The organism is Acidisoma cellulosilyticum (genome assembly GCF_020621385.1).
GTDB classification, from domain to species: domain Bacteria; phylum Pseudomonadota; class Alphaproteobacteria; order Acetobacterales; family Acetobacteraceae; genus Acidisoma; species Acidisoma cellulosilyticum.
The window spans coordinates 1-57191 of the sequence record NZ_JAESVA010000011.1 but is presented as its reverse complement, the minus strand read 5'-3'; the positions used below and the strand labels follow the sequence as shown (position 1 = coordinate 57191).

Annotated in this window: 52 protein-coding genes (1 of these 52 running past the window's edge); 14 read left to right on the top strand and 38 right to left on the bottom strand. The window is 60.9% G+C overall.

Annotation, left to right across the window (positions count from 1 at the left end; genetic code table 11):
• On the top strand, positions 1 to 705 hold the 3' portion of the coding sequence (locus ACELLULO517_RS22970) for an ABC transporter ATP-binding protein (RefSeq protein WP_227309777.1). It extends 78 nt beyond the left edge of the window; the window shows 705 of its 783 coding nt (coding positions 79-783); the start codon falls outside the window, past its left edge; its stop codon occupies positions 703 to 705.
• Positions 706 to 957: 252 nt separating this feature from the next.
• Here the strand turns inward: ACELLULO517_RS22970 and ACELLULO517_RS22965 are convergent, their stop codons facing one another.
• From ACELLULO517_RS22965 to ACELLULO517_RS22925, 9 genes are all read right to left on the bottom strand, one after another.
• On the bottom strand, positions 958 to 1866 hold the full coding sequence (locus ACELLULO517_RS22965; RefSeq protein WP_227309776.1) for a nitrilase-related carbon-nitrogen hydrolase: 909 nt from the start codon (positions 1864 to 1866) through the stop codon (positions 958 to 960).
• Complete coding sequence (locus ACELLULO517_RS22960; RefSeq protein WP_227309775.1) at positions 1863 to 3521, bottom strand: ABC transporter substrate-binding protein; 1659 nt, start codon at positions 3519 to 3521, stop codon at positions 1863 to 1865. The genes ACELLULO517_RS22965 and ACELLULO517_RS22960 overlap by 4 nt, the downstream gene beginning before the upstream one ends.
• A 125-nt stretch (positions 3522 to 3646) precedes the next feature.
• On the bottom strand, positions 3647 to 4807 hold the full coding sequence (locus tag ACELLULO517_RS22955) for an NAD(P)/FAD-dependent oxidoreductase (protein WP_227309774.1): 1161 nt from the start codon (positions 4805 to 4807) through the stop codon (positions 3647 to 3649).
• Positions 4804 to 6414, bottom strand: a complete 1611-nt coding sequence (locus tag ACELLULO517_RS22950; RefSeq protein ID WP_227309773.1) for an FAD/NAD(P)-dependent oxidoreductase — start codon at positions 6412 to 6414, stop codon at positions 4804 to 4806. The genes ACELLULO517_RS22955 and ACELLULO517_RS22950 overlap by 4 nt, the downstream gene beginning before the upstream one ends.
• Positions 6398 to 7408 (bottom strand): GlxA family transcriptional regulator, encoded by a 1011-nt coding sequence (locus tag ACELLULO517_RS22945; protein WP_227309772.1) that lies wholly within the window; start codon positions 7406 to 7408, stop codon positions 6398 to 6400. The genes ACELLULO517_RS22950 and ACELLULO517_RS22945 overlap by 17 nt, the downstream gene beginning before the upstream one ends.
• 23 nt (positions 7409 to 7431) lie before the next feature.
• Positions 7432 to 8697: an aromatic ring-hydroxylating oxygenase subunit alpha gene (locus tag ACELLULO517_RS22940; RefSeq protein WP_227309771.1), complete on the bottom strand. Its 1266-nt coding sequence runs from the start codon at positions 8695 to 8697 to the stop codon at positions 7432 to 7434.
• Between the two features lie 123 nt (positions 8698 to 8820).
• On the bottom strand, positions 8821 to 9747 hold the full coding sequence (locus ACELLULO517_RS22935) for a polysaccharide deacetylase family protein (protein WP_227309770.1): 927 nt from the start codon (positions 9745 to 9747) through the stop codon (positions 8821 to 8823).
• 15 nt (positions 9748 to 9762) lie between these two features.
• The gene (locus ACELLULO517_RS22930; RefSeq protein ID WP_227309769.1) at positions 9763 to 10791 is read right to left on the bottom strand and encodes an NAD-dependent epimerase/dehydratase family protein; all 1029 of its coding nucleotides are present in this window, start codon (positions 10789 to 10791) and stop codon (positions 9763 to 9765) included.
• A 22-nt stretch (positions 10792 to 10813) separates the two neighbouring features.
• Positions 10814 to 12052: a hydantoinase/carbamoylase family amidase gene (locus ACELLULO517_RS22925; protein ID WP_227309768.1), complete on the bottom strand. Its 1239-nt coding sequence runs from the start codon at positions 12050 to 12052 to the stop codon at positions 10814 to 10816.
• Positions 12053 to 12149: 97 nt separating this feature from the next.
• Between ACELLULO517_RS22925 and ACELLULO517_RS22920 the strand changes: the two genes are divergently transcribed.
• The gene (locus ACELLULO517_RS22920) at positions 12150 to 12926 is read left to right on the top strand and encodes an SDR family NAD(P)-dependent oxidoreductase (protein ID WP_227309767.1); all 777 of its coding nucleotides are present in this window, start codon (positions 12150 to 12152) and stop codon (positions 12924 to 12926) included.
• A 287-nt stretch (positions 12927 to 13213) separates the two neighbouring features.
• On the opposite strand, the gene ACELLULO517_RS22915 is transcribed toward ACELLULO517_RS22920, so the two are convergent.
• The 7 genes from ACELLULO517_RS22915 to ACELLULO517_RS22885 form a co-directional block, all read right to left on the bottom strand.
• A complete protein-coding gene (locus ACELLULO517_RS22915) occupies positions 13214 to 15136 on the bottom strand; it encodes a glycoside hydrolase family 127 protein (protein ID WP_227309766.1) in 1923 nt (640 codons plus the stop codon).
• Positions 15137 to 15166: 30 nt separating this feature from the next.
• Positions 15167 to 16066 carry a carbohydrate ABC transporter permease gene (locus ACELLULO517_RS22910; RefSeq protein WP_227309765.1) on the bottom strand — a complete coding sequence of 300 codons (900 nt, stop codon included), beginning with the start codon at positions 16064 to 16066 and terminating at the stop codon, positions 15167 to 15169.
• A complete protein-coding gene (locus ACELLULO517_RS22905) occupies positions 16063 to 16983 on the bottom strand; it encodes a carbohydrate ABC transporter permease (protein ID WP_227309764.1) in 921 nt (306 codons plus the stop codon). Before ACELLULO517_RS22905 ends, ACELLULO517_RS22910 begins: the two co-directional genes overlap by 4 nt.
• Positions 16984 to 17028: 45 nt before the next feature.
• The gene (locus ACELLULO517_RS22900) at positions 17029 to 18276 is read right to left on the bottom strand and encodes an ABC transporter substrate-binding protein (RefSeq protein WP_227309763.1); all 1248 of its coding nucleotides are present in this window, start codon (positions 18274 to 18276) and stop codon (positions 17029 to 17031) included.
• Positions 18277 to 18335: 59 nt separating this feature from the next.
• A complete protein-coding gene (locus ACELLULO517_RS22895) occupies positions 18336 to 19400 on the bottom strand; it encodes a LacI family DNA-binding transcriptional regulator (RefSeq protein ID WP_227309762.1) in 1065 nt (354 codons plus the stop codon).
• 496 nt (positions 19401 to 19896) lie between these two features.
• Complete coding sequence (locus ACELLULO517_RS22890; protein ID WP_227309761.1) at positions 19897 to 20256, bottom strand: response regulator; 360 nt, start codon at positions 20254 to 20256, stop codon at positions 19897 to 19899.
• A 238-nt stretch (positions 20257 to 20494) separates the two neighbouring features.
• Positions 20495 to 22342, bottom strand: coding sequence for a Hint domain-containing protein (locus tag ACELLULO517_RS22885; RefSeq protein ID WP_227309760.1), 1848 nt, complete (start codon positions 22340 to 22342; stop codon positions 20495 to 20497).
• 606 nt (positions 22343 to 22948) lie between these two features.
• Here ACELLULO517_RS22885 and ACELLULO517_RS22880 point away from each other — a divergent pair.
• Positions 22949 to 23938 (top strand): hypothetical protein, encoded by a 990-nt coding sequence (locus ACELLULO517_RS22880; protein WP_227309759.1) that lies wholly within the window; start codon positions 22949 to 22951, stop codon positions 23936 to 23938.
• Between the two features lie 439 nt (positions 23939 to 24377).
• Here the strand turns inward: ACELLULO517_RS22880 and ACELLULO517_RS22875 are convergent, their stop codons facing one another.
• The 12 genes from ACELLULO517_RS22875 to ACELLULO517_RS22820 all read right to left on the bottom strand — a co-directional run bounded on the left by ACELLULO517_RS22875 (position 24378) and on the right by ACELLULO517_RS22820 (position 34749).
• Positions 24378 to 25748: an MFS transporter gene (locus ACELLULO517_RS22875; RefSeq protein ID WP_227309758.1), complete on the bottom strand. Its 1371-nt coding sequence runs from the start codon at positions 25746 to 25748 to the stop codon at positions 24378 to 24380.
• A gap of 105 nt (positions 25749 to 25853) precedes the next feature.
• Positions 25854 to 26336, bottom strand: a complete 483-nt coding sequence (locus ACELLULO517_RS22870) for an EthD family reductase (RefSeq protein ID WP_227309757.1) — start codon at positions 26334 to 26336, stop codon at positions 25854 to 25856.
• Between the two features lie 64 nt (positions 26337 to 26400).
• Positions 26401 to 26892, bottom strand: coding sequence for a DUF4286 family protein (locus tag ACELLULO517_RS22865; RefSeq protein ID WP_227309756.1), 492 nt, complete (start codon positions 26890 to 26892; stop codon positions 26401 to 26403).
• 130 nt (positions 26893 to 27022) lie between these two features.
• A complete protein-coding gene (locus ACELLULO517_RS22860; protein ID WP_227309755.1) occupies positions 27023 to 27934 on the bottom strand; it encodes an SMP-30/gluconolactonase/LRE family protein in 912 nt (303 codons plus the stop codon).
• Between the two features lie 24 nt (positions 27935 to 27958).
• Positions 27959 to 28657 carry an ABC transporter ATP-binding protein gene (locus ACELLULO517_RS22855; protein WP_227309754.1) on the bottom strand — a complete coding sequence of 233 codons (699 nt, stop codon included), beginning with the start codon at positions 28655 to 28657 and terminating at the stop codon, positions 27959 to 27961.
• Between the two features lie 4 nt (positions 28658 to 28661).
• On the bottom strand, positions 28662 to 29399 hold the full coding sequence (locus ACELLULO517_RS22850) for an ABC transporter ATP-binding protein (protein ID WP_227309753.1): 738 nt from the start codon (positions 29397 to 29399) through the stop codon (positions 28662 to 28664).
• Between the two features lie 35 nt (positions 29400 to 29434).
• Positions 29435 to 30298: a branched-chain amino acid ABC transporter permease gene (locus ACELLULO517_RS22845; RefSeq protein ID WP_227309752.1), complete on the bottom strand. Its 864-nt coding sequence runs from the start codon at positions 30296 to 30298 to the stop codon at positions 29435 to 29437.
• Positions 30299 to 30307: 9 nt separating this feature from the next.
• Positions 30308 to 31168, bottom strand: coding sequence for a branched-chain amino acid ABC transporter permease (locus ACELLULO517_RS22840; protein ID WP_227309751.1), 861 nt, complete (start codon positions 31166 to 31168; stop codon positions 30308 to 30310).
• 15 nt (positions 31169 to 31183) lie between these two features.
• Positions 31184 to 32356, bottom strand: coding sequence for an ABC transporter substrate-binding protein (locus tag ACELLULO517_RS22835; protein WP_227309750.1), 1173 nt, complete (start codon positions 32354 to 32356; stop codon positions 31184 to 31186).
• Between the two features lie 20 nt (positions 32357 to 32376).
• Positions 32377 to 33207 carry an alpha/beta fold hydrolase gene (locus ACELLULO517_RS22830; RefSeq protein WP_227309749.1) on the bottom strand — a complete coding sequence of 277 codons (831 nt, stop codon included), beginning with the start codon at positions 33205 to 33207 and terminating at the stop codon, positions 32377 to 32379.
• 2 nt (positions 33208 to 33209) lie between these two features.
• A complete protein-coding gene (locus tag ACELLULO517_RS22825; protein WP_227309748.1) occupies positions 33210 to 34097 on the bottom strand; it encodes an MBL fold metallo-hydrolase in 888 nt (295 codons plus the stop codon).
• 34 nt (positions 34098 to 34131) lie between these two features.
• Positions 34132 to 34749, bottom strand: coding sequence for a glutathione S-transferase family protein (locus tag ACELLULO517_RS22820; RefSeq protein WP_227309874.1), 618 nt, complete (start codon positions 34747 to 34749; stop codon positions 34132 to 34134).
• Positions 34750 to 34958: 209 nt separating this feature from the next.
• Here ACELLULO517_RS22820 and ACELLULO517_RS22815 point away from each other — a divergent pair, with 209 nt between their 5' ends.
• The 3 genes from ACELLULO517_RS22815 (at position 34959) to ACELLULO517_RS22805 (ending at position 37714) form a co-directional block, all read left to right on the top strand.
• Positions 34959 to 35876, top strand: coding sequence for a BKACE family enzyme (locus ACELLULO517_RS22815; RefSeq protein WP_227309747.1), 918 nt, complete (start codon positions 34959 to 34961; stop codon positions 35874 to 35876).
• 66 nt (positions 35877 to 35942) lie between these two features.
• The gene (locus tag ACELLULO517_RS22810; RefSeq protein WP_227309746.1) at positions 35943 to 36695 is read left to right on the top strand and encodes a GntR family transcriptional regulator; all 753 of its coding nucleotides are present in this window, start codon (positions 35943 to 35945) and stop codon (positions 36693 to 36695) included.
• Positions 36696 to 36775: 80 nt separating this feature from the next.
• Complete coding sequence (locus ACELLULO517_RS22805) at positions 36776 to 37714, top strand: SMP-30/gluconolactonase/LRE family protein (protein ID WP_227309745.1); 939 nt, start codon at positions 36776 to 36778, stop codon at positions 37712 to 37714.
• Positions 37715 to 37733: 19 nt separating this feature from the next.
• On the opposite strand, the gene ACELLULO517_RS22800 is transcribed toward ACELLULO517_RS22805, so the two are convergent.
• The 9 genes from ACELLULO517_RS22800 to ACELLULO517_RS22760 form a co-directional block, all read right to left on the bottom strand.
• Positions 37734 to 38042, bottom strand: a complete 309-nt coding sequence (locus tag ACELLULO517_RS22800) for an NIPSNAP family protein (RefSeq protein WP_227309744.1) — start codon at positions 38040 to 38042, stop codon at positions 37734 to 37736.
• Positions 38043 to 38063: 21 nt separating this feature from the next.
• Positions 38064 to 39011 carry a 2-hydroxyacid dehydrogenase gene (locus ACELLULO517_RS22795; RefSeq protein WP_227309743.1) on the bottom strand — a complete coding sequence of 316 codons (948 nt, stop codon included), beginning with the start codon at positions 39009 to 39011 and terminating at the stop codon, positions 38064 to 38066.
• Between the two features lie 19 nt (positions 39012 to 39030).
• Positions 39031 to 39765, bottom strand: a complete 735-nt coding sequence (locus ACELLULO517_RS22790) for an RraA family protein (RefSeq protein WP_227309742.1) — start codon at positions 39763 to 39765, stop codon at positions 39031 to 39033.
• Positions 39766 to 39798: 33 nt separating this feature from the next.
• Positions 39799 to 40560, bottom strand: a complete 762-nt coding sequence (locus ACELLULO517_RS22785; RefSeq protein ID WP_227309741.1) for an SDR family NAD(P)-dependent oxidoreductase — start codon at positions 40558 to 40560, stop codon at positions 39799 to 39801.
• 140 nt (positions 40561 to 40700) lie between these two features.
• Positions 40701 to 41423, bottom strand: a complete 723-nt coding sequence (locus ACELLULO517_RS22780) for an SDR family oxidoreductase (RefSeq protein ID WP_227309740.1) — start codon at positions 41421 to 41423, stop codon at positions 40701 to 40703.
• A 490-nt stretch (positions 41424 to 41913) separates the two neighbouring features.
• Positions 41914 to 43221, bottom strand: coding sequence for a type III glutamate--ammonia ligase (gene glnT, locus ACELLULO517_RS22775; protein ID WP_227309739.1), 1308 nt, complete (start codon positions 43219 to 43221; stop codon positions 41914 to 41916).
• A gap of 41 nt (positions 43222 to 43262) precedes the next feature.
• A complete protein-coding gene (locus ACELLULO517_RS22770) occupies positions 43263 to 44588 on the bottom strand; it encodes an FMN-binding glutamate synthase family protein (protein WP_227309738.1) in 1326 nt (441 codons plus the stop codon).
• A 26-nt stretch (positions 44589 to 44614) separates the two neighbouring features.
• Positions 44615 to 45304, bottom strand: a complete 690-nt coding sequence (locus tag ACELLULO517_RS22765; RefSeq protein ID WP_227309737.1) for a protein GlxC — start codon at positions 45302 to 45304, stop codon at positions 44615 to 44617.
• A 2-nt stretch (positions 45305 to 45306) separates the two neighbouring features.
• Positions 45307 to 46239: a class II glutamine amidotransferase gene (locus tag ACELLULO517_RS22760; RefSeq protein ID WP_227309736.1), complete on the bottom strand. Its 933-nt coding sequence runs from the start codon at positions 46237 to 46239 to the stop codon at positions 45307 to 45309.
• A gap of 139 nt (positions 46240 to 46378) precedes the next feature.
• Here ACELLULO517_RS22760 and ACELLULO517_RS22755 point away from each other — a divergent pair, with 139 nt between their 5' ends.
• The 8 genes from ACELLULO517_RS22755 (at position 46379) to ACELLULO517_RS22720 (ending at position 55309) form a co-directional block, all read left to right on the top strand.
• Positions 46379 to 47104 carry a helix-turn-helix domain-containing protein gene (locus ACELLULO517_RS22755; protein WP_227309735.1) on the top strand — a complete coding sequence of 242 codons (726 nt, stop codon included), beginning with the start codon at positions 46379 to 46381 and terminating at the stop codon, positions 47102 to 47104.
• Between the two features lie 634 nt (positions 47105 to 47738).
• Positions 47739 to 48770: an alpha/beta fold hydrolase gene (locus ACELLULO517_RS22750; RefSeq protein ID WP_227309734.1), complete on the top strand. Its 1032-nt coding sequence runs from the start codon at positions 47739 to 47741 to the stop codon at positions 48768 to 48770.
• 26 nt (positions 48771 to 48796) lie between these two features.
• A complete protein-coding gene (locus ACELLULO517_RS22745) occupies positions 48797 to 49687 on the top strand; it encodes an acetoacetate decarboxylase family protein (RefSeq protein WP_227309733.1) in 891 nt (296 codons plus the stop codon).
• Between the two features lie 2 nt (positions 49688 to 49689).
• Positions 49690 to 50169, top strand: a complete 480-nt coding sequence (locus ACELLULO517_RS22740; RefSeq protein WP_227309732.1) for a hypothetical protein — start codon at positions 49690 to 49692, stop codon at positions 50167 to 50169.
• On the top strand, positions 50166 to 50540 hold the full coding sequence (locus ACELLULO517_RS22735) for a hypothetical protein (protein ID WP_227309731.1): 375 nt from the start codon (positions 50166 to 50168) through the stop codon (positions 50538 to 50540). The genes ACELLULO517_RS22740 and ACELLULO517_RS22735 overlap by 4 nt, the downstream gene beginning before the upstream one ends.
• Complete coding sequence (locus ACELLULO517_RS22730) at positions 50537 to 50953, top strand: DUF4345 family protein (protein ID WP_227309730.1); 417 nt, start codon at positions 50537 to 50539, stop codon at positions 50951 to 50953. Before ACELLULO517_RS22735 ends, ACELLULO517_RS22730 begins: the two co-directional genes overlap by 4 nt.
• A complete protein-coding gene (locus ACELLULO517_RS22725; RefSeq protein WP_227309729.1) occupies positions 50943 to 52490 on the top strand; it encodes a patatin-like phospholipase family protein in 1548 nt (515 codons plus the stop codon). The genes ACELLULO517_RS22730 and ACELLULO517_RS22725 overlap by 11 nt, the downstream gene beginning before the upstream one ends.
• Positions 52487 to 55309 (top strand): GMC oxidoreductase, encoded by a 2823-nt coding sequence (locus tag ACELLULO517_RS22720; protein ID WP_227309728.1) that lies wholly within the window; start codon positions 52487 to 52489, stop codon positions 55307 to 55309. The genes ACELLULO517_RS22725 and ACELLULO517_RS22720 overlap by 4 nt, the downstream gene beginning before the upstream one ends.
• A 226-nt stretch (positions 55310 to 55535) precedes the next feature.
• Here ACELLULO517_RS22720 and ACELLULO517_RS22715 read toward each other — a convergent pair whose 3' ends face one another.
• Positions 55536 to 56948, bottom strand: coding sequence for an amidase (locus tag ACELLULO517_RS22715; protein ID WP_227309727.1), 1413 nt, complete (start codon positions 56946 to 56948; stop codon positions 55536 to 55538).
• Positions 56949 to 57191: the final 243 nt, after the last annotated feature.

Sequence of the window (57191 nt, the reverse complement as noted above, 5' to 3'; positions counted from 1 at the left end):
CCGTTTAATCTCGTGGTCCCGCGCGGACAATTCGTGGTCTTTCTTGGCCCCTCCGGCTGCGGCAAGACCACGCTGATGCGGATGGTCGGCGGGCTGGATGAGGCGACCACCGGCACCATTCGGCTGGAGGGCTCGCCCGTCGGACCACCAGACGAGCGGCGCGGGATGGTTTTTCAATCCTACTCCTCCTTCCCCTGGCTTACCGTGCTGCAGAACATCGCCTTTGGCATGCGCTATCGGCGCGATCTGTCGCCCAAAGCCAAGGCAAGCCGCGCGCGACACTACCTGGACCTTGTGGGGCTTTCAGACTTCGGCGATGCCTATCCCAGTCGTATCTCGGGGGGCATGCGTCAACGTGTCGCCATCGCGCGCACGCTCGCAGCCGGGTCCGACGTATTGCTGATGGACGAGCCTTTCGGGGCGCTGGACGCGCAGCGGCGCGAGCAGTTGCAGATTGAGCTACGCCGTATTCAGAGCGAGGAGATGAAGACCGTTTTGTTCGTGACGCATGACGTGGAAGAAGCAATCTTCCTCGCCGACCGCATCATCGTCTTTTCGTCCCGCCCGGCCCGCATCATTGACGATATTGATGTCACAGCCGAGCTTGGCTCCGACCGCAATCTCGAACTCCGAGATAGCGAGGTTTTCTTCCGCCGCAGGGCTGATATCCTTCGCACCGTCCGATCTACCCTGACATTGGTATGACAATATTTTGGCCTTGCATCGCATGAATCTGGATCTTCCTCAAATCATGTGATTTCGGACTTGCCCGACCGGCACGCTCACAGATACCGCTCTAGATTATTGTTTTTATGAGCATCTTCACCCGGCCAGATGAGTCCATCTGACCGGGATCTGCTCTGGGTTCTGAGTGTCGCGAAAGGCGCTGGACGGCCTGGGCGCTTGGTTCTGGAAGCGCGCGATGTCCTGATTAAAGCAATATGACAGGCATGCTAACTACTCGCAGATGCGTCGATACTGATCCGGACGGCGGTAGCGTGCAAAGTCGAAATTGACCCGCCGGCAGGTCTCGATCAGCCCCAGATCGGCGTCATAAGTCACCACCTCATCCGCGAGCGAGGTGGCCAGAGCCGTAATCTCGCCAGTCGGCGCGATGATGCAGGAACCACCGATCAGCGCCTGCCCGTCTTCCAGACCTGCCTTGGCTGCTGCCGCGACCCAGACCGTGTTCTGATAGGCACCAGCCTGCATCGGCAGGTGATTGTGAAACATCCGCAGATGGGCCAGTTGCGGCGCCTCGTCCAAAAGCAGTGGCGTGTTATAGCCGATGAGCACGATCTCCGCACCGTTGAGGCAAAGCATCCGATAGGTCTCAGGCCAACGCCGATCATTGCAAAGGGCAAGGCCCACCCGCAGACCGTCGATGTCGAAGACCGGAAAACCGAGATTGCCCGGCGCGAAATAGCGGCGTTCCAGATGAACCGTCACGCCCGGCTCCGGCATCTCGGACCCTGGCACATGCATCTTGCGGTAGAGGCCGGCCACCTGCCCTTCGGCATCGACCAGCGCCATGGTGTTGAAGCGTTGCTTTGCCGCCCCGTCCTGCACCATTTCCGCAAATCCGATCGCGAAGCCAATCCGCAATCGGCGCGCCGCATCCAGCAAGGGCTGCGTCTCCGCATTCGGGAATGACGCCTCGTAGAAGACGTCAAGCTTCGTTTCGTTATCAATCTCCCAGCGCGGAAAGAAGGTCGTCAGGGCGAGTTCGGGAAAGACCGCCAATGTCGCGCCGTCTTTGGCCGCACGTTCCAGCAGATGGATAAGCCGCCCGACAACCTCCGGGCGGCTGGCCGATGACTGCACCGGCCCCATTTGGCAGGCGGCGAGTTTGACCCGTCGCGTCAAGACAGGCTTACGCCGGCCAGGAACAGACGATTGGCAATCGGCGGAAGGCCGGTCAACCCCTTCTTGGTCGGCACGAGATAGTCATAGAAATACGAGAATATGATCGGGGTTTCATCCAGCAACAGCTCCTGGATTCCTTTCGCATAGTGACGCTGCGAGCCCAGATCGGCCGCCTTGCTGTAGCTTGAAACCAGCCCGTCATAGGTCGGGTTCTTGAAATGCGCCGCGTTCCAAGTGCCGGTGCTGAGCAGCGGAGCCCGCAGGAAGACATTGGGCACGCCGCGCACGCCGTAATCTGTAATGCCGAGCGTGGAATCCAGCCAGTCCGACTGCCCGAACACCGCCTTGCCGTAATAGGCGTCCTGATTTTCGATATGAAGGTTGATGTCTATGCCAATCTTGCGGGCGAAAGCCTGCAACAGAACCGCGTAGTCCGGAATTTCGATATAATCTTCGGTCGTCAGCGTCACCTTGAAGCCCTTGGCATAGCCGGCGGCTTCCAGAAGCTGCTTGGCCTTGCGCAGATCCTGTTCCCGCTGCGGCACGCTGGGGTCGGTCATCGGAAAGACCGAGGCGAAGGGACTATCATTGCCGACCTGGGCCATGCCGGCAAAGAGCCCACGCACCAGCGCGGAACGGTTGAGCGACAGAGCCAGCGCCTGGCGCACGCGCTTATCGACGAAGGGACCGGTATCGCAGCGCATATGCACCTGTTCATGGGCGCTGCTGCGATCCCGCACGATGGTGAAACGTGGGTCATGCAGCAAGGCCCGCCCTTCCGCGACGGTCATCTGCGCGAGCAGATCGACGTCCCCGCCCTGCATGGCCAGAATCTGCGGCTGCATATCGGTATAGAAGGTGAATTCCGTGCGATCCGGCAGGGCTTTGGCGCCCCAGTAATCGTCGTTGCGCACGAAGGACGCGCTCACTTTCGGCGTGTATTTCTCCAACTTGAAAGGGCCGGTGCCGTCCCAGTTATGTTCGAAATCGCCGTGATAGGAGGCCGGCAGGATGACGCAGTTATAGTTGTCGGAAGAGACGACATAGGGAAAGGCGCCGTAAGGCGCATCGAGATGGAAGGCGATCGTGAGATCGTCAAGCTTCTTGGTATTGCCGGGGGACAGAATGCCCTTGAACGCGGACAGCGCATTGGAGGAGTTCTTCGGGTCGCACAGCCGATCGATGCTTGCGATGACATCATCGGCCTTCATCGTCCCGCCGCTATGGAACTTCACGTTCGGCCGCAGCTTGAAGGTCCAGACCGAGCCGTCGGCATTATGGGTCCAGCTTGCCGCCAGAACGGGCCTGAGCGTGAAGTCCTGCTGCAGAACGCACAGGAATTCGCCCGTCTGGATCAGGATTTCCAGACCGCCATTGTCGGCGATGGTGACAGGGTCGATCGCGGCCGCCGGCACCGTCACGCCAACACGGATCGTGCCACCGGGGGTCGCGGCCCGGGCCGGCCGCGCTTCGGCGGCCAGACCGAAAGCGCCCGCAATGCCGCCCAGCAGAGGCATCGACAGGCCGAGCAGACTGCCGTGTCGCAAGAAACCGCGGCGGTCTATCCGCCCGGCGGCCAGTTCGTCGATCAGATCGTTATCGATGGCGTCCAGACGGCGACGGAGAGCATCAAGCGAAGTCCTGTCAAAGGGCATGGCGATCTCTTTCCATAAGCGTGATGTGAACAGTCAACGGTGAGCCGCGGCCGCCTCCGCCAAAGTCATGCGAGAGCAAGCACGAATGCCATGCAAGAAACGGGGCAGTTCCGCGGAAGTCTCGTTCAAGCCTGCGCAGCCTCACGCCATCCCTGGATATGCGCCCAGTCCGGCTCCAAATCAGCGAAGCGCGCCAGGCTGAAGCTGGACAGATCGGCAAAGTCGCAGCGGCCTTCGGTCACGATCTGCGCAATGGCCCGGCCCGTCGCCGGGGACAGGCCAAAGCCGATGCTGGACAGCGTCGCCACGGTCAGGTTTCCGGGCTCGGCCGGCCGGTCGATCACCGGCCGGCCGTCGGGCGTATTCTCAATCACGCCGGCCCAGCTGCGGATAATCCTGGCATGGGCCGCCCGTGGAAACAGCTGCGCGAGCCGACCGGCCATATAGGACATCAGCGGCGTGCTCGACGGTGTCGTGGAAACGGCCTCGTCTTCAAGCCATTCATGCGGGCCGCCGCCATAGGCAAGATTGCCGCGCAAGGTTTGCCGTCCGTAGAGCCCGTTACCGTCCACGCCGCCGATGGGCATCAGCGGCAGCGGCTCCGTCACCAGCATCTCTGCCCGGGCCGGCACCATGGGCACCGAAACGCCGACCATCGCCGCCAGCCGTTGCGTCGATGGTCCGGCCGCCAGCACCACCTGATCGCAGTCGATCGCGCCGTGATCGGTGATGACGGCGGCAATGCGCCCGCCCTGCTGACGAAAGCCGGTAACCTTGGTTTCCTGCAGCACGCGGCCGCCATGGTCCTGCATGGCCCAGGCATAGGCCTGCACGGTGCGATGCGGATTGGCGTGACCGCCGAAATCGTAGAAATAGCCACCGACGACGCCATCGCCCGCCAATGGGACCAGTTCCTGCGCCTGTTTCGCATCCAGCAGCGTCGAGCTGAAACCCTGATGCGCCGCATTGCGCACGGCGGCACCGTAAAGCTCCAGCTGCCTTTCATCGAAAGCAAGCCGGACGCGCTTGGGGCAAAACTCGGTCGGATAGCCGAGCAATTCATCCATCTGCGGCCATAGCCGCTGCTCCTCGACGAAAAGCGGGCTGAAGTGATGCGAGCACCCGCCGCCATTGCGGCCCGAAGCCCCCCAGCCGACAAGGCCGCTGTCGATGACGACGACGTTCACGCCGCTCTGCGCAAGCCACCAGCCGGTGCTGAGGCCGGTCGCACCGGCACCGATGACGACGACATCGGCGCCGCTGACCGGCGCGTCCATCTCCGTCATTCGCTGGCCCCCTCGGTATCCCCGGATCGCGTCGCTGCGGTGTACCGGGCCGGCACCGACCAGAAGGGAACATATTGGGCCGGCATGCCGAACCAGGTATCCCAATGCCGTGCCATCGCGTCCGTCTCGACGTTTGTCAGGGCTGCCAGGCGCAGCGGCATGGGGCGCACCGGCGCGCGATGCGAGGCTGGCCGGATCGCGCCATAAGGCAGATCAGAGGCGAGCGCGAGCAGGGCCGCCACCTGCTCCCGGCAGCGCCGCCCCTGGCACGGCCCCATGCCGGCGCGCGTCAGGCGCTTGACCTGGTCGGGATGCGGATGGTCCCCCAGCAGACTGCGCAGGTCGCGCCGATTGGACTGCGGCAAGCCGTCCGCCAATTGATCAACACCGAGATAGCGCGGCGGCCTCAGCTCCAGAATTTCCCGCGCGGTGACTTCCTCGCATTGGCAGACATGCAGGCTGTCACCGGCGTCCAGCACGGTTGCCCGCACCCAGGCGAGCCGGTCTTCACCCACCTGGCCATCCGGCGGAGAATGCTCCCCGGCCGCGCCAGGCAAGGCGGAGGCCGCCCGCTGGCCCTCCCCACGCGCGATAGCGGTATCCAGCGTCTTGGCCGGCCATATGCCTGCGCAATTCCCGGCCGCGTAGATGCCCGGCTTGCTCGTGCCTTGCCTGGCATCGAGCTCAGGCACGATGCCGCCGCGCGCCGGATCGAACACCATCCGACAGCCGGCGGCATCCAGCAGTTCCACGACCGGAACTTGGCCCACGCCCAGCAGCACCCCGTCGCATGCAATCCGAATATCCGCGCCGCCCTGGCCATGGCCGTCATCATCGACGGGACGCAGAACCAATGCCTCCACCGCGGCGCCTCCTTCGGCTTGCTTTGGCGCATGGCCACTGATCAGCCGCGTGCCTTTGGCCGCCAGCGCCGTCAGCATGGCCGGCGCGCCGAGCGGGGCCTGACCCACCTCCACCACAGCGAGGATCGTGGCACCCGCCGCCTGCAGGGCGAGCGCCGATTGCAAGGTCTCCGTGCCGGTTCCCAACACAACCAACCGCCTTGGCTGCAGGGCGCCGTAAAAGACCGCGAGACGTTCCGCCGCCAGGATTCCCATGACGCCGTCCTTCTCCCAGCCCGGGAAGGCGAGGCCCATGTCACGCTGACCGGCCGCGACGACAATACGCTCCGCGCCGATCATCCACGACCGCGCGCCGTCCATCAGGCCGGCGACCGGCCCAGCAAGCCAGCCGATATCCGGCCCCGGCGCATAGATGCCCCAGCAGGCGGTGCCCAGCCGCACATCGACGCCTGCCGCCAGACAGTCCTCCAACGCGGGCATCGCGCCGGCTACCGCTTCCAGCATGGCGTTGCGGTTGCGCACCGCGCCTGTCATGCCGCTGCCGAAATGCAACGGCAGATTTTCCGCCATCGTCTCCAGCCCGATGGGGTTTTCGTCAACAAGGATCACCGAGCGGCCTTCGGATGCCGCCTGCATGGCCGCCGCCATGCCCGCCGGGCCACCGCCGATGACAAGGACCTCGGCTCGCTCCGCGACCGGCAGATTGGTGCCGGCAATCGACTTCGGGTCAGGCCGGAATGACATGATGATCCGACGCCTCCATCATAGGGTTATGCCTGCCGGCCAAAGGCGCATTCCGCAGTGCATCGGACCGCGGCGTGCAGCCAAAACGGTCGCGATAGGCATGGGCGAAATGACTGGCATTGGCGAAGCCGGTCGCGACCGCCACTTCCATGATCGAAAGTCCCGTCTGACGCAGCAGGGTACGCGCCTGTTCCAGCCTGAGCTTGAGCTGAAACGCGGTCGGTGTCATGCACAGGTAAAGCTGGAACAGCCGCTCCAACTGGCGTTGGGAAATGCCGGCGACCGCCGCCAACTCATGCCCCCGCGCCGGATGATCCAGATGCTTTTCCATATGGGCGATGACACGCAGCACGGTTGCATTGCGAACGCCAAAGCGCATCACCGGCGCCATGCGTTGGGGGTGTTCGCCGTCTCGCACAGCGGTCGCCAAAAACCAGCCGCTGACAGCGACCGCCAGAGCATTGCCGTGCTCGCGCGCCAGCAGCGCATGCATCATATCAAGCGGCGCCGCTCCACCTGAACAGGTCAGCCGATCACGGTCGATCTCGAACAGGCAGCGTTGCAGATCGAGATCAGGGAATTCCTCCAAGAAGCTGGGCGCCAGTTCCCAATGCAGGGTGAAGCGATAACCCTTCAGCAGTCCGGCCCGGGCCAAAAGATAAGGGCCGGCCGAGACACCGCCCATGCGCACAGCCTGTCGCGCCAGCACCGCCAGCCGCCTCAGCGTTGCGGCATCATGGAAGCCAACCGCTGAAACACCGGCACAGACCACAAGCAGATCGAGCGACGCGGCGTCGGCCCAGTCCATGTCCGGCGACAGCGTGATGCCGTTGGACGCCTGCACCGGCACGCCATGCGGGGTCAGGTGATGCCAGGAATAGAGTGCGCGGCCGGAGATTTCGTTGGCAGCCCGCAGCGGCTCTACCGCAGACGCGTAAGGCAGCAGCGCGAAGCCGGGCACGAGCAGAAAGCCGATGCGCTTGGTCTCTGTCATGGCCGGCGATGATGCGCGGTTCGTTATGACAAAGCTCCTTCCCGCACGGCTGCATCCGCGTGCGCGCCGATCTTGCCGCAATACCAATCGACGAATTTCAGCACGCCAGCCTCCACCGCCGGCGAATAGGGACCGGGACGATAGCCTGATGACCGCACGCCGGCCTGATTGCGCTCTACCAGCACCTTGTCCTGTTGGTTGGTGACCTGCCAGACCTGCGTGAGGTTTTCGATCGTATAGTCGACACCTTCGATCGCCTCGGCATTGACCAACCATTTCGTGGTCACCAGAGTTTCTTCGGGCCCGATCGGCAGCATGCGGACAAGAACGGTATAGTCGTTCAGGCAATGGTTGAAGGTCGAAGGGTAATGGACCCAGCGTAGTGAGCCATAGGCATCCGCGGGCGATTGCCCCAGTGGCTTCGCGACCGCCGGATGGCCGTCCATGGTGATCGACCGCGCATTCGCGGTGAAAGGCAAGCGTGACGCGCGATAATGCGCGCCTTCCGCAATCTGGGCGGTGAAGCCTGCGGCCTCCCACTTGTTCCAATAGTCGCCAATGAGGGCGTTCTGCTCCGGATTGGCAAAGTCATAGATATCGAGGAAAGTCCGCATGAGTTCGTCATGGCCGGACGCGCAATGGTAGCATTCGCGCGAATTCTCCATCGCCATCTTCCAATTGCCGTATTCGATGAGATGGTCTTCATGGGCCAGCTTCGCATTCTCAAGCCCATGCGGCGCCAATTGCTCCGTCATCGCTGCCTGATAGGGCGCGAAGTCCGGCGGCTCGGTCGCCAGACAGACATAAATGGTGCCGCCGACCGTGCGCAGATGCACGGGCGCGAGGGAGAAATCCTCCGGCCGGAAATCCTCGGGCATGAATTTCGCGTGGGCCAGAGAGCCGTCCAACCGATACGTCCAGCGGTGATAGGGGCAGACGATCGCAGGCAGATGGCCGCGCTCTGCCTCACAAAGCTTGAAGCCGCGATGGCGGCAGGAATTATAGAAGGCCCGCAAAACCCCCTGCCGGTCGCGCAGAACAAGGATGGGGCTGCGCCCGATCGTCACCGTCATAAAATTGCCGGGCTGTGGAATCTCGCAACTTGCGCCGACGAAAATCCATTCCCGCTCGAAGATAACAGCGATATCCGTCGCGAAGATATCAGGGTCGGTATAGAAGGCGCCCGGCAGAGCATGACCGGGTTTGCGGCTGCCGATCAACCGCCGCAGCCTCTCCCGCGACGGCCTCGCCTCAGCCCCTGGGCCGATGTCTGACGCACAAGCCTGCATGCGGAGCGCCCTCCCTCTCGTTCCGTCACTCTGCTGCACAAAATAGAGGCTTGCTGTCGTAAATTCGACATCAATCTTCAAAAAAGCGACATCGTGATGACAGATAGTCGGGCGAACGCCGCTTTATGCGGCAGGCGTTGGCGGGTGCTGGGCGATCCAATGTCGCGCGATTGCGTCTCTCCCGGCCAGCCAGACACCGTCATGCCGCTGAATATGGTCCAGCAACCGCGCGAGCCCCCCAATACGGCCCGGCCGCCCGATGATGCGGCTATGCAAGCCGATCGACATCATGCGCGGTCGCCCTGCCTCGCCTTCGCGATACAGGCAGTCAAAGGCATCTCGGCAATAGGTGAAGAAGTCGTCGCCGGTTGCGAAATCCCCGCCGCGCACAAGCCGTGCGTCATTATTGTCCAGCGAGTACGGCAGGATCAGATGCGGCTTGCCGGCCATGGCCGTCCAATACGGCAGATCATCGTCATAGGCGTCGCAGTCATACAGGAAGCCACCATGGTCGGCGACGAGGCGACGCGTATTCGGGCTCGGCCGCCCCGTATACCAGCCGATGGGCGGTCGGCCGATGGCGGCCGTGATGGCTGAGACATTGCGCGCGATATGCGCGCGCTCCGTCGCCTCATCAACCGTATGATAGTCGATCCAGCGATAGCCGTGACAGACGGTATCGAAGCCGCTTGCCTTTATTTCAACCGCAGCCGCCGGATTGCGTTCCAGCGCCATGCCGACAGCATAGATCGTGGCCTGCACCTCTCTCTCGCGCAGCAGGCGCATCACCCGCCAGAACCCGGCACGGCTGCCATAGCCGAACATGGATTCGACATTGGCGTCGCGGGCAGCAAGCAAGGGTGTCGAAACCCCCGCATCCGTGAGCACATATTCGGCATGGGCGTCGCCATGCAGAATATTATATTCGCCACCTTCCTCCACGTTCAGCACGATCGACACCGCAATAAGGGCGCCACCAGGCCAGAGCGGATCGGGCGGCTGACCGGCATAGCCCAGAAGATCGCGCGGATAGACCAGACTGTCCTGCATCACCTTGCCTTTCTCTCAACCGGCGCGCTGCGCCGCGATCCAGTCCATATAGGCGTGAAAGGCATCGCGCGGCGGCCTTGGGCGCCAATCGGTCTCGGCCGTGATGCGGGCAATGTCATAGGCGCCCCACATGCCCCCCGTCAGGCTGGCATCCTCGATCATCTCGGCCTCGGCCGCCGGCACAATTTTGGCGCTGAAACCGGGGCACTTCTCCGCTGCCCAGTCAACAAGATGACCGATGGTGGTCGTCTCACCCGCCGCGATGTTATAGACGCCGTGGGTGAGGCTCGGCGCCCGGCACAACGCGCGAATAGCTGCCGCCACGTCCTCAGCATGGATATAGTCCCCGACAGCGTCCAGGGTATTGACAAGCAACGGGCCGGTGAGGTCGAGCGCCTTATGCGCGATGCGGTTCGGCACATGACGGAAGTTGCGGCTGGCGGTCGCGCGATCCATCGTGCCGTAGACTGAAGAAAACCGGACGGAGATGGTCGACAGACCAAAAAGCTCGCCGTAGCGCTCGGCGATCATTTCCGAGGTCCATTTTGAAATTCCGTAGAGCCTGCGCGGCATGACATAGCCGTCCTCCGGCAAGGCCTCACCCGGCCGGTCCGGCCCGTGATGGCGATAGACGGCACCGGAGCTGACATAGACCACGCGCCTGATGCCGGGCTGCATGCGCGCCCAGTCAAGCAAGGCAACCGTTCCCATGACGTTGATGGCGATGATCCGTCCGGGATCGTTTGCTTCCGGCTCGCGCCCGATATCGCCCGCCGTGCCCCGCGCCAGCGGCGTCACGGTCGCACCATGCACCACATGGGTGATGCCGGCGCCCTCCAGACGCGGCGCCCATGTCTCAGGCCGGGTCACGTCCGCGACGATAACGTCCATCCGATCCGCGACGGGCGCGAAATAGCGGCGTGCCGCCTCGTCCAGCGGTGCGGCATCAAGAGCGATCAGGCGCAGATCGGGCTCCGCTTCCAGCCATTCGCGGGCGAGCACGCTCATGACGAACCCCGTGGCACCGGTTACCAGAACGGTCATTGGATCTCTTTCATTCTGGACATCAAAGGGGAAAGCTCAGCAGAAGACGTGTCAACAATCGCTGCGCCACGGCGAAATCGTCCAGCGCCATGGCTTCGGCCGGATTGTGGCTGCCATTGCGATTACGGATGAAGATCATGGCGCTCGGTATGCCTTGACCGGCAAAAATCGCCGCATCATGCCCGGCGCCGCTAGCCATTTCATAGGGTGCGTCACTGAGCCGCGACAATTCCCGGCGCAGGCCCGCATCCATCAAAGCCGGCGGCGAATAGCTTGGCTGCCCAAGCATGAAGCGCACGCGGTACTCCTCCTCAATGCGCGCAGCCGCTGCTTGCAGCTCGGCCGCGACCGCCGTCATCACCGTATCGGATGTGCTGCGGATATCGACCACGAAACGGGTCTCACCGGCGATCTTGCTTGGCCCATGCATCGCGGGGTCGGTGGAGAATTCTCCGCTGGTCAGCACAAGGTCGTCGCCGCGCGCTTCGATCCGCCGCCAGTATTCGTTCATGTGATGCAGCAACGCGACTGTCGCCGCCACCGCGTCCTGCCTGTGGCGCCGCGGCACGGCGCCGGAATGCGCGTATTCGCCCACACAGCGTGCCGCACGAAAGCGCAGGCAGCCGCGGATGCCGCTGACGATCGCAACTGGCAGGTCTTCGCCCACAAGCTCGGGTCCCTGCTCGATATGCACTTCCAGATAAGCGCGTATCCGGGCCGGGTCGAGCAACCGCCTGCGGTCAAGGATCGCTTCGACATCGAACCCATTGACCGTCAATGTCTCGGCCAGCGTCAGATCCGTATCGGTTCGCCGCACCGCCAGCACCGCCGGGTCAAGCAGGCCGAAAGCGCCAGCGCTGCCGAGATAAGGCACATCGAACCAGGCCGATTCCTCCGCGCGGATCGCCATTACCGTCACGTCGCAGGATGGCGTCACGCCCATGTCGCGCAACTGCGCGAATGCGCAAAGCCCTGCGACAACGCCCGCAGCACCATCGAAATTGCCACCCTGCGGCACGCTGTCGAGATGCGAACCGATGATAATGGCAGACGCCGCGCGATCCTGGCCGGGAAGCGTCATCATCAGATTGCCAATCGCGTCGACCGCGCATTCCAACCCAAGGTCCGAGGCCGCAGCGCGGAGGATGTCATGGGCCGCCTGCTCGCCCTGCCCGTAGCTGTCACGCACAATGCCCGCCCCCTGCCGCGTCGCACGGTCAAGGGCGTCGAAGAGCCGGGAGGCAAGTTCGGTATTTGGCAAAAAAGAGTCGGAAATTGCATAATCTCCCGTAGAATCAGTGCAACTATGCCGTTGCTCGTCGGCGCGATGGCCGGCACGAAACAGGAAAGTGCCCCAGATGTCCAGTTTGCTTGCCGGGAAGGTTGTGGGAATCACGGGCGCGAGTTCCGGCATCGGTCGCGCCATCGCACTCAGTTTCGCGCAGGAAGGCGCCATCGTCGCGCTGGCCGATATTGAGACGGAACCGAAAGAAGGCGGTGCGCCGACGCTGGATCTTGTCCGCGATGCCGGCGGCACGGCGCGCTTTGACCGCGTCGATGTCTCGCAATGGGCCGATATCGACCGCTGGATCAGCGATGTCGTGCGGAGCTATGGGCGGCTGGATGTCATGGTCAATAACGCCGCGACGTTTTCCGGAACCGGTCTTGTCGATACCAGCGCAGAGCAATGGGAGACGGTGATGGGCGTCAACATGACCGGCATGTTCTATGGCTGCAAACGCGCCGTGCAGCAGATGCTGACGCAGGAACCGCGCGCCGAAGCCCGTGGCCGCATCATCAATCTCGGTTCCCAGCAAGGTATCGTGACCTCGCCCCGCGATACCGCCTATGGCGTCAGCAAGGCGGGCGCGATCTATATCTCCCGGCAAATCGCGGTGGATTACGCAAAGGACCTGATCATCTGCAATACGATATCACCGGGAAAGGTGGTGACGGGAAAGCCGGGCCTGCCGATGGACCCGGCACTTATGGAGAATGCGCGGCGGCGTACCCCCTGGCCGCGCCTGGGAACACCGCAGGATATCGCGAATACGGCCGTGTTCCTGGCAAGCGATCGCGCAACCTTCATGACCGGCGCAAACCTTGTTGTCGATGGTGGTTGGCTGGCGGGCTGATATGGAAAGCAGCCTCAGTTTTGTGCCGTACGGCTTCACCGTCGCGCAGAACCGTGACGGGCGAACCTGGCCGCCAACCCTGATCACGAAGCGCCTGACACAGTGTCTAGAGCGTTTCCTGCTCGCCTACGCTCACAGATACCGCTCTAGATTATTGTTTTTGCGAGCGGCGCTGGGTGTATGCGCCCTGACTTTTATGGACGCTCTCATGAAGCGGCCATCGATGACCTACCCACTCGGGGAAGTCATCGAGCTCAGAAATTGCCCAGATTGACAAGAATAACGCATCAACATTCACGAAGCCATACCAGCATCTCCCCCGGCATCCGATTGTCCCAGGCGTAGTAGGGGATTGCACGGACAGTAACGGGCGCCGCATCCTTAGCGTTGGTCGTATACAGGTCCTCCTCCTTGTCAGGACGTTCCCGAACGGCTTCGACAGCCAGCGTCACGATGCCGCCCAGTTCATCCACAGCGTCGCACCGCATCAGGCCGCTACTATTCAACCGGATGCTGTTCAGTGCCGGGCCGTTATCCTGCTCTTCCAAACAATAGACCAGCGGGCCGCGCATCAGCGTTACCCGGCCCTGATTGGCACCCACTTCGGGCGCCGCATGCAGGCGCCTTACCGGCATGGCAAGGTCCAATTCCAGCCGGTCCCCCGCCTGCCATTGCCGACGCAACTGAATATAGCCGTCCTGGACCTGATCCGTGAGGGCTGCAGGCTCGCCGTTCAGCGTGAGCGTCGCCCCCTGCGCCCATTCCGGCAGGCGCAGCGACAGGGTAAAGGTTTGCGGTATTTCGGGCAGAAGGGTGATGGCGATCTGGCCGTCTTCCGGGTAGCGCGTCTCCAGACGAACGCGAACCGGGCCGCCGGGCAAGGCAAGCGATGCCTCGCCCGCGACATAGAGATGGATGGCAATGCCGTCATCGGCCAAGCCATAGGCATAGGTACCGATAGAAGCGATGAGGCGCGCGATATTGGGTGGGCAGCAGGGGCAATGGTGCCAGATCCAGCGGTGATGCGCGCCTCGGCTTTCCAGCGGATTGTCATAGAAGAAGCGGGTGCCGTCACGCGACAGTCCGACCAGCGCGCCGTTATAGAGCGCGCGCTCCATGATATCGGCATAGCGGCGATTGGGGCCAAGCCCCAGCATACGGCTGGCCCAGAAGACCAGCGCGACAGCAGCACAGGTTTCGGCATAGGCGGTCGCATTCGGCAGATCGTAGTCGAAGGTCAGCCCTTCATTATGGGCGGAAGGTCCAAAGCCACCCGTGACATAGAGATTCTTCTTCGTCAGATGATCCCACAGCGCGCCGAGCGCAGGCGTCAGTGTGTGATCGGCGAATTCGGTGGCGACATCGGCCATGCCGGCATAAAGATAGGCTGCGCGCACGGCGTGGCCGACCACGCGCCGCTGGTCACGCACCGGCTCATGCGACTGGCTGTATTCATAGCTGCCGAAGTAATAATCCTTGGGGTCGTCACCGCGCTGTGCGGCTTCGGCGTCATAGTAGTGCGGCGCCTGACCGCGCTGGTCGATGAAGAAACGGGCCAGATCGATATAGCGCTGTTCCCCTGTGGCGCGGCCGAGCTTGACGAGTGCCAGCTCAACCTCCGGATGCCCGCAATAGCCGCGCATCTGGCCTGCGCCGGTGCCGAAAATAGAGCAGAGATAGTCCGCGTAGCGCGCCATGATATCCAGAAAGCGGCGCTTGCCGGTCGCGTGGAAATAGGCGACCGCGCCTTCCATCAGATGTCCCGCATTATAAAGCTCATGACAATCCCGCAGGTTGGTCCAGCGCTTGCCGGGCTCGATACGCAGATACCAGGAATTGAGATAGCCGTCCTCGGCCTGCAATCTTGCATAGGCATCGATGATTTCATCGATCTTGGCTTCGAGTGCAGGGTCGGGATGGCGGGCCAGCGTATAGGAGGCGGCTTCGATGCTTTTGCCGAAATCCGAATCCCAGAACATCTGGGTGGAGACGGTGCTGTTGCCGCCCTGGAAGGGAATGCGCAGGCCCGGATTGGGGCGCGCCGGGTCGATCTGGTCCAGCATCCCGGCCTGAATGCAGCGGTCCAGCAGCGTATGCACCGTGGTCGCGGCCAAGGTCTCGATCCAGGTGCCGAAAAAACCTTCGACCTTGACCTGGTGGATGGCGGGCGGACGGAACCGGGCGGACGTTGAAGAAGAAGGCTCAGTCATGGCGATACTCCTCGCGCGTTCGTCGCGCCGTTACTTGACGGAACCCGCGGTCAGGCCACGGATGTAATAGCGTTGCAGGCAAAGGAAGAGGAGAATGCAGGGGATCATCATGAGCGTGACACCCGCCTGCACGGCGCCCCAGTCGATGGAACCAAAGCGGCCGGACTGGACGACCATCATCAGCACCGGCAGCGTGTATTTGTCCTGGTCGGACAGAAAGACGAGTGCGGCCAGGAATTCGTTCCAGGAATAGAGAAAGGCGAACAGCCCAACCGAAACGATGCCGGGCATCACCAGCGGCGTCATGACATGCAGGAGAAGGCGCAGCCCATCCAGCCCGTCCAGCCGGGCCGCCTCTTCGATCTCCTTCGGCACGGTATCGAAAGCGTTGCGCATCATGAAGACGGAAAAAGGCAGCTGCACGGTGGCATAGATCAGCACAAGCCCGATCAGGCTGTTCTGCAGGCCAAGCTTGATGAGAATCAGAAAGAGCGGCGTCAGAAGAGACTGGAAGGGAATCATCATCGTCGCCAGGATCAGGCCGAAAATCATCGCCTTTCCCGGCATCCGAAAGCGCGAAAAGCCGTAACCCGCGAGTGTTGCGACGAATACTGTGAGCACCGACGTGCCGAGCGCGACCATAAAGCTGTTTGCCGCATCGTGCAGAACCCCGGTGCCGAGCGCATCGAGACGCGCGTAACTCGCAGACGTGAAGCCTTGCACCGGCCAGGGCGGCAGCGGCGGCGTTCCGGCCTCACCCGCCGCGCGGAACGAGGCGAGGACCGTGATGACGATCGGCGCGAGGAAGAGAACGGCGACGATGACACAGGTGACATGGAACAGCACGCGATGCAGCGGCCATCGCCGGGGCGCGGCCTGTACTCTGGCCGTCGTGCGCAGGTGAAGTCTCTGGCCGATGGTCGTGCTCATCGCAAATCCTCCCTGTCGCGTAGCAGCCAAAGCTGGGCCGCGCTGATCACCAGCAGGATAGCGAGGAGCACGACGGAGAGCGCGGCACCGTAACCGAGGCGGAAGGAGACGAAGGACTGGTTGAAGATCCAATAGACCGCCGTCATCGTCTGGTTCTGCGGGCCGCCGGCCAGGATGATGTAGAACTGGTCGAAGGCGAGCATCGAACCGGAGATGCAGAGGATAAGTGCCAATGCCACCGGCCGCCGCACCAGCGGCATGGTGATGAAGCGAAAGCGTTGCAGCACATTCGCCCGGTCGATACGTGCCGCCTCGTAATAGTCAGCGGGGATCGATTGCAGACCGCTCATGATGATCACCATGTAGAATCCGGCCAGTTTCCAAATGACCATAATGATGACCGACCAGAAGGCCGTCCCGTAGGAGGCCAGGAAATTCACCCGCCCCTGCGTGAATCCGAGCAGTTGGGCCAAGCGCGAGAATAGACCGGCATCGACATTCGACAGCCAGGACCAGAGCAGGCTGGCTGAGGCAAAACCGATAACCACCGGCAGGAAATAGGCCATGCGGTAGAAGCCCACGCCAGGGCGCGGCTTCTCCACCAACAGCGCCAAAGCGAAACCGGCAATCATGAGGCCGATTGTGACCGCCACGGTATAAAGCACGGTAAAGGACAAGGCGTTCCAGAATCCGACATCGAACCAGATGGCATGGTAATTCGCGAACCCGATCCATCGCGGCCGCCCGATGAGCGGCCAACGATGCAAAGACATCCAACCCATCATGCCAAGCGGTGCCAGGAAGAAGACGCCGACGAGTGCCAGTGCCGGCATCACGTAAAGCAGCGATGCCCAGTCCCGGCGCCGTACATGCGTTAGCCCAATGCGCGAAAGCCTTCTGTTCAGCAATACGTTCACAGCGCAAGCCCTTTCCGAAATTGGCTTGGGATGCCTCGCACCCGGTCAGGGGGCGGTATCGATCGTGGATTGCATGTTAGACTGCGCCGCCTTGATAGCGGGCTCAACCGCCGCAGGATCGCTGAAAATCGCCTTGTTCAGCATGGTGATCCAAGGCCCGTTGGCAGAGTTGATGATATCGTTGAAAACGGTCGAATAGGGCGTCTGCCCATGGGTCATGGCGGTCTCGGTCACGAGATAGCGTGCATCGAGGCCCTTCAGCGCATCCTGCGCCAGATCACCGCGCACCGGCAGCGATCCGTTATGCGCCAGGATTTCCTGCCCCTGCAAACTATAGGCGAATGTGATGAAGGCCTCGATCGCATCGACCTTCTTCGTGGCATTCGAGACCACGAAATTGTCCCCGCCCGCGAAGGAAGACCATCCGCCCTTCTCGCCCGGGATGAAGGTGACGCCGAATTTCAGCGTCGGCTCCTGCGCATTGAGTGCGCCGATCGCGAAGGAGCCGAGAGAGGTCAAGCCCACCTTGCCTGTCGCGAAGGCCGAGAAAAAGCTTGTGCCGGTATCGGTCTGCGCGCCAGCGGGCACAAGCCCATCCGCCACCATGCCGTGATAGAAATCGATCGCTGCATGCAGTTGTCGCGTATCCAGCGTCGCGGTCTTGCCGTCGGTGCTGAAAAGATGCCCGCCCGAGGCCCAGACCAGCGGCGCGAAGGTGAAGATCTGGCAGCCGGCGCAACTGCCCGAGAAATAGAAGCCTTTGATACCGTTGCCGAGTGCCGCGACCTTCTTGGCATCCGCTGTGAATTCCGCCCAATTGGTCGGCCCCTTATCGGGGTCAAGTCCCGCCTGCTGAAACAGGTTCTTGTTCCAGACAAGAACGGAGGCATCGCCTGAAAACGGCAGGCCGTAGATATGACCTTGATAGGTCGCGACAGACAGATGCGCCGGCGACAGGCTTTTGTAATAAGGGAGGGACTTCGTGAAATCCGTCATATCCTTGAGCTGCCCGGCCGCCGCGAAGGCCGGCGTGTAGATCAGGTCGAGTGTCAGCGCATCCGGCGCGGTGCCGCCGGCGGCGGCGACTGCGAATTTCTGCACCATCTGCGCGGTCGGAATGATTTGTAGATCAACATGATCCTTGGTTTGCGCGGCGTTGAAAGCATCGACGATCTTGGGCATGAATACCGCATCATCCGATCTCGCCCAGATATGAATCGTCTCGGCCTGGGCCTGGGCCGCCATCCCCGCGGCAAGGACCATGCCCCCTAATATTGCCGACCATTTCTTCATGACGCATCTCCCTTTTTTTTATTTTTTGGGTCGTCCGGCACGTTATTCAGATCGATCCTTCAGGTGGCGTCCCCGATCTGCTCGCCGCCACATGATTGGCGCATAACGAGATGGCAGGGCAGTTTTCGCAGACCGGGTTCGACCGCCTTTCCCGCAATCATATCAAGCAGCGTCAGGCCCGCGCATTCGCCAAGACGGGTCAATGCCATATCAATCGTCGTCAAAGGCGGCCGTGTTGCACGCGCAAAGATATCCCAGTTGTCATAACCCACGACCGCGATATCTTCAGGCACCCTGATCTGGCGGACCTGCAAAGCATCGATAAGACCCCGGGCGATTTGGTCATTGCCGCAGAACACCGCATCCGGGTAGCGCTCGGTCCCCAGCCGCTCTCGCAGGAAAAGGCCGGTCTCATAGCCGAATGCCTCCGACCAGCTGCCGTGCAACGACTTGCCGTACGGTTCCAACCCTGCGTCACGCAAGACCTGGCACCAGCCGGCCGCGCGCAGCGCGACCGCCGCGAAATCCTCCGGCCCGCTGATATGCGCGAGGCGCCTGCGCCCGAGAGAGAGAAGATGGCGTGCGGCCAAGGCGCCGCCACGCTTGTCATCAGGAACGAAACCCACGCCCTCGGGCGGGGTCGCGGCATTCGCGTAGACCACCGGCATGGCCGGCCTGCGGTTTTCAAGCGGCGGGGCGCGGTCGATACGCTTGCCCGCAATGACCAGCCCGTCCACGCGCTTGTCTTCCATCGCTTCGATACTGAGGCGGACGCGGGCCGGGTCGTCATCGACCGCACACAGGAAGACCGAGACGCCCTTGCTGGCCATGGCAGAGGCCAGGCCCGCAGCCACCGGCAGCGTGAAGCGGCCGTAAGTGTCATTGGTGATCAGGCCGAGCGTGAAGGAGCGCTTGCCCACCAAAGCACGGGCGACCGCATTCGGCCGAAAGCCGACGTCCCGGGCGATCTGCCGCACGCGATCCCTGGTTTCAGGCGACATACGGCCCTGCTCGTTCAGCGCCTTTGACGCTGTGGAGACGGAGACCCCCGCAGCCCTCGCGACTTCGCGGATCGTGACGCGGCGCGGCTCCTCCAGATTCAGGCGGCTTCTATCCTGGTCCATCTTGCTCCATGGCCTGCTTGCAGCAGTTTCGTAGTGAGCAAACGTTTTTTCATGGGAGAGAAAACGTCTTTTCACGACAATCGTCAAGCGTTTGCGTCGCATTGGCCTGGGGGGGCGGATCTAGAACTGCGTCCAACCGGCAAAGTCTTCGTCCGGAGGCGCGCTTAACCGATCCGCCTGCGTCGGCGCCTGACTTCCGGGAGGTATGCGATCGTGACACCGGCCGCCGATGCGACTTTTGCCCTATCAGTTTGGCCAGTCTGCCGGGATGTCGCGTCTGACCGCGTTTTCATGGACGGTGCGGGCATGGGGTTGGGTTCAGGCACCCGAGGAACGGGCGGTTCGGCTGCTTCGCGCCCCGCCCCGCCTTGCGCCTCGGCGACGCGATTCTTCCAAACCATCGCCATCTGATCGATATGCGCGATTCGGCGGGACTCGCGCTAGGCGGCCATTCACCGGCTCAGCACAGGCCTCGTAACGCACAGCAGTCCTAGTATCAGACCTCTGTTCCCAGAAGCCCCTGGACCGCCGCGACCAAAGCCTCCCTACTGATTGGCTTGTTGAGGATGAGCATCGGGCCGGGGATTTCGGTAGGATCTGGGGTCTCAGAGAGAAAGATCAGCGGCAGATCCGGGTGATAATCACGCGCGAGCTTAGCCAGTGCCAGCCCAGATATGGATTCCTCGGGCATTTCAAAATCTGTAATCAGCAGATCTGGCCGATACTTATCTCGCAACGGTTTGACGACATCGCTTGCCATTTCTTCGAGATGCACCTCGTATCCAGCCTCACCAAGGACGAGATCTAGCCAATCTCTCACAGTCTCATCGGCATCAACGCATAGTATAGACGGCATTCGAATCTCCTTTGGGACCGTATCGCAGGATAAATCCCTAGAAGTCCAGCTAAGATGGGGCGACCGGCTGGATGGCAAACCTGGTAATTGCTGAATGGCTTCAGGCCGGACAGCTATTCGGCCTCAATCGTCTCGACGTCCCCCCAGCCGCTTTGGGTTTCGAGCCTGATGATCGCGACGGTGCGGATCACCTCGTCCTTCGGTCATCAGCGGAGAAAAGCGATGACAGATCCCTTAATCAGACGGCTAGCTTCAGCCCAGTCTCGACCTTCTCTACGGCACGTTTCATGAGACGATTGCTGATGCCCTTCGGAATTTGGCGTCGTGACTGCGCCCGCGGAAAAGCCATTTCGATTATCGGAATGTCCAGACCATAGAGCGCCTGGTGCTCGGCCCAATTGTCGAAACTCATCCGATCGACGTTATCGACGAAGGTTTCTGCCGGCGCGCCTTCCGCCAAAATCAACGAATGTTCGGCAAGTTCAATATGGTAATAGGTGAACCTTTCCGGCATCGATCGCTCTTGCGTGACTGAGAGACCGTTGACGAGAGCGCCTGCCTGGATGAGCACACCATCGACCAGAATCGCATGATCGGGCGAGACGAGCAGATCGCGCTCTGGAATGTTTTCAGCCAGAGCGCCGGCTTTGATCCGGATCGGCATAACCCTCAGCGGATCGGCAAAGCGCGTCGATACGGAGCATATGCCTATCCACCGAATCGGCTGCTCCCCAGCCGTCGTGGTTGAGACGAGGTCGCCGATGGCCAATTGCTCGACGGCCTTGAGGCCCTGCGCTGTTCCAATCAAGGTGCCTTGCAGGAAGCACAACGGCGCGTCATAGAAAATTTGGGACGGAGATAGGGACGTTATTCCTTGCAGCGTAATTTCCGTGGCGTCAGGAAGCTCGATGATTTCGCTGCCCCCCACTACCTCAGTCGGAAACTGCGCGACACCGTAGCCGTTGAAAACGAGCCGATCATTGCTGGCAAAGCCGGTGATCGTGTCCTGTCCACCAGCCTCACCGTTGACAAAGGCGAACGTCGTTTTTCCAGTTCCAGAAGCGAAGGCCCCGCGCCCGGTGCTTGCAATGATCACGTCATTCCCTGCTCCGCCCACGATCGTGTCGTTTCCGGAACCCGCCATGAAGGTATTGTCGGCGGTCGACTCGGGTACAGCAAGCCCGTCCACCGTCCCGCCTGCCCCGCTGAGGGTCTCGTCGCCGCCACCGGCATACAAGACGACCGGCGCAGCGCCGATTGCATACAACTGGTCGCCGTTCGTGCTGCCATGCAGTGCCGTAACGGCGCCCGTCGTGGCGGCGCCAGTGCCACCGAACAGAACGCTATTCCCGCCCGTTCCGGCGTAGACGGTGCCGCCGCCAGAACCCACTGAAATTGTGTCCGATCCCGTGCCTCGCCCTATGAAGATCGGTTTCGTGGCATCAGTGCTTCCGAAAACGAACAGATTGGTTGAGCCCGGATTGATCGTCGTCTGGCCGGTGCCGATATTGACCGTATCGGTTCCGGTGCCGCTCATCGTGATATTGTCGCCACCTTCGGAATAGATATACGAGTTGCCGCCGGAAACCGAGATTGTGTTCTGACCCGTGCCGGCGTTGATCACAGCATTTCCAAACACGGAGATCGTATCGTTACCGGCGCCGGTATTGATTTGGTAATTGCCTATCCCGGTCGTTCCCGTGGTGATCAGGTTATTCCCATCGCCCACTGCGATATAATCGACGACGGATCCGGACGGGGTGATGTCGGTATAGGTCAACCCACCACTGCCGCCGATGACGGTCTCGCCCACGCCACCCCCGGTGACGCTCGTGGCACCGCCAGTGATGAACAGACCTACATCCGTCGTTGGAATGGCCAATGTTGTGGCGGGAGTTGTGGTGATTACGACCACACCGCCGGCGGCCGCCGGGGCGACCGGGCCGCTGGTATAGGGTAGCGCAGTCAGAGTGCCACTATCGAGGCCGGAGTTGAGCGCCGCCGCCAATGTCTGGGCGTAAGGAGCGGCTTCATCCGTTTCGAAGATCGCTGGCGCGGAAGCGCCTGATATAGTGACGTCCGACATTTCGGCCTCCCGATCTTTCAGATCCAGCGTTAACAAAAGCTTGCTGCTAATGCAACTTTGTACGATGTCGAGATGAAATAGCGCTTGTTGTTTGCTCTCAAAATCAGAGAATCATCGGGATCAAATAAATGACAACCTGCCCGCAAGCGGCCAGATCTGACGGCCTGCTTAAAGGATATTCGATACGTAATAAATAAACTGCCTGCCAACCTAGCCGATGTGACTACGCCCTGGCATAATCTACCTTCAGCGCCTCAAAAATCAGCCTAGGCCAAGGATTAGCGCCTTCCGCCTCGATTAAATCGAAAAAGTCTGCCGCAAAGATCCTTATTGCTCCTGGACCCTCATATTGACTGATGATCATCGATGATAAGGTCAAGGATTAAGTCCAGATCACGCGCAACTGATTCTCTTTTTGGGAACAAGACGATACTGTCCGTTTTGCTCCTGTTTCCTGCGCTGGGGCCCTGAGCGTCGACCCGATGCGACCATGGCATCCATAACTATTGTGACGATGGGGGCTTTCAGCGCGTCGGTAGCCGTGCGACGATCGGTCCGACGGAGACCGATGGCGGGGCCGATACCCTCGTCCGCCGGGTCTCCATCATGGAAACGACCTATTCCGAAGAGGCGTTGCGCGATGCCCTGGCCGCCTGCCTCGCCGAGCCCGACAGACGCGGAAGCCTGATGAGAACCCTTATCGTCATCCCGCACGCATTCCTCCCGCACCGGCCCGGCACGAAGCTTTACGGATCGGAACGCACCGACGGGCCCACCCGGGCGGCTGCGCTGCTGCGCTGTATTGCTGCGTTGCAGCAGAATTTTGGCCCGCGCCAGCACATGATCGATAACGGCATCGATCCGCGCTGCAACGCTTCGTTGGAAGCGGCACTGGACATTGTGCTGTGCACCTCCGGTGCCGATCACCTCGCGAGCAGTGTGCCGCCGCATCTGTTCCACCATCACAATACCACACTGGACCCGCGGCAGCTCGGCTTCACCTGCCAGACGATCCTGCGCGACAATGCTGGACGTTTTGATTGGTATGGCTACGTGGAAGACGATTGCGAGATCACCGACCCGCTGCTGTTCAGCAAGCTGGCCTGGTTCAACGCGACCTTCGGCCCGGATGTGGCACTGCAGCCGAATAGGTTCGAACTGTCGACCGGCCCGATCGTGCAGAAGCTGTATATCGACGGCCCCCTTCCCGGACCCAAGCCGTGGGGCGAGGTGCCAGGGGGGCCGACGCTGGACGGAATGGCACTCGGCCGCGCCTGGCGGTTCCGCCGGGTCAGCAACCCCCATGCCGGGTGCTTCTTCGCCGATCCGGCGCAGATGACGCGGCTGGCGGCCGATCCGGAGTTCGGCCAGTTCTCAAGCGCGTTCGTGGGGCCGCTGGAATCCGCGGCAACGCTGCCGTTGGTGCGCAATTTCGCCGTCTATAAACCAGCCTTGTCCAATGCCAGCTTTCTGGAGATGCGCCATGTCGATCAGGGCATTCTGGATGAACGGCTGTTCTACCGATTCAACGACGAAGGCCAGGTGGTGCGGACGGTCACCAAGGGTCGGGGCGCAGAACCGCCTGCAGCGGGCTAGAGCAGATCCCGGTCATATGGAATCATCTGGCCGGGTGAAGATGCTCGCAAAAACAATAATCTAGAGCGGCGCTTGTGAGCGTGAGCGAACAGGAAACGCTCTAGGTGGCTGCTGACCACCCTGCTGCCCTGTGATCCAGCGAGCCAAGCGACTATGCGCAATCGAACACATCGCGTTGCCGCCGATCTCGACCAGCTTCCGAAAGCACAGCCCAGGCCCGTACTACCCCTCGCTCCGGCAGCCGAGATCATCGTGCTGACCGATTGGGCGCATATAAGGGCAGCACATGGCGGTCGTTCGCGCCACCGTCTTGGGCAGCCTGTCAAAGGAAACAGATCGCCCTCTGGCAGCCTGACAGATCAGAATTTTTCCACCCCCGAGCCGTACGCTGTCTTTGACGGGCAGCCTCGTCACCGCGTCGAGCACAAACTGAACGTCGTCACTGAACCTCGGCTCGCAAAAGCAATCGCGACGAGGATACGGCAGCCGCAAGGGCCGCAACCGTCGCAGCCGCCACCAGACAGGCCAGAACCCCTTGCCTCGGCAGAGCGTTAAAGGCCAAGGCCACAAGGGTCGCGCCCACCGTCTGCCCCAGAAGGCGCGACGTCCCAAGCGTTCCCGCCGCGCCGCCGCTACGTCGGGACGGCGCTGAGGTCATCAGCGTCCGGTTGTTGGGCGATTGGAAAAGTCCGAATCCGGCCCCGCACAAGGCCATCCGCCAAATGATCTCGCCTCGGCTCGGATTGGCAGGCAGCATCGCCATAGCTGCAAGACCGATTGCCAATAGGGATAGGCCAACACCGCCGAGCACGCCAGCTGGGTAGCGGTCTGCCAGCCGTCCCGCGATCGGGGCGCTGACAATCGTCGCCAAGGGCCAGGGCGTCATCAGAAGCCCGGTCTGCACCGCCGTCAGGCCGAGCGAATTCTCGATATAGAAAGGAAGTGAGGTAAAGGCCAGCATCTGCGCGACGAAGGAGCAAACGGCCGTCGCAGCGGATAGTCGAAACAAGGGGATTCGCAGAAGGTCGAGCGGCAAGAGCGGCGCGACATGATTGGCCTGCCGACGGACAAGCAAAACCCCAAATGCCGTGCAGACGGCAAACTCCACCAGGATAAGCACGGCCCTTTGGCCATGCGCCAGACCCTCCAGCGCGAATATGAATGAGGCCATCATGACGGCATTCATAAAGGCCGAGAGAAAATCGAATCGATGCTTGGCCAGCGGTGTCGGGGGCAATGCCCGCAACGCGACCAGAAAGGCGATCAGGCCCAGAGGCACATTCACGGCAAAAAGGAACGGCCAAGGCCCCACCGACAGAATTGCCGCGGCGATGCTCGGGCCGGCGGCAGCCGAGGTCGCCGCGACCAAGGCATTGATGCCCATGCCACGACCTAGCAATGCTCTGGGATAGACGAAGCGCGTGAGCGCGGCATTGACGCTCATGATGCCAGCCGCGCCAAACCCCTGCAGCGCGCGCGAGAGCGCCAATACAAGCAAGTCCTGTGACAGGGCACAGGCAAGAGAGGCCAGCGTGAATATGACCAATCCGCCGATATAGACGCGTCGATATCCGACGATTTCGCCCAGGGATCCCAGAGGTAAAAGCGATATGGTCGCCGCCAGCTGATAGCCATTGATGACCCAAATCGACGAGGCCGGCGAAGCATGCAGATCGCGCGCGATTGTCGGCAAGGCGACATTGGCGATGGCACCGTCCATGACCGCCAGCATAACCGCCAGACCGATCGTCAAGACAGCCAGGTAGCGCTGCGGCACGGGAACCCCGTCCGTATAAGCCTCTGCTAGCATCAATCGGCTCTCAGACTTGCCATTTTCGACTTGTCACACCTGGTCGGCTTGTCACTCACGCGAGAGAGCAAAGGCCGAACCAGGGCGACAGGTCAAGCCGTTACTCTAGCCTCTCGGAATGATGATCCTCTCCTCGGCCACAAGATCAACCTCACTTCCGACAAACAAGGTTCCGTCGGCCAAAACCTTCTTTATGGCATCGGACGAGGCCGCATTTTCCAGCGACGCCCGGTCCTTGAACCAAAGCTCCGCCAGACCGTCAATCTGAACATCGATTGGCTTCACACCGTCCGTTCGGGTCGATGATGACGTCACGATGCTCAGTGTATAGCGCAAGACCCCAGGCACCGCGTAGACAAGCGGTGCGTGAACCGTCTCCCAGTGATGAATAAAATCCTCCCGACTCTCCCCGTCCTTTCTGGCGAGAATCGAGATGATCTTGATCATGCCCGGCGTGCTGGCCGTGTCGGCGAATGAGCGTTGGACGGAGACGCCCATGCCGAGCGCCGCCGCCGTCGTCGCAAGCCCAATGGCGCGTGCCGAAAACCCGCGACGACTTGCACTATGTTTCTCGATGCTCTCAAACATCGCTGGATGTCCTTTACGAATACAGGCGTGTCAGCGAAGGCCGCAAGGCCTGCCCATATTGCGCTTAGTTGTCCGCAGAAGTTACTTGGCCTTCGGTCGCAATGCTGCGAACCTGATCGACCGATTTTCCAAGAACTTCATCCTGCGTCACGCGATTGGTGATGGGCGTGAAGGTCATGCTATTGCCAGTATCATTGTCAAGGAAGCTGTCCTTAGTGACAGTCGTCCCCGTCGCCAGGCCCTTTTTGACACGATCGAATGCTGATTTGAGGTCGGTGGTTTCGATCTCCCAAATCATCATGTATTTCTGCGGATGGGTGCCGTAAAATTGCTGATCGCCTAATTCGTAGAACTGGGCGGCAACGATACCGTCGATATTCAGAAGATCATGAATATGCTGGCCGGTATACCAATGCAGATAATCCTTCTCATGGCCCTTCACGGGATTGCTGAAGAACATGAAGAAATACTTCTGTTTCTCAGCGGCGAAACCCGCATGGGCCGTACCGAATAGCATTGCGGTCGCAAGACAGGTGTTGATGAATAGGCGGCGCATTTGTTGTCCTCCCTGCTGCGGCGCTTATCGCGCCGTTCTTCGGACTGATGCATGACACTACATTGTCCGGACAATGTAGTGTCGGAGGATTTTGCTTCGGGCGCAACAAAAAAGAGTCGGTGTCACGGCATTATTGCTGATAATTCAAGCGAAGTCCGGCATCCGGCCAATCGGCCGCAACCAGTCGGCCGTCATGGGACAAGGTGACGAAGGCGGTTTTCATATCCGCGCCACCGAAACAGAGATTCGTCACCAAAAGATCGGGCATCGCGTGATGCACCACCTTCCGACCATGCGGCTCGATCTCGACCACAGCGCAGGAATCGAGTGCCGCGACGCAGATGTTCCCGGATTGCGTCACGGCAAGACTGTCGAAGCGAACGCCGCCGCCGACCCCCGCGACAAGAGTGGCACCATATTGCGCCGGCCAAACCCGTTTGCGGAGTTGTCCTGGCCCCAGGATCTCCCAGGACCAGAGCCGCCCGGTGATTGTTTCCGCGACATATAGCGTCTTCTCGTCCGGCGACAGGCCAATGCCATTGGCGGTGACCATGCCATGCACCACTTCACGTATTTCGGACCCATCGGCACGCGCCCAGTAGACGCCACCCAGATCCAATTCGCGATCGCGCCGTTTGCCAAGATCCGTGAACCAGAAACCACCCGTCGAATCGAACACGATATCATTCGGTCCTTTGAGTGGGCGCCCGTCGCAGCGTTCATACAGCCGCTCGAACTTTCCGGTGGCAAGATCGACCACTTCGATGCGGCCGGTCTCATAATCCCGGCTCTGCGGCCCGGACCGGAGGAGATGGCCATTGCGGATCCATTCGAACCCGCCATTGTTGCAGACGAAAGCTGCATTTCCCGGCCCGATCGCCACACCATTTGGGCCCCCGCCGAGCTGGGCCAGAACCTCTATGCGTCCGTCGGGCTGCACGCGGGTCAGCGACCCTCGTTCGATTTCGACAAGGATGACCGACCCGTCGCCCATCGCGACGGGTCCTTCCGGAAATCTCAAACCGGATGCGATAATCTTCATGGGCGATTATTCTCCCCTGGGACTTCAGAAGTAATGCCAGACGCCGGCGGCGCGCGCCCCATCGGGCGTGCCGCTGAATACGATCTTCCCGCTATTCATGATGATGACGCGATCAGCCACCCTCATCGCTGCCGCCACGTTCTGCTCCACTAGCAAGGTTCCCAATCCATGGGATCGGCTCAGGCTTCTGAGCTGGTCGAACATGCGTTCAACCAGATTGGGTGCAAGGCCGATCGATGGTTCATCAAGCATCAGGCAATGCGGCCTACCCAAAAGCGCCAGGCTCAATGCCAGCATCTGCTGCTGCCCGCCACTCATGGTGCCGGCAATCGTCGTGCGTCTTTCGTCCAGCACAGGCAGCAGCTGATAGACTTCGGCGGGACCGAACAAGTCACCGCCCTTGCAGTTCTGCGCCGCCACGGCCTCGATATTATCAGCCACGCTAAGGTCTGGAAAAATGCCGCGCCCCTCGGGCAGAAGTCTCAACCCAAGCTTGATCCGGCCCGGCGTCGCCAAGCTGCTCACGTCTTGGTCCATCAGGCTCACCGCCCCAGACCTTGCCGGCAGCAGACCCATGATCGTCTTCAGCGTCGTCGTTTTGCCGGCGCCGTTATGGCCCAGCAAGGCGACGATCTCGCCGGCCGCCAGGGTCAGGCTCACGTCCGAGATGACCAATTTGGCACCATAGCCGGCCGTCACGTCTCGCAATTCCAAAAGGCTCATCGGTTTACAAGGCTCCCCCGAAGTAAATCTCGGCGAGTTTCGGATCGGCCATGATCGCCTCGGGTGTTCCTTGCGCCATGAGATGCCCTTGATGCAGAAACAGGACTTCATCCGCGATTTGCTGAACCACGCGCGTATTATGTTCGACGACAAGCTGCGAGCGTCCCTCATCACGCAGCCGCCGCAACAGCACCATGACCTTTTCCAACGCGTCGCCACTTAGTCCTGAGGTTGGTTCGTCGAGCAGAAGCAGTTCTGCGCCTGTCGCCAAAACGCGCGCTATGCAAAGCAGCTTCTGTTCGCCGTAAGACAGATTGCGCACGAACGCCTCCGCCTGATCGGCCAGCCCGACCTCCTCCAGAATGCCGCGCGCTGTCTCCCTGGTCTTTCTTTGGCTCCGCGCCGTATGAATTGGCCGGAACAATGCGCCGAGCGGCTCCTCCCCGAATTGATTGGGCACCGCGCTCGCGACGTTTTCCAAGGCCGTCAAATCGCCGAACAACCGGAGATTTTGAAATGTCCTTGCAATACCTGCACGCACGATCTTCTGTGGACCAATCCCCGTCAGACCATTCCCGCGAAAGAACACGCTGCCTTGGTCCAGCTTCAGAAAACCGGTTATCGCGTTGAAGATTGTCGTTTTACCAGCACCATTCGGACCGACCAGACAGATGATCTTTCCTGAATCGATGGAGAAGGTGCAGTCGTTGAGCGCCTGCAATCCACCGAAGCGCTTCGACATGCTTTTGACGCTCAGATAGGTCTGATCGCTCGCCATCATATTTTCCTCCCCATAAGACCTTGAGGTCGGAACAGCATGAAGGCCACCAGCAGAACGCCGTAAATTCCCTGCCTTGCCGAAGCCGCAATCGCTGTCGGGAGATCGATCAAAGACAGCAGCTGCGGCAATGCGACGACGACGAACGGCCCCACGATGGACCCCGCGAGCGTGCGCGCCCCTCCCAATACGACCATCGTTAGAAGCAGCACGGACGCATCGAGGTCAAAGGTCGAGGGATCGATGAAGCTCAAATAGACCGCATAAAGCCCCCCGGCGACGCCCGCGAATACGCCGGCCAAGGCCGCCGCCTCCACCTTCGCCCGCAGCACCTGCCGCCCGGCCGCGGCGACCGCCAATTCGTCCTCGCGGAGCGCCATCAACAAACGGCCGAACGGCGATCGCATCACCAGCCGGAAGGCGAAACAGGCCAGGCAAGCAACGCAGGCGGTAAGGATCAAGGTTTTAAGGCTGGTATCGATCGGCAGGCCGAATAGGTCGGCCGTCGGAATCCCCGCCATTCCTGACGCGCCGCCCGTGATCGCATCCCAATTGGTGAAGGCGGCCGTTGCCAGAAGCTGAATGCCGAACGAGGTCACCACGAAATAGTCGCCGGACACGCGAAGCGACGGGAGTGTGATGAGAACATTGAGCACGAGACAGACGACCGCTGCCAGCGCAAGAGCCGGCACAAATCCCATGATGTCATTGCTCAAGGCATAGCCCACTGTATAGGCGCCGACACCGAAGATCGCCGCCTGGGACACCGAGAAAATTCCGACAACGCCCACGAGAAGATTTGTCGACAGCCCCAGGATCACAAAGATCGAAGCGAGAATAAGATAGGAGAACAGATAATCCATGAGATTGCCTCAGCGTCGCGTGAAGAGGCCGCGAGGCCTGAACAGCATGAAAACCAGGAAGATCAGAAAGGTGACGCCGACGCTCCACTCGCCTGAAATAACCAGGAGAGAGAGGTTTTGCAGCACCGATATGAGCATCGCCATCAGGAACGCGCCGGTCAGGCTGCCGATACCGCCGGCAATGACAGCGATTGTCGCCGTCAGCAGGACCGTTGTGCCATCATAGGGCTGCACGCCGAAATCAAACGCAACCAGCGCCCCCGGGATCGCCACCATGGCGGACGCAATCGCCATGACGATGACGAAGGTTCGCTGCGGCCTGAGCGCGGTGATCTCGGCCAGAAAAGGGTTGGAGGCGACAGCGCGGATCTGCTTTCCGAGAACCGTTCGACGTGTAAACCACAATGAGCAAGGAAAGACCGCGAGGCAAATGACCAGGGTCGCGATCTGTACTTCGGTCAGGGTCACCCCGCCGAAGGACAAGGTCCGACCGCGCCAGGCGCTCCCGAAAGGGAGAATATTCGGCGTGAAGACACTCGCCAGAAAATTCTGAATGACTGCCAGCAAGCCGAGCGATGCGATCAGCACCGCCAGGTGTGACGCCCTGCGCTGCGCGAGGCGGGCGTAAAGCTCGCTCTGGATGAGGGCGCCGGCAACAGCGCATATGGCCATCGCCGCCAGAAGCCCCACAATATCGGGCGCGCCGGATTTCTCCAAGGCGTAAGCGACATATCCTGCCAGCGTATAGATGCCGGCATGGGCCACATGGAAGATGCGTGTCGTGGAATAAGCCAGCGAGAAGCTGATGGCTATTATCCCGAGAGCACTGCCGGTGACGAGACCGTTGATGAGAAGTTGAAGGAGAAGCATGCTTTGTCCAGCGGCTCAATCGGCTTTGAATTCTTGAACAAGGTGGTGATGACCGTCCTTGATCTGCATGATGTCAATCTCCATCACTGCAGTATTTGTGCGGAAGATCGCCGGCAGCATCACGTCGAAGGTCTGAATGCTGAATATCGCGTCATGGATGTTTTCCCCCGTGATCGGCTTGCCCTGGGACAGAACCTTCTCGATGGCCTTCGCCATGATGAACACCGCATTGGCGTATTGTGCCCCCCAGAATTCCATCTCGACGTTGAACATCTTCTGGAAGGCGGTCGCGACAGCCGGTGGCGCTTTGATTTGCACCTGGGTATGCAGCCAGCCGTCGGAACCGGGATTGTGCAGCGCCGCCGGGTCATTGAAGAAGGACGTCCCGACGATCGTAAACGCCGGCTTCATTTGGTGAATCTGATCAGCCAGCGGACCAAGCCCATCGCTTAGCATGACGAACAGGACATCGGGTTTGACAGACGCGATCTTCAGCAGCGAAGGCCGATAATCCGTCTGGCCGAAGGACACCGGCTCCCTGGCGATGATTTTGCCACCGACCTTCTGAAATGCGCGAACAAAATCATCGCGGCCCGATGTCCCACCGGCGTCATCCTCATAAAGAATTCCGGCCGTTTTCTTGCCGACCGAGGCGAGATATTTTGCCAGGACCGCGATTTCATCGCCGGCCACCGGGATTGTATTGAAAAGATAAGGCGAGGCCTTTGCCAGACGATCTGCCTGAGCCCCGCCATTCACGAGCACGATTTTCTTCCGCGTTGCCAAGGGTGCCATCGCCAAGGTCGGGCCGGAGAAGGCGCTGAAAATAAGCGGCACGCCCTGCAGGGAGACGAGTTTGTTGAAAGAGATAACGGCCTGATCCGGTCTGCCTTCGTCATCTTCATAGAGAATGTCGAGAGGTCTTCCCGCGACACCGCCGGCGGCATTGATCTGGCTCACGCCAAATCTCAGGCCGCGTTGCTGCTGAATACCGACGGACGCGTCTGGCCCGGTCAGCGGAAGAATACCGCCGAGCCTTATCGGCGTGCCGTCAGCCGCCATGGCCCGTCCAGCCAATCCCAAACCCGCAAGACCCGCGACCATCCCCAAAACCAATCGGCGTGTCGGATCGTCGAAATGCGCTGAGGTTGCCGCCAAGTAACGCGGTGGCATGTGAGATAATGTCATCTATTTCCTCCTCTTTTTTATTAATGTTGGGGCGGAAGGTATTGGATGTTCTGCTTCAGAAAACTCATCACTTTACTTGCAACGAGGTCTGGCGTTTGCCAGGCCATGAAATGGCCGGACGGAATGACGTCGAACACGGCAAAGCGGATGGCCGCGGCGACTGTGGCGACATGCTCGGGCGGCCGATCCTGGTCATACTCTCCCGCCAGCACCAGGGCCGGACAGCGCAATGCCGCGAAGTCGCTGGTCATGTCGAGGCCGATCAGCATACGCATCATGGCGCCAAACCCGCGCGGATTGGCCGCAAGACGCATTGTCCTCCCTTGTTCGAACAACGCCCTATCCGTGCGGAGGATCGGCGGATAGCTGCGCATGAGCGATTCATCGATGCTGGTTCTGAGCCCCTCCGCCTCCACCTTATCCGCCCTTGCAAAGGCGGCCGCGCGCCGCGCGAGCGGGATGGATGTGGAGGGTGCCAGGGCCACAACCGCCGGGCAAAGCGCCGGGTAGGCCGCCGCAAACCCCAAAGCGATTGCACCGCCCACAGCGCAACCAATCGGGATGATCGGTCCTTCTATGCCGAGCCGTTCAAGCAGCAGAGCCGCATCCTGGACAGCCGTGCGGAAATTCATGGGTCCGCGAATGGCCTCAGACCGGCCATTGCCATGAACGTCATAGCGGACGACGCGAAAAAACGGCTGCAGAAGCGGCACCAGCCTGTCCCAGCTATGGAGCGTGCCGCCCATTTCATGAATGAGCAGAAGTGTCGCATCACCGCCGCCGCAGACTTCCGCGAACAATACTTTGCCCGCGACATCGACCCATTCTGCCGTTTTTGCCGTCCCGGACATTTTCATCTCTGCTCGGGAAGGAAGACGAATGCATCACCGTCCCGTCCGACCCGACCGCAGTAGGGCGCCCCGAAGTGACAGGGCATGATCAGCGCGCCACGCTCAGCGGCGCGGTCAAGGAATTTCAGATGCGTGCCCTCTCCCAGTGCAGGGACCTCGCAAAATCTTGTATTCAAGGCCGGAATGGCGATCTGCAGCGGATTATGCATCACGTCGCCGGCAAAGATCCCTTCCTCGCCGTCAGATCTCAACCGGTAGGACAGCAAACCCGCCGTATGGCCTGGCAACGGCTCGGCGTCCAAGCACCCCGCGACATCGCGCGCGTCATCTTCCACAAGCGCCGCGAGACCCGCATCGAAGATCGGCTTTATGCTGTCATTATAGGCCGCCGCGGGGTCGGGGTTCAGGCTGCCATTGGCCTGAGCCTCAACCATCCGCAGGTAGTCATGCTTCGGATAGAGATATTGCGCCTTCGGGAAAGTCGGCACCCATGTCCCATCGTCAAGTTTCGTGTCCCAGCCGACGTGATCTGTATGGAGATGCGTGTGAACGACATGCGTCACCTCATCGGCCGAAGCGCCTGCGGCTTCAAGCCAGTTCGGCACCAGCGTATTCAAACCGTTCATGCGGGCCGCACGCCTTGTCTTGCCGTTGCCGACACCTGTGTCGATGACAACCACATTGGCGCCCGCGCGCACGACCCATATCTGTATGGTCACGATGAAGCGGCGAACCCTTGTGTTCCAGTGATCGGGCGCCAACCAGCTTGCATTGGCATCGATCTGCGACTCCGACAGTCCCGGGAACAGAAAATCCGGTATATGGGTCGGTGCCGAATATTCGATGATATTGCTGACAGTTGCAGCACCGATTTTTCGGGTGAACATCATCAGGTGAAACTCCCTAGAGCCGTAACACAGGTCTTCAATAATTATCCGCGAAGGCGGTTTGTTCGGCGGACGGCCTGAGGCAGAATGTCTTGTGCCATGCGGCCAGATGAGGTGCTTCGGCTCTCCAGTCTTCGTCCGCATAGCGGAAATCGAGATAGCTCAGCGCACAGCCGATTGTGATATGGCCGATCGAAAAAGCGTCCGCCGCGATAGATCCCGCTTCGGCTTCCAGCGCGGCCAGAACATCCCATCGTTTGCGCCGATAAGTCGAAACATGGGCATCAGACCTTGTGCCATCGGGCCGCAGCGCTTCGGCACGGCCGATGACGAGAATATCCATCAACCCATTGCCCAAAGCCTGACGTCGCAGCGCAATAAGACGCGCAATTCCGTCATCAGGAAACAAACCAGCATCAGGATTTTGACAATGGAACCACTCGCAAATCACCGAAGAATCGAAATAGGCGCTACCGTCTTCAAGAACGAGCGTCGGGATTTTTCCCAATGGATTATGCGAGATAACCTGCGCATGGGGCCGAAGCGTCGCGACATCGACGCGTACAAGCTGCAGCAAACCAGCAAGACCACATTCATGGGCTGCCATGAGGGCTTTTCGCGCGTAGGGCGATCGTGATGACCAGAAAAGTGTCATCATTGCGATTGGTCTCGCAGATGCACGTTGTTCTCCCCCCTCTCGAAAATCGGAGGCCGTTTGCGGCAGTTCCGATAGGCCCGAGCGATCTTTTTTTGTCTTGTCAGCGACCGATGGCAAGGTTATGCATTGTCCGGACATTAACGTCAATGTCCGATTAGCCACTTGGGCCGCGGAAATGCGGTTGCGCATTGGTCAAGGAAACGCTCGTGCCAAAATCCAAAAAAACAATCATAACCTGTGCGATTACCGGAGCCGGGCTGACGCCGTCGATGTCGCCCTATTTGCCGATTTCAGCCGAAGACATGATCCGGGAGTCGGTCGAAGCCGCGAAGGCCGGCGCCGCAATGCTGCACCTGCACGCACGCAAGCCGGAAGACGGCAGGCCGACGAACGACATCGCAGTCTGGAACTCCTTCGTTCCTGGCATTCGCGCAGGATGCGACGCGATCATCAATATGTCGGCATCGATGGGCGCGACCGCGGATGATCGCGTATCGGCGGCCATTGCGGTGCGACCGGAAGTCGCGACCGTCATCGTCGGCTCCATGAATTACGGCCGGTTCAAGAAGGCGCATGATCAAGGGATCACGGAATTCAAGCATGAGTGGGAACGTGAATTCTTCGGCCCCTCATCCTATGAAGTCGTGACGCAAAATACGTTCGCGAAGATCGACCGAATGATCGATATCTTCACCGAGCATAAGATCGCGATGGAATTCGAATGCTATGATGTGGGCCATATTCACATCCTCGCCTATCATCTCAAGAACCGAAAAATCGACAAACCGATCATCGTGCAGTTTCTCACCGGCATCCTCGGCGGCATCACGTCGGATATCGATCACCTGCTTCACATGAAGCAGACGACAGAAAAGCTGTTCGGAAGCGATTGCGAGATTTTTCTGCATGGCACTGGTCCTGTGAATATCAGGACAGCGGTTGCAGGCGCGTTGATGGGCACCAGCGTGCGCGTCGGTCAGGAGGATAATCTCTTCGACAAGCCCGGCTTGCCCTTCACGTCCAATGCCGCACAGGTATCGCGGCTCAAGCAGATCCTCGACGGGTTGAATATCGAAATCGCAACGCCTGCCGAGGCGCGCGCGCGGCTTGGCCTGACCGGCTGATCCGCTGGATTCAAGCCAGTCTATTCAGCGTTGCGCTCACAGGGACTGACCTTATAGATAGGGGCTATGACGCAAGACAGCAAAGCCCTCTTTCGCCACGAGACCATCGCGCGGCAGCTGATTCAGGACATCCGATCCGGCGTTTATCCGGTCGGAACCCAGTTGCCGCCCGAACTTCTCTTGGGCCAAATGTTCAAGGCAAGCCGGCATACCGTCCGCCAGGCCTTGAAGACCTTGACCGACAGAGGTCTGATTGTTCGGCGCGCGAGCTCGGGCTCGATGATCATATCCGCGCATGAGCCGCGCATTATGGTGCAATCCTCGGCGCCAATGACGAAGGCCTTGGCCAACCCGTCAGATCTGGTCAGGACAATCGTCGGTGCCAAATTTGTTACTGTGACGAAGACACTGGCCAAGATGCTGCAATGCGATGCGGGTGAGCGAAAGCTGCGCATTCACACGATCGTTCGATCGACGGAGAGTGATCTCATCGTATCGGCGGTCGAGATTTACGTGGCCGAGGCCTATGCCGGCATCCTTGATCACCCGTCGCATAAAACGATGCGCATCAGCGACCAGATTGTGGATATGTATGACGAAGAGATCGAACGCGTCCAGGTTGAAGTCTTCGCCGGCAAGCTTCCAGCGCCCATGCCGAAATTGCTGAACCTGGATGAGACGGCATCAGGATTGGGTATCATCCGCCGCTATGTCGGACGCAACGACGCTATTTTTGAGGTCAGCGTCACCTATTACGGTGGCGATCAGCATGTATTCCTGATGGAATTGCGCCGACAAACAGGCGGTCTTTCGCCCTGAAAACCTATCATACGGATCTCGGTGCGGCCATCATTCACGACATGGACTGATCGACGTCCGATCCAAAGCAGAGAAAATCCATGGAAGAACCGGCCAAGCGCTATCCCGACCCGGCAATACGCATTCTAGACCCGAGCTTCGAGAAGTATCGTCTTATCCCCGCCGCGGTGGAACGCATCGCAACCGGCTACCGTTGGGTGGAAGGTCCTGTCTGGCTCGGCGATTCACGCAGTCTTCTGTGGAGCGACATCCCCAATAATCGCATGCTGCGCTGGAGCGAGGAAACCGGACAGGTCGAGGTTTTTCGCCAGCCCTCTGATCATGCGAATGGCAATACGCGGGACCGCGCGGGGAGATTGATTACGGCGGAACATGGTGGACGTCGGGTGACCCGCACGGAATATGACGGATCCATCACCGTGCTGGCCGACAGATATAACGGCAAGCGGTTGAATTCGCCGAATGACGTCGTGGTAAAATCCGATGGCTCGATCTGGTTCACGGATCCGCCCTTCGGTATCGCCGGCTATTATCAAGGCGAGCGTGCCGAACGCGAACTGCCGGACCATGTCTACCGAATCGACGGACAAACCGGCGCGCTGACCGTGGTGACAGCGGACGTGAACGGCCCTAATGGGCTGGCTTTCTCTCCCGACGAGCGCAAGCTTTATGTCATTGAGTCGCGCAGTCGACCGCGGGTCTTCCGTGTTTTCGATGTGGTCGATGATGGCACGCGACTATCCGGCGGCAAGGTTTTGATCGACGCAGGGCCGGCAACGCCGGACGGTTTTCGCGTCGATGTCGACGGCAATCTTTGGTGCGGTTGGGGGATGGGCGATCCTGAACTCGATGGCGTGCGCGTCTTCAACCCGCTTGGCCAGGCGATCGGCCATATTGGCCTTCCAGAACGCTGCGCCAATCTGTGCTTTGGCGGTCGTTGGCGCAATCGCCTGTTCATGGCTTCATGCACGTCGATCTACGCGCTTTATGTCAATACCCAGGGAGTGGCGGGCGGCTAGTGCATGTTCGCAAAGACAACTAAGGTGAGAAGACCGTCGGCTTCATGATCTTGTTGTCCTGCTGGACGAATATTCCCGCATTAGCGAGCTGGAATGCCTTCCACTCGGGATCTGCGGCCATTCTCGCGCGTCGCGCCTCACGATCCGCAATGTCCTCGTAAGCCCAGATATGGACGACCTGATTCAAAGGCCCGATATCCGAAACGTAGAAACCGATCAGGCGACCCAAATGGCGCAGCTGAACCGGCAACGCCATGGTCCGATATCGCTCAAGATATTCCGCCATTCGGCCATGCGCGACAGTGTAGGTACGATGATCGATGATCATGCGCTTGCCCTTCGATGGTTCCTAAGATGGCGGGGTGAGAACCTGGCCGGTTTTGAAGAAAGCCTCGAGATTGTCCATAACCAGCGTCTCGATCGCACTGCGCGTTTCATGCGTCGAGGCGCCGATATGCGGCAGCATGACGACCTGATCGCTGGCAAGCAGGTCCGCCCTTGCGCGCGGCTCCCCTTCGCAAACATCGAGACCAGCAGCGCCGACCCGTCCTTCGGCCAGGGCCGCGACTAAAGCATCCTCATCAACGATGCTGCCGCGTGCGATATTGATCAAGATACCGGTCGGCCCAAGGGCGTTCAGAACGTCGGTCGATATCAGATGCCTTGTCTCAGGCCCGCCCTGGCAAGCGACGACCAGGAAATCGGACCAATCCGCGAGCGCCAGGATATCCGGCATGAAGAGATAGGGCGCCGCCGGCTGCTTCCGCCGACCGTGATATCCGATCTCCATATCGAAGCCACCGGCACGTTTCGCAATGGCTTGACCGATGCGGCCAAGCCCGACGATGCCGAGACGTTTTCCGCTGACACGAAAGGCAAGCGGAAATGGCCTTTTCACCCAGTCGCCATTTTGCACGAACCGCGCTGCTTGAATCAGCTGACGACCGGACGCGAGCAATAAGGCGAAGGCCAGATCAGCCACACAATCTGTCAGAACATCCGGTGTGACACTGACGGCAACTTTGCTTTGCCGTGCGGCCGTCAGATCGATACCTTCAAAACCCGCTCCAAAGCATGCCACAATACTGGGCCGAGCATGCGCGCCAAGCGCATGGAAAACGGCTTCGTCGCAGCCGTGACGGGACATGGTCAGGGCACCCTCGAAATGCCCGGCATTTTGGCGCAGGAAAGCCCCGCGGTCTTGCTGCTGCCACAGTGGCGTGAGGTCATACACTTCTGCGGCGCGCCGCTCCATGCTCGGCGGCAGCGGGCCTAGCTGCAATAGACGACGCTTCATGGGGTCCGGACCATTCACCTTATTTGTACTGCCGCTTGGATAGATCAGCGAGATCTATGCCTGCCGCGATATCGTCCCTCTGCCGTGTGTCACCGGCGGCGATCGCCTCAGCGCGATCCAAAACTGCTTCCAGATGTCGGAAGGGGACAAAAACGATACCGCCGTCGTCAGCGACAACCAGATCGCCCGCGTCCACGACCACGCCTGCGATCCGCACCCGTCCGTTGATGTCCGTGGTGCGCAGGCGCCACTTGCCTGTGATCGGCGTAGGCCCACGGGACCAGATCGGGAAAGCCAGATCAACCGAAGCGCGCGGATCGCGATAAGATCCATCGATGATGGCGCCAATACAACCCGCGCGATGCGCCAGCGTCACCGACTGGCCACCCATATTTGAGACGCCCAGCAAGCCCTCGATAACCACGATGTCGCCCGGCTCTGCAAGATTATAGGCCTCATGCTCCCCCATACCGCCGTCGCGCGCCTGCACGGCCAGCAGCACGGTATCGGCCCGTTCGACGTTTCGGACCGTCACCGCCCGCCCAATATGCGTGCGGCCGTTGAGGTTGCACGGCAAAACCGCGGCCGGGATAGCCGCGGAAAAACCCAGATCATCCATCGCGTCGGAGACGGTACTCGTGGCATCCGGGAGCTTTCTGAAACGCGCGCGCAGATCCTCCGGAATGGGCGGAAGCGCCATCTTGCGGATCGCATCGCGTGGCACGCGTCCGGTCAGCTTTTTCTCGGCGGCCATTTTTGCCTCGTCACCAGATGCGCGACAGCATGATCAGCTCATCATACCGCCATCGACCATGTGAACTGCACCGGTCACATAGCTGCTCATGCTGGACGCGAGGAACAGGACCAGGCCTGCAACTTCGTCCGCATGAGCATGTCGCTTGAGCGGAATTGTCTGGTTGAGTTGTTCGGTCACATCGATGCCGGACAGCGCCGTCATCCGGTTTTCGATTCCGGTCTGAAAGGCGTTATCGATGGCGCCGGGACAGATCGCATTCACCCGAATACCGCGCGCCGCGACGGCTCGTGCGGCGGCTTTCATGACGCCGATCTGGGCATGTTTGGCAGCCACATAGCCGATATTGATGCCGGCGCCGCCACGCACGCCCGCCACGCTGGATGTGATGATGATGCTGCCGCCTTCCTTCATAAAGGACGGTGCATGCTTGCATGCCAGAAAGGCCCCGACACCATGAATGAGCAAGGTACGCTCGAAGGCTTCCTCCGAATAGTCATCCAGCGTCCCGATATGGCCGGGATTGCCCGCATTGCTGAAGACGACGTCCAGGCTGCCCCATTGCGCGACCGCCGCTTCATAGGCCGCCCTTGTCGCGCCACTATCCGTCGCATCGCAAACCCGCGTCACGACATGGTCCGAACGGAGTTTCGCCTTGGCCTCTTCCAACTCTGCCGCCTTCAGGTCCAGCAGCATGACCTTGGCACCTTCCTGCAGGAACCGAGAAGCGGACGCCAATCCTACGCTCCCTGCCCCGCCGCTGACGACGCAAACCTTGTTGTCGAGCATGCCCATTGGGTCTTCCTTTTCTTGCGCAATCAAGCGTTTGGCCGAGCTTGTCGAGGCTGTCAGACAGTATCGTTCAGCATCGCTTTGCCTTGGGGATTAACCTGCGCCGCAAGATCCTCCGCGCACACGCCCATCAAAGCAAAAGCTTATCGTCCGCCCAGACTTCCGCCACCGTCGATGGCCATCACCTCGCCTGTGATGAAGGACGCTTCCGGGGACAGAAAGAAACAGATCGCCGCCGCAACCTCGTCAGGTTGACCCACGCGCCGCATCGGAATGGTTGACAACAACCGCTGTTCCGCTTCGCTGCCGACCGGTCGGCTCTCGCGGAATAATTCGGTTTCTATCGGACCAGGGGCCACGGCATTCGCCGTGATGCCGAATTCGGCCAGTTCCAGGGCCCAGGTGCGCGTACAGCCGACGAGTGCGCTTTTCGCCGCCGCATAGGCTGTACGGTCGCGACCTCCGAAAATGGCGCGACTGCATACATTGACGATCCGCCCCCATTTTTTGGTTTTCATGCCGTCAACAAGGCCTTGCGTCAGATGGATCGCCGCCCGGACATTGAGGTCCATGACCGCCTGATATGTCGCGAAGTCAATTTTTCCGAGCGGCTGCGGTAAAGAGATTCCGGCATTGTTCACGATGCCATCAACGTGAAAATCACGCGCTATCCGCGCCAGAAGCTCCTCGGTTTGCTCAAGGCTACCAAGGTCGCAGCTCAAAAATGTGCCCGGAAACGGATCCTTGCCAGGTTTGCGGGCGATGCCGATGACGTGATGGCCCTGTGCGGCGAGACTGGACGACACCGCAAGCCCGATGCCCCGGCTGGCGCCTGTGACGACAAAATTAGACTTAGTTTGAGGCATGCCTCCGCTCCCTATCTTTGCGCAGGTAAAGCTGTCTTGGTATTCGACTTACCCCAATCTTTGTACGTACAATTCTCGTGAGTCAACTGCCTTTGGAGGCGGGCAGAACGCTGGCCATGTGCCGGCACGCATCGTCGATCACAGATCAGTCAGACTATAAAACGCGAGGGGATTGTGCACCGGTCTGATATCATGAGCCCGCAAAAACGATCCTGTGCGTCCGATCTGCATGCAGAATACCACTGACCCTCGGCTATTTTGCCGTCGTCACGCTTGCGGTCCAAGACTAAATTTCAGGATCATATTTCGAGCGCCAAGGGTTTAGGCAGTGGCGGATCCTGCCCTTATGATCCCGACTTCTTCATGCTAGCTGCAGCAGTTGACAGTCGGATGACATCATCTGGCTGTGTGAAGATGCTCGCAAAACAATAATCTAGAGCGGCATCTGTGAGCGTAGGCGAACTGGAAACGCTCTGGTCAATCACACGCGTCAAATATCGAGTGCGTTGTCCCGCTCCCATTGCGTGAAGTGGCTGGCATAGCTGTTCCATTCCAGGTGCTTCAGCTTGGCATAGCTCACCGAAAAATCTGCCCCAAGAGCGGAAGTCAGGCTTTCGTCGGCCGTAAAGGCGCGCAGCGCATCCAGCAGGTTCATGGGCAGTTTCCGCCCATCCGTCACGGTAGGACCGTCTTGATACATGTCGATATCACAGCGTTTTCCGGGGTCAGCCTTAGTTGCTATCCCATCCAGCCCAGCCGCGAGAATAACACATTGCAGCAGATAGGGATTGGCTGCGCCATCCGGCAGGCGCAACTCAAACCGCCCCTTGCCCGGCACGCGCACCATATGGGTGCGATTATTGCCCGTCCAGGTCACGGAATTGGGGGACCATGTGGCGCCCGACGCCGTGCTTGGCGCGTTGATACGCTTATAGCTATTGACCGTCGGGTTAGTAATCGCCGCCATGCCGCAGGCATGTTTCATGATGCCGCCGAGAAAGAATTTTCCGTCCGACGAGAGACCCAATTCGTCCTCTTCGTCATAGAACCGATTGACGAAGCCACCCTGATCCCAGACCGACATATGGACATGGCAACCATTGCCGGTCAGCGCCGGGAAAGGCTTCGGCATGAAGGTCGCGCGCAAGCCGTGCTTTTCGGCCAAGGAGCGGACCATGAACTTGAAGAAGGAATGGCGGTCGGCCGTGACCAGCACATCGTCGAACGCCCAGTTCATCTCAAACTGACCATTCGCGTCTTCATGATCGTTCTGATAGGGCTGCCAGCCGAGTGCCGCCATATAGTCGCAGATCTCGGAGATGACATCATAGCGGCGCATCAGCGCCTGCTGATCGTAGCAGGGTTTGACGGCGTTATCCTTGGGGTCGGAGATACCGCTGGCATCGGCGTCGATGAGAAAGAACTCCGCCTCGACACCGGTTTTGACCCGCAGCCCCTGTGCGTCGGCTTGCGCCACCAGCTTTTTCAGCAGGACGCGTGGCGCCTGGGCGACGGGCTTCTCATTCATCGCGCAATCGGCCGCGACCCAGGCGACTTCGGGTTTCCACGGCAATTGAATGCAGGCATTGGAATCGGGCAAAGCGAATAGATCAGGATGCGCCGGCGTCATATCCAGCCAAGTCGCGAAACCGGCGAAACCGGCACCATCCTTCTGCATATCGGCAATAGCGGATGCCGGCACCAGCTTCGCCCGCTGCGCCCCAAACAGATCGGTATAGGAAATCATGAAATAGCGGATGCCCCGCTCCTTCGCGAGACTGGCAAGATCAGTCGACACGGAAGATCCTTTTCTGTTCGAGACGTCTCAGAGTGAAGTCCTCAGAAATTTTGACCTGGAATCCAGTTCGTGCCGGCCAGCGGCACGCGCGCCATGGCCGCCGCTTCTACGGTGAGAGCACAGAGATCCTCGGGCTCCAGATTATGGACATGGCTTTTGCCGCAGGCCCGCGCGATGGTCTGCGCTTCCAGCGTCATGACTTTCAGGTAATTGGCGAGCCGCCGCCCGGCAAGCACCGGGTCCAGACGCTTCATCAATTCCGGGTCCTGCGTCGTAATGCCGGCGGGGTCACGCCCCTCATGCCAATCATCATAGGCGCCAGCGGTGGTGCCAAGCGCATTGTAGTCGCTCTCATAGGCCGGGTCATTGTCACCGAGCGCGACCAGTGCCGCCGTGCCGATGGACACCGCATCGGCCCCGAGCGCCAGCGCCTTCGCGACATCGGCACCGTTGCGAATGCCCCCCGACACGATCAGCTGCACCTTCCGATGCATGCCGAGGTCCTGCAACGCCTGCACGGCCGGACGAATGCAGGCGAGCGTCGGCATACCGACATTCTCGATGAACACTTCCTGCGTGGCCGCCGTGCCACCCTGCATGCCGTCCACCACCACGACATCGGCGCCGGCCTTCACGGCCAGTGCGACGTCGTAATAGGGCCTTGCGCCACCGACCTTGATGTAGATCGGCGTCTGCCAATCGGTGATCTCGCGCAGCTCCAATATCTTGATTTCCAGGTCATCCGGGCCGGTCCAATCCGGATGGCGGCAAGCGGAGCGCTGGTCGATACCCTTGGGCAGCATGCGCATGGCCGCGACACGGTCGGTGATCTTTTGCCCCATCAACATGCCGCCACCGCCGGGCTTGGCCCCCTGGCCGACAACGATTTCGATCGCATCCGCCTTCAGCAGGTCGGCCGGGTTCATGCCGTAGCGCGAGGGCAAATATTGATAGACCAGGGTTTGGGACTGGCCGCGCTCCTCGGTCGACATGCCGCCGTCGCCGGTGGTGGTCGATGTGCCGGCGGCAGTGGCGCCACGGCCCAGCGCTTCCTTGGCATGGGCGGAGAGCGAGCCGAAGCTCATCCCCGCGATGGTGATGGGGATTTTCAGATGCAGCGGCTTCTGCGCGAAGCGGTTGCCCAGCACGACATCGGTATCGCACCGCTCCCGATAGCCTTCCAACGGATAGCGGGACATGGAGGCGCCCAGGAACAGCAGATCGTCGAAATGTGGCAGCCGCCGCTTCGCACCGCCGCCGCGGATATCGTAAATGCCCGTCGTCGCGGCGCGGCGGATTTCCGACAGCGTATAGTCGTCAAAGGTCGCCGATTTGCGCGGAACGGTCGGCGGATTCGTATAGGACATTGAAGACGGCACCTTGTTTGAGCGGCTCAGCCGTAGGCATCCGCGTGATCGACGCTGAAATTGTAGAGTTTTCGGGCGGATCCGTAGCGCTTGAATTCGGACGGCTTGACGTCGGTGATGCCCGCCTGCCCGAGCAGCTTTTCCAGAACGGCTAAGTGTTCGGCTCGCAGCGGCTTCTCGATACAATCGGCGCCGAGGCTTTTGACCGATCCACGCACGAAGAGCTTCGCCTCATAGACGGAATCGCCCAGTGCATCGCCGGCATCACCACAGACGACCAGATGCCCGGCCTGGCCCATGAAGGCCGCCATATGGCCGATATTGCCGCGCACCACGATATCGATGCCCTTCATCGAAATCCCGCAGCGCGATGACGCATTGCCCTGGATGACGAGAAGACCGCCCTGACCGGTCGCACCCGCATATTGGCTGGCATCGCCCATCACGGTGACGCTCCCGGACATCATGTTTTCCGCCGCACCAGGCCCGACAGAGCCCTGGACCACAATCCGGGCCTCGCGATTCATGCCAGCGCAGTAATAGCCGGTGCTACCATGGATGGTGATGGCGATAGCGGCATTGACGCCGACCGCCACGGCGTGGGCGCCACGCGGATTGATGATATCCCAATGCGTCTCGTTGCTGCCTTCCCCGACGTCATGCAACTGCTTGTTGAGGCTACGCAGACCGCTTTCCGCTAGATCGATGGTCGGCATGATCAACGCTCCCAGAAATAGACGGTGGCGGGCTCAGGCTCCCACACCTTTGCCGTCTCAATCTCAGGCAGGTTCACCAGCGCGCGGTATTCCGAGCCGAAGGCGACGTAGCGGTCCGTTTCGGCCAGCACGGCCGGCTTGCAAGCAATCGGGTCACGCAGCACGCCAAATCCGTTTCTGGTGCCCACGACGAACGTATAGAAGCCGTCCAGATCCTCCAATCCGCGCCCCAGCGCCTCCCCCAGGCTGAGCCCCTGCTCCATCTGTTGGCTGAGATAGGCAGCGGCGACCTCAGTGTCATTCTCGGTCTCAAACTGCATACCTCGGCGTTTCAACTCCCGCCGCAGATTGTTGTGATTGGAGAGCGATCCGTTATGGACCAGACATTGATCGGCTCCGGTGGAGAAGGGATGCGCGCCCATGGTGGTGACGGCGGATTCCGTCGCCATGCGGGTATGACCGATGCCATGACTGCCGGTCATGGCACTGAGCGCGAAACGACCCGCAACCTCAGTCGGATAGCCGACTTCCTTATAGATCTCGATTTTGTCGCCGATCCCCATGATGCAAAGATGAGGATGGTCAAGCCGCAGGATTGCCCGCGCTTCGGGTATCAGGTTTGCCGCCAACCGCAATACGGCGTGCGTATCTTTACGGGTCATGCGCACCGGCGCACCAAGCTTGTCCGCCAGGCCATCCGCCAAACCGACAAAGCCGGCCGGATCAGAGGACTGCACGGTGATCTTGCTGAACCCGTCCTCAAAACCGCCATAGACTGCAAAGCCTGCGCTGTCCGGGCCGCGGTCGCACATCGTCCCGAGCATATCCGACAGCATCTGCCCAAGATGCGGCTCAAGCCCTTTGTCTTTGATGAAGAGACCGACAATTCCGCACATAATCTCACCCATTGCACCGATGGCAGACTGCTCCGCCATCGCATCACAGGCGATGCGAAGCCGTCAATCGAAAAGAATAATTTTTTCTTGTAAAGAAACTTGGCTCTATCGCGGGCCTTGCTACGCCATGCTAGTCTGCCGCGCTCCTCCCTGATGAGATTAAGCTAAGGCGAGCAAAGTGACGACGAAAGCAAAAGCCGGAACCGACAGCGTCGCGCAGATTGTTGAGCATCTGAGCAACAGCAAAGGTGTCTCTGCGCCGTTAATTCCGCCATCGGGGAAATTCAGCGGCCAAGACCCGCACGGCTTGGTCGGCGCGCGGGACGCCATTCTGGAAGTCGCGATCGGGCGGGAGGTGCGTGCCTGCCGCAGCAAGTTGGGTATTACGGTCGCTGACCTCGCTGCCGCCGCGGGCCTCTCGCTTGGTATGCTGTCCAAGATCGAGAACGGTATGATCTCACCGTCACTGACGACGCTGCAAGCCCTGTCCAGGGCGCTAGGCGTTCCCATAACCTCCTTCTTCACACGGTACGAGGAGCAGCGGGAGGTTGTGTTCGTAAAGGCCGGCGAGGGCTTGGCCATTGAGCGACGCGGCACCCGCAACGGCCACCAGTATCATTTATTGGGCTATACCGGAAATCAGACGTCCCGCGTCGTGGTGGAACCCTACCTGATCACCCTGACGACGGAATCCGACGTCTTTCCACTGTTCCAGCACGCAGGGATCGAGTTTCTCTATATGCTCGAAGGCGAGGTCGTGTATCGCCACGCCGACAAGCGATACGCAATGTCTCCAGGCGACAGCCTGTTCTTCGACGCCGACGCTCCGCACGGGCCGGAGGTGATGGTGAAGTTTCCAATTCGCTTCCTCTCCATCATCTCTTATGGCCGAGGTGAGGAATAATTTGCTTGATCACGGCTTACAGCGTCTTTCAGGACCCTTGTACGCAGGGATCGAATGAGGGGTGAAGCTGTTTGGCTTCTTCTCTTGTTTCTGGCGAAGTGTCGGCGGTGATTGAACCGCTCCTTCCTATTACTTATGAGCAAATCCAAGGTCGTTAAGCCGCTTGCTGGCATTGCGGGCCTAGAGCAGATCCCGGTCAGATGGAATCATCTGTCCAGGTGAAGATGCTCGCAAAAACAATAAACTAGAGTTTGTCTGATTTTAACTGAAGCTTGTCCCTCATATCGTCATGTCCGGCCTCAGAGCCGGGCATCCATTCGTTGGGGCGCCCAAGGACTGGATGACCGGGTCAAGCCCGGCCATGACGGGGCAAGGGGTCGTTTCCAACTAAACCTGACGGACTCTAGAGCAGCACCTGTGACCGTAAGCGAACAGGAAACGCTCTAGGAAAAACCAAATTCGAGCAGGTCCGGCTTTTGTATGATGCCGGCAAAACCGCCCCCGCACGTCCTTCAATGTTCCACCCAACAGACAAGATTGCCTTGCCGCTGAATTTTCATTACGATCCCGTGAATTCGTCTCGCTGCTCGTCTGAAGCCTTGCGCTTTTGCCAGTATCCTGAGGGACCCGCATCATGGACAGCGTCTGCGCAGCGGAGGTTATCGCGTTCACGGCCGGCGACGGCTTCCCCCTCAATCTGCACCATTTCCCGCCCTCCGCTCCGGGCCCATCCGACCCGGTCCTCGTCCTGCATGGCGCGGGCGTGCGCGCCAATATCTTCACGCCGCCGGTCGCTCAGACCTTCGTGGATGCCCTGCGAGAGGCCGGTTTCGACGTCTGGCTGCTGAACTGGCGCGCCAGCATCGATCTGCCGCCGAATGAATGGACGCTGGAAGACGCTGCCGTATTCGACCATCCCGCGGCCGTCCGCACCGTCCTGGAACGCACCGGGAAGACCAGCCTCAAGGCCGTCATCCACTGCCAGGGTTCGACGAGCTTTATGATGGCGGCCGTCGCCGGACTGCTCCCCGCGGTATCGCTGATCATCAGCAACGCGGTTTCGCTGCATCCCGTCGTGCCGGCCCTCGCCTATCTCAAGTCCCGCTATATGACCAACAGCGTCGGCCGCTTCATGACCTACCTGAACCCGCAATGGGGTCTCTCCGCCCCGCTTGGCTGGCCGAGCGTCATCGATTTTTACGTCCGCGCGCTGCATCACGAGTGCAACAATCCGGTCTGCAAACAGTCGAGTTTCACCTTCGGCGCAGGCTTCCCCACGCTGTGGCGGCACGAGAACCTGGACGCGGACACGCATGAATGGATCAAGGGCGAATTCGCGCATGTGCCGATGACGTTCTTCCGCGAAATGAACCGCTGCATCCTGGCCGGTGTGCTCGTTTCCAGCGGCAAGCATCCCGAACTGCCCCGTGTGTTCGACGCGCAGGCGCCTAAAACCGACGCGCGCTTCGTTTTCCTCGCAGGTCAAAACAACCAATGCTTCAAGCCGGAAAGCCAGCAGCGCAGCTTCGATTACTGCGATCGCCATGCACCCGGTCGGCACGCCCTCTACGAACTTTCCGGCTACGGCCATCTCGACGTCTTCATCGGCAAGGCCGCCGCCCAGGATAATTTCCCGCTCATCATCGACGAGTTGCGTCGGGCCTGAACCCCAAGTCGGAAAGGAGGCAAGTCATGGCGATCCCGGCGCGGCAGCAACGGTTGCGCGGCACACATGCTTTCGTCGACGGAATCTCCTTCACCATGCCGGTACAGTCCCGCGATTCTTCCGCCATCATCGCGGCCTTTCCGATCGACTGGGACAAGGCGGCGGCCCTCATTCCGCCCGGCGATGTCCATCCGTTCCGACTGTGGAAGCGAGGCGTGCTGCTCGTCACCGTGGTGGACTACCGGCTGACCGACATCGGCGCCTATATCGAATACAGCCTCGCCATCGCCTGCACCAAAGGCGCGCGGCCCGCGCCGCCATTGCTGCCCGCCGTTCTGATGAGCCTGTTCGGCTCCGGCCAATATGTCTTCGACCTGCCGGTTTCGACGGAAATCTCCGTCAAGGGCGGCAAGGGCATCTGGGGCATGCCCAAGCACCAGGCGAACCTCGATTTTCTCACCGGTTCGCAATGGGTCTCGTCGCAATACGATCTCGACGGCCAGATGGTGTCGCGCTTCGACGTGCGCAAACCCTCTTCCTACTGGCTGCCGCTCAATATGGGCGCCACCAATTACTGCGTGTTCCGGGACATGATGATGAAGTCAGTCATCTATTTCCAGGGCAAGGCCGGCGTACATCTCCTGCGGTCGGACGCCGCGCGGCTGCGGCTCGGCGACCATCCCCGCGCGCAGATCATCCGCGATCTTGACGTCGACCCCAAGCCGATCTTTGCCGCCCATATTCCCTCGGTTCTCGGTCTGCTCGACGATTTTTTCGAGTGCTGGTTCGTGACCCCTGGGCAGGCGCCCGCGACCCCGTTCAGTGAGGGGCTGGAAGCGACCTATCCTCTGGGCTATGGCCGGGACTGGCTGCCGCCGCCGAACCGCGATCCCAATTTCGATCTCGACAAGGCCTGACCATGCCAAGGCTCCTGCTCCTCAACAACGTGCTGTTGCTTCTGTGCTGCTCGATCTATCTCGGAACCGGGTTCTCGCTCGTGTTCTTCCAGCTGCCGATTGAGCCGCATCTCACCGTCGATAATTACCAGTTCATCTTCGTCGGCCCGGTAACCGCGGCGACGCGCTTCTTCACCTACATGACCATCGTCATGCTGCTGTGCGGCGTGATCATGCTGGCGACCGAGTGGCTCTCCGGCCTGCGCTGGGTGCCGGTCGTAACGCTCGCCGGGATTATCGCGACGACGGTACTGACCGTCTCTGTCATCCTTCCGCTGAACGGCCTTCTTGCCCAAGGCATCACAGACCCGGCCAAGCTGAAATCGATCTTTCACGAATGGGCGAATCTGAACCGCCTGCGCTTTGTGCTCTGGGTCGTGCAGTGGTGCGCCATGAGCTACTGGTTCTACCGGCTTGCCTGGCTTGCGAGGGCCGATCAATGACCGTCTGGCTCAGACCCTTGCTCCTGCTCATCGCGGCCATCACGGTTCTGACCGGGCTCACGCAACTCGTCGCGCCTGCCTGGGGGCTCAGCTGGATTGCACGCGGTTCCTCGGCGCTGAGCGCGCAGTTCTTCGCGACCGTCGGCATGTTCATGATCATCACCGGCGCGATGTTCTTTCAAAGCCTTGCCACGGGGTCGCGTGAGCGTGTCATTCCTTTCTGGATCGGCGTGCAGAAGGCCGCCGCCTGCCTGCTGGTGGCCCTGGCCGTCATACACGGTTTGATGAGTCCCCTCGCGATTGCCGTCGCCGCCTTCGACGGGCTTACCGCGGTCATCACTTTCCGCTTCTGGCGGCAGCTGCGGCCATGAGCGGAACCGTCACGAAGATCGCCTCTGTCCTGCAGTTCGCCTATGCCGCTTTCCTGCTCGTCATCGGCTGCGTCGGCGTCTTCACGGCGCGCTGGGAACTGGCGACCGTATTTCATGTCGATCCAGCGCGCTGGCCCGCCGGCGCGGCGCCCACCATGCTCAATCAATATCGCTTCCTCAAAAGCATCGAATTCGGCGCAGGCCTGTTCTGTTTCGGCTACCGCCCGGCCATTCTCGCGGGCGGGCGCGCATCGGCGATCTTCCTCGCCATTGTCGGTGGCGGCGTCTTCGCGCGCAGCTGGTCCTGGGGCGTCGACGGCCGGCCGACGCTGCTGTTCATCGCCTTTCTGCTGCTCGAGGCCTGCGTGTTCGTCGCGGTCGCCATTCATCTTTGCCTGCCGCATGACCGCTGACCTCGTCATCGCCCCCGAGACGCCCAACCGGCGCGCGCTGATCCTGCCGGGCGGCGGCATGCGCGTCGCCTATCAGGCCGGCGCGCTCAAGGCGCTGCACGATAGCGGCCTGCGCTTCTCTTACGCTGATGGCGCATCGGGCGGCACCATGAACCTGGCGTCGCTCATGTCGGGCGTCTCACCGGAAACACTCTGCCGCAACTGGCGTAGCCTGCGCGTCACCGATTTCGTGGCGCTGCGGCCGTGGCGGGCCTATCTCAAATTTCCCGCCATCGGCGCGCTCGGCGGGCTGTCGGGCCTGCGCGACAAGATCTTCCCCCATCTCGGCGTCGATATAGAGGCGCTGCGCCGCGCAAGCTCGGTCAGCGCCACCTTCAACGTCTGCAATTTCGACGAGAAGATCGTCTATGCCGTGCCGCAGGGCGAAATGTCGCTTGATTTGCTGCTGGCCGGCGTCTCGCTGCCGCTGGTGACGCCGCCCGTCTATTACCACGGCGCGACGTATACCGATGCGGTCTGGATCCAGGATTGCAATCTGCTGGCACCCGTGCGCGCCGGCGCCAACGAACTCTGGGTGATCTGGTGCATCGGCAACACGCCGGAGTTCAAGACAAAACTCATCGAGCAATATGTGCATATGATCGAGATGAGCGCGCTCGGCGCCCTGCACCGCCAATTCGCTGAGATCGCAGCCCTCAACGCCGCCATCGCGCGCGGCGAGCGCCCATACGGCCAGGACCGTACGATCGTCGTGCATTTCGTCAAGCCGGTCTATCCGCTGCCGCTCGATCCTGACTTTCTCGCAGGGCGCATCGACGCGCCCACGCTCGTTGATTCCGGCTACCGCGACGCCAGCCGCTATCTCGCCGCGATGACGCCGGACGGCATCGCGCTCGCCCCGGCATCGACGCGCATGAAGACGCAAGGCTTCGGCATCAATTTCCGCGAGGCGATGACAGGCCGGCTGACTTTCGGCGCGACCGACCCGCAGATCGGCTACAAAGACCCCGCCGCCGTCCCGTTCATGCTCCGTGCCTCCATCGATATCCGCGACATCGGCAGATTCGTCTTCGACCGAACCCATACCGGGGAGTTGACCGGCCATCTTTACGCGCCCCGCGCCGGCTTCACGCTGCCCGGCATGGGCGGCGTCTTTCGCCTGTTCGCGCCGACCGCTGACGCGAAAGAGACCTGGATGGTCTACGAGATCGCCTATCTGCAAGCCGGCAGACCTTACTATCTCGCCGGCCGCAAGCGCGTCCGTGTCGGGCCGCCTTGGCTTGCCTGGGCCGAGACCACGACGCTCTATGTCACGCTGCATGAGGGCGGTGCCGACGGGCCCGTCTGTGCGGCCGGCATCCTCCGCCTTGGGGTCTTCGATCTGCTCGCCCTGCTCGGCACGCTACATGCCACCGGCTGCGAAACCCCGCGCGAATCTGCCCGCGCCATCTGGCGTTTCGCGGCTTTCTTCATTCGCGAGCTTTGGCGCACCTATGTCTTGCGCCGTCCCCTCGCCGCCCCCAGGGCATCGATATGAGCGCCCCTTACGACGCCGTCGTGATCGGCAGCGGGTTCGGCGGCGCGGTCGCCGCCTGCCGGCTCGCGCATGCCGGGCGATCGGTGCTGGTTCTCGAACGCGGGCGGCGGTGGTTGCCAGAGCAATATCCGCGCGGCCCTGACGATGCCTGGATTTGGGACCAGAACCGGCCGGAGCGTCACAACGGCTGGATCGACATGCGCTTCCTCAACCGCATGTGGGTCGCGGCGGGCGCAGGTGTCGGCGGCGGCTCGCTGATCTACGCCAGCGTCTCGATCGATGCCAAACCCTCGGTCTTCGCGTCCGGCTGGCCCTCAGAGATCAACCACGGCGTGCTCCAGCCCTATTATGCGCGCGTCGCGGAGATGCTGGGCTCGCGCCCATTGCCCGACGGACAATTGACCCGGCGATTCGAATTGATGCGCGACGCGGCCACGGCGATTGGCGCGGAAACGCGCTTTACCAAGGTCGATATCGCCGTGACCTTCGATGACCGCTGGTCCTATGACCTGCCTGACGCCCACAATCCCCGTCACTCCTCGACGCATACCAACCCGTTCGGCAAAACCCAAGGCACCTGCATCCATTGCGGCAACTGCGATATCGGCTGTCAGGTGCAGGCGAAGAACACGCTCGACCTCAACTACATCGCGGCGGCCGAAGCGGACGGCGCGGTGGTGCAGCCGCTGTCGCTCGTCACCCATATCTCGCCGGCGGCGGCCGGTTGGTGCGTGCATTACGACAAGCTGGAAGACGGGCGGCGGGTATCGTCGTCCGTGATCGGCCGCCGCGTCATTCTGGCCGCGGGTTCGCTCGGCTCCACCGAAATCCTGTTGCGCTCGCGCGACGATTACCGCACGCTCCCCGATATCAGCCCGCATCTTGGCCGCGGCTGGAGTTCCAACGGCGATTTCGTGACGCCTGCGGTGTATGCCGGCCGGAAGATCGATCCGACGGTCGGGCCCACGATCACTGCGGCCATCGATTTCCTCGACGGCAGCGAGAAGGGCAAGCGCTTCTTTGTCGAGGATGGCGGCTTCCCGAACGTGCTGCGCAACTATCTGCAAGCCAAGGCGCGCCATGCCGGCCGTTTCGGCCCGCAAGCCCGTTTCTTTCGTCATCTGCTCGGTGCATCGCTGGACGATCCGCTGCCCGGCGTCATGCCCTGGTTCGGGCAAGGCATCGATGCCGCCAATGGCCATCTCAGGCTCGCGCGCCACTGGTGGGCACCGTGGCGACGCAGTCTCGCGCTCGATTGGAACCCTACCGAATCCGAAGGCTTGATCGATGGGCTGATCGACATCCACAGACGTCTCGCCAAGGCCACGGGCGGCGAGATTGTCGTGCCGCCCACCTGGTCTCTGCTGCGCCAGTTGGTGACACCACATCCGCTCGGCGGCTGCGCCATGAGCGCGAGCCCGGCGGCGGGCGTGGTGGACCATGCGGGCCGCGTGTTCGGCCATGCCGGTCTCTATGTGCTCGACGGCGCGATCGTGCCGCGCGCGCTCGGTCTCAATCCGTCGAAGACCATCGCGGCGCTTGCCGAGCGCGGTGTGGCGCTGATGCTGGCCGAAGATGCCGGCTCAGCACAAGCAGCACCCAGCCGGGATGGTCGGCGCGATCTGCAGGATTTGCAAAATCTGCCGCGCACGCCCCTTCTGTCCTTTGCGCAGAAAGCCGCCGCGCCGATCGCGCCGCGGCCGAAGACAGCGGATCTGCAGCCCATCCGCTATCCGCTCCTCTCAGCCTTCGGGAACGGCAAATTTCTCGAATGGTTCTGGAACTATGTCACCTTGCGTCTGGGCCGGCGCCACCCGTTCCAGACCTATACCGCGTCCGACCCCGACCAGGGCATTTACCGGATGCCCGGCGGCGATGAGACGGTCCGGCTTGTGCTGGCCGGCGACTGGGCCACCGGCACCGACGAGGCCCATGACGTGGCGCAGCGGATGGCAGAGGATGCGCCGCACTACGCCATCCATCTCGGCGATGTCTACTATTATGGCGGCCCCGGTGAGGTTGCGGAGAATTTCCTCGGCCAACCGAACCCGCGGAATTTCTATGAGCCCTGCCGCTGGCCTGATGCCTCGCTCGGCCGCTTCGCGCTGAACGGCAATCATGAAATGTACGCCTTGGGCAAGGCTTATTTCAACGCCATGCTGCCCACGCTCGGCCCCAAGATCGGCGGCGTGCAGCAGAAGCAGAAAGCGAGCTTCTTCTGTCTGGAAAACGAGCATTGGCGCATCATCGCGCTGGACACGGGCTACAAATCGATCGGCTGGCCGTTTGTCGAATACGTCTTCTCTCCCTCCTGCGCACTCCGCCGAGAGGAAATTGCCTGGCTGCGCGAAACGGTGTGCCCGGACCCCACGGACCGCCGCGGGATCATTATCCTGACGCATCACCAGTATTACTCACGCTATGATAATTGGTACGTCAAAACGGCGCGGCAGCTCGCCGAATTTTTCGACCGTCCGGTGCTGTGGTTCTGGGGCCATGAGCATCGCATGGCGGTCTATGAGGAATTTGCGGTGCCGCGTGGAATTGCCGCTTATGGCCGCTGCATCGGCCATGGCGGCATGCCGGTCGATCTGCCGCCGGCGCGACCTCCGCATCCGGAATGCAGCGTGGAATTCACCGATCTCAGGCGATACCCGAACGATGAGAATCTGACCATCGGCTACAATGGCTATGCGCGCCTGACGCTGCGCGGCGCCCGCGCAGCGGTGGACTATATCGACATCGACGGCGCTGTGATCTTCAGCGAATGCTGGACCGCCGACGCGCAGACCGGGTTGCGGCGGGTTCCTCTGGGATGAAGTAGTCGTTCCAAGCGGCTGAGTTGTTTTTCGATAATCTCACGTGGGTTCTGGACCAAATGGAAGCGATCGGCGACCTGACGGGCCTGAGGGGCGCCGATCTCCGCTCCTTCCGCGTAAAGCCCTTGACGATCGCGATCGATGAATGCGCGGGAAGGCCGAGCGTCTAAGCGGCCTACCCCATTGGCTATTTTGATCTTGATCCGCCCAATCTACCGGGACTTGTCTAAACCAAATGTACGTCCGCCTTCCAGCGTCCTGCCAGCAACTGTTCCACCTGCATCGCGATCTTGAGCAAGGTTTGATCGCTATACCATGCACCGACAATCTGAAGCCCTATGGGCAGGCCCGCCTGGGTCTTGCCACATGGAAGCGCTAGCGCCGGATGGCCTGTAAGATTGAAGGGAAAAGTATAGGGATACCAACCGCCGCGAATGCGACCGCTTTCCTGCCCCGCCACCAGGACAGGGCCATCCGGCAGACGTTCGTCCAACGGTGCCGGTGGGGCGGTAAGCACGGGCGAGACGATAACGTCGAAACGCTGCAGCATCGCCTGGACCTCGCGAAACATCCCAGACCTTGCGGCGCCCGCATTCTGCAAATCAACCGCACTATGCCGCAGCCCGGCTTCGACTGTCGTGATCAGATGCGGGTCTAAGCGTGTCCGAAACGCCTCCATCCGCGGCGCAACCCGGGAGGCGATCGCCGATTCCAGCATGACAAGAAAATGCGGCTCAAGGCTCACAAAGTCGAGTTCGATCTGCTCGACGATGGCGCCCGATTCCGCCATTGACTGAACGGCCGCCTGGGTTGCCCACTCCACCTCGGGGTCAAGCAAGCTGTTGCCACAGCGCGGCATCCAGCCGACACGCAGCCCTTTCACCTGATCCGGGCCAGCCCATTGCTGCGGCCTGGCCTGGCCAAAGGGATCCAAACGGTCAGGCCCGGCAAGCACGTCGTAGAACAGCGCTGTATCGGCGACGTCGCGGGCCATGGGACCCGCGAAGCTATTGGCCGAGAAGAGGTCGGGGACCTGAAGATGGGGAATTGCGCCAAGCGTCGCCTTAAAGCCGACAACCCCGCAGCACGCGGCCGGGATGCGAATGGACCCACCGCCATCCGTGCCGAGCGCCAAGGGGCCCATGCCTGCCGCCAAAGCCACGGCCGCACCACCACTCGACGCACCGCAGGTCACTGAACGGTTTATCGGATTGAGCGTCAGCCCGAAGATCGGTCCTTCGGTGAGTTGCTTATGGCCAAATTCCGGCGTGGTTGTCTTGCCAATGAGGATTGCGCCCGCTTGCTTGGCGCGCGCAACGGCGACCGCGTCCTCCTTGGGAATATTGTCCGCGAATAATGCGGACCCCATCGTTGTTCGAACCCCTGCCGTGTTCAGGAGATCCTTTACGGAATAGGGAATGCCATGAAGCGGTGGCAGGTGGGCGCCCTGCATCACCGCATCCTCTGCCCGCTTCGCATCCGCCAGTGCTTGCTCCGCTACCACAGTGATGAAGGCATTCAGACTGCGGCCTGCATCCATGCGGTCCAGGACCGCTTGCATAGTCTCGACGGGAGAAAGCCGGCGTTCCCGGATGGCCCTGGCCATCTCGCGCGCTGACAGAGCCAGGATATCGGACATGATGGGCTTTCTCCTACAGCAGGTCACAGTCAGATGGAATCATCTGACTGTGTGACGATGCTCGCAAGAACAATGATCTAGAGCGGTATCGGTGAGCGTAAGCGAGCAGGAGACGCTCTAGCAGGCTGCGGAAAAGCTACCAGCGCTTGGCGATAAAGGAGGATTCGTCGCCGAGGTGGAAGCGGATATCGCCGGTGAGGGTTCCATCGTCCTCTAGTTGTGCGTCGCCGTCGCCGGAGGCCT

What these genes read in the sequence shown, in the direction of transcription:
- ACELLULO517_RS22915 (WP_227309766.1), bottom strand. Translation starts at nt 15,136, where the DNA reads ATGACTGAGCCTTCTTCTTCAACGTCCGCCCGGTTCCGTCCGCCCGCC.
- ACELLULO517_RS22795 (WP_227309743.1), bottom strand. Translation starts at nt 39,011, where the DNA reads ATGAAGCGTCGTCTATTGCAGCTAGGCCCGCTGCCGCCGAGCATGGAG.
- ACELLULO517_RS22780 (WP_227309740.1), bottom strand. Translation starts at nt 41,423, where the DNA reads ATGCCTCAAACTAAGTCTAATTTTGTCGTCACAGGCGCCAGCCGGGGC.
- ACELLULO517_RS22860 (WP_227309755.1), bottom strand. Translation starts at nt 27,934, where the DNA reads ATGAAGATTATCGCATCCGGTTTGAGATTTCCGGAAGGACCCGTCGCG.
- ACELLULO517_RS22865 (WP_227309756.1), bottom strand. Translation starts at nt 26,892, where the DNA reads ATGCGCCGCCTATTCATCAACACCTGTCTTGCGACCGCAATGCTATTC.
- ACELLULO517_RS22960 (WP_227309775.1), bottom strand. Translation starts at nt 3,521, where the DNA reads ATGCCCTTTGACAGGACTTCGCTTGATGCTCTCCGTCGCCGTCTGGAC.
- ACELLULO517_RS22735 (WP_227309731.1), top strand. Translation starts at nt 50,166, where the DNA reads ATGACCGTCTGGCTCAGACCCTTGCTCCTGCTCATCGCGGCCATCACG.
- ACELLULO517_RS22835 (WP_227309750.1), bottom strand. Translation starts at nt 32,356, where the DNA reads ATGACATTATCTCACATGCCACCGCGTTACTTGGCGGCAACCTCAGCG.
- ACELLULO517_RS22765 (WP_227309737.1), bottom strand. Translation starts at nt 45,304, where the DNA reads ATGCCGACCATCGATCTAGCGGAAAGCGGTCTGCGTAGCCTCAACAAG.
- ACELLULO517_RS22880 (WP_227309759.1), top strand. Translation starts at nt 22,949, where the DNA reads ATGGAAACGACCTATTCCGAAGAGGCGTTGCGCGATGCCCTGGCCGCC.
- ACELLULO517_RS22945 (WP_227309772.1), bottom strand. Translation starts at nt 7,408, where the DNA reads ATGACAGAGACCAAGCGCATCGGCTTTCTGCTCGTGCCCGGCTTCGCG.
- ACELLULO517_RS22770 (WP_227309738.1), bottom strand. Translation starts at nt 44,588, where the DNA reads ATGTCCTATACGAATCCGCCGACCGTTCCGCGCAAATCGGCGACCTTT.
- ACELLULO517_RS22750 (WP_227309734.1), top strand. Translation starts at nt 47,739, where the DNA reads ATGGACAGCGTCTGCGCAGCGGAGGTTATCGCGTTCACGGCCGGCGAC.
- ACELLULO517_RS22740 (WP_227309732.1), top strand. Translation starts at nt 49,690, where the DNA reads ATGCCAAGGCTCCTGCTCCTCAACAACGTGCTGTTGCTTCTGTGCTGC.
- ACELLULO517_RS22875 (WP_227309758.1), bottom strand. Translation starts at nt 25,748, where the DNA reads ATGCTAGCAGAGGCTTATACGGACGGGGTTCCCGTGCCGCAGCGCTAC.
- ACELLULO517_RS22845 (WP_227309752.1), bottom strand. Translation starts at nt 30,298, where the DNA reads ATGGATTATCTGTTCTCCTATCTTATTCTCGCTTCGATCTTTGTGATC.
- ACELLULO517_RS22820 (WP_227309874.1), bottom strand. Translation starts at nt 34,749, where the DNA reads ATGACACTTTTCTGGTCATCACGATCGCCCTACGCGCGAAAAGCCCTC.
- ACELLULO517_RS22950 (WP_227309773.1), bottom strand. Translation starts at nt 6,414, where the DNA reads ATGTCATTCCGGCCTGACCCGAAGTCGATTGCCGGCACCAATCTGCCG.
- ACELLULO517_RS22885 (WP_227309760.1), bottom strand. Translation starts at nt 22,342, where the DNA reads ATGTCGGACGTCACTATATCAGGCGCTTCCGCGCCAGCGATCTTCGAA.
- ACELLULO517_RS22830 (WP_227309749.1), bottom strand. Translation starts at nt 33,207, where the DNA reads ATGTCCGGGACGGCAAAAACGGCAGAATGGGTCGATGTCGCGGGCAAA.
- ACELLULO517_RS22895 (WP_227309762.1), bottom strand. Translation starts at nt 19,400, where the DNA reads ATGGACCAGGATAGAAGCCGCCTGAATCTGGAGGAGCCGCGCCGCGTC.
- ACELLULO517_RS22745 (WP_227309733.1), top strand. Translation starts at nt 48,797, where the DNA reads ATGGCGATCCCGGCGCGGCAGCAACGGTTGCGCGGCACACATGCTTTC.
- ACELLULO517_RS22805 (WP_227309745.1), top strand. Translation starts at nt 36,776, where the DNA reads ATGGAAGAACCGGCCAAGCGCTATCCCGACCCGGCAATACGCATTCTA.
- ACELLULO517_RS22910 (WP_227309765.1), bottom strand. Translation starts at nt 16,066, where the DNA reads ATGAGCACGACCATCGGCCAGAGACTTCACCTGCGCACGACGGCCAGA.
- ACELLULO517_RS22855 (WP_227309754.1), bottom strand. Translation starts at nt 28,657, where the DNA reads ATGAGCCTTTTGGAATTGCGAGACGTGACGGCCGGCTATGGTGCCAAA.
- ACELLULO517_RS22920 (WP_227309767.1), top strand. Translation starts at nt 12,150, where the DNA reads ATGTCCAGTTTGCTTGCCGGGAAGGTTGTGGGAATCACGGGCGCGAGT.
- ACELLULO517_RS22890 (WP_227309761.1), bottom strand. Translation starts at nt 20,256, where the DNA reads ATGCCGTCTATACTATGCGTTGATGCCGATGAGACTGTGAGAGATTGG.
- ACELLULO517_RS22800 (WP_227309744.1), bottom strand. Translation starts at nt 38,042, where the DNA reads ATGATCATCGATCATCGTACCTACACTGTCGCGCATGGCCGAATGGCG.
- ACELLULO517_RS22810 (WP_227309746.1), top strand. Translation starts at nt 35,943, where the DNA reads ATGACGCAAGACAGCAAAGCCCTCTTTCGCCACGAGACCATCGCGCGG.
- ACELLULO517_RS22790 (WP_227309742.1), bottom strand. Translation starts at nt 39,765, where the DNA reads ATGGCCGCCGAGAAAAAGCTGACCGGACGCGTGCCACGCGATGCGATC.
- ACELLULO517_RS22730 (WP_227309730.1), top strand. Translation starts at nt 50,537, where the DNA reads ATGAGCGGAACCGTCACGAAGATCGCCTCTGTCCTGCAGTTCGCCTAT.
- ACELLULO517_RS22715 (WP_227309727.1), bottom strand. Translation starts at nt 56,948, where the DNA reads ATGTCCGATATCCTGGCTCTGTCAGCGCGCGAGATGGCCAGGGCCATC.
- ACELLULO517_RS22870 (WP_227309757.1), bottom strand. Translation starts at nt 26,336, where the DNA reads ATGTTTGAGAGCATCGAGAAACATAGTGCAAGTCGTCGCGGGTTTTCG.
- ACELLULO517_RS22720 (WP_227309728.1), top strand. Translation starts at nt 52,487, where the DNA reads ATGAGCGCCCCTTACGACGCCGTCGTGATCGGCAGCGGGTTCGGCGGC.
- ACELLULO517_RS22840 (WP_227309751.1), bottom strand. Translation starts at nt 31,168, where the DNA reads ATGCTTCTCCTTCAACTTCTCATCAACGGTCTCGTCACCGGCAGTGCT.
- ACELLULO517_RS22935 (WP_227309770.1), bottom strand. Translation starts at nt 9,747, where the DNA reads ATGCAGGACAGTCTGGTCTATCCGCGCGATCTTCTGGGCTATGCCGGT.
- ACELLULO517_RS22940 (WP_227309771.1), bottom strand. Translation starts at nt 8,697, where the DNA reads ATGCAGGCTTGTGCGTCAGACATCGGCCCAGGGGCTGAGGCGAGGCCG.
- ACELLULO517_RS22850 (WP_227309753.1), bottom strand. Translation starts at nt 29,399, where the DNA reads ATGTCGAAGCGCTTCGGTGGATTGCAGGCGCTCAACGACTGCACCTTC.
- ACELLULO517_RS22725 (WP_227309729.1), top strand. Translation starts at nt 50,943, where the DNA reads ATGACCGCTGACCTCGTCATCGCCCCCGAGACGCCCAACCGGCGCGCG.
- ACELLULO517_RS22900 (WP_227309763.1), bottom strand. Translation starts at nt 18,276, where the DNA reads ATGAAGAAATGGTCGGCAATATTAGGGGGCATGGTCCTTGCCGCGGGG.
- ACELLULO517_RS22930 (WP_227309769.1), bottom strand. Translation starts at nt 10,791, where the DNA reads ATGACCGTTCTGGTAACCGGTGCCACGGGGTTCGTCATGAGCGTGCTC.
- ACELLULO517_RS22825 (WP_227309748.1), bottom strand. Translation starts at nt 34,097, where the DNA reads ATGATGTTCACCCGAAAAATCGGTGCTGCAACTGTCAGCAATATCATC.
- ACELLULO517_RS22785 (WP_227309741.1), bottom strand. Translation starts at nt 40,560, where the DNA reads ATGGGCATGCTCGACAACAAGGTTTGCGTCGTCAGCGGCGGGGCAGGG.
- ACELLULO517_RS22955 (WP_227309774.1), bottom strand. Translation starts at nt 4,807, where the DNA reads ATGACGGAGATGGACGCGCCGGTCAGCGGCGCCGATGTCGTCGTCATC.
- ACELLULO517_RS22760 (WP_227309736.1), bottom strand. Translation starts at nt 46,239, where the DNA reads ATGGCGGAGCAGTCTGCCATCGGTGCAATGGGTGAGATTATGTGCGGA.